This is a genomic window from Falsibacillus albus, assembly GCF_003668575.1.
Classification (GTDB): Bacteria; Bacillota; Bacilli; order Bacillales; family DSM-25281; genus Falsibacillus; species Falsibacillus albus.
Genome location: NZ_RCVZ01000016.1, coordinates 1 through 57,396, shown reverse-complemented (window position 1 = coordinate 57,396; position 57,396 = coordinate 1). Strand labels below are relative to the sequence as shown.

Below are 57,396 nucleotides of genomic sequence, written 5' to 3'. Positions count from 1 at the left end.
CCGAAGAATTGATTGAAGCTGCGGCCGGAAAATTAGACCAGCCTCTTTCAGAGCCGTTTTTACATATGACTACCTTGGGGGAGATGTTTCTATTTCTCACTTCCCATGAAGCGCTTCATCTAAATGTAATTGGTTCGCTAAGAAGGATGGTTCTTTCCGACGTGTAGAATAGTCCTGTAAGAATGTTGTGATCCATGATTAATTTCCTGTAGAACGGGTAAAGTACTTATATGAATCACAAGATAGAAAGGAAGTATTATTCATGGATCAGAAAAAACAAGAATTAATCGATGGTTTAAATGAGGACTTAGCAAACGAATATGCAGCATCCATTATGTATACTTATAATGCGGCAGTCGTATCAGGACTATACCGCCAAACTTTAAAGCCTTTCTTCGAGAGCGAAATCAGCGACGAACAAGGGCATGCATTATACTTAGCGGAAAAGATCTCAACGCTTGGCGGCGAGCCGACAACGAAGCCCGCTGAAGTGAAGCAATTGACTGATGTTAAAGAGATGCTTGAAGAAGCGCACCGTGCAGAAAAAGATACGATAGAACGCTATGAAAAACGTAAAAAGCAAGCAGAAGAGTTAGGTTTAACTGAACTGGTTGTAAAGCTTGATGATATGATTGCCGATGAAACGGGTCATATGGAAGAAATCGGACGCATCTTAAGCGACGCCCGCTTCAGCTAATATATAGGTCGTGATAAGAAAGCTGTCTCCTATGGAGGCAGCTTTTTTGCCGTAATCAAACTGCCCACTAAGAAGCAGCCTTTAGATATTATTTAAATGCATCGACGATTTCCTGCATTCTTGCTTTCACATTTCCTTCAAACAGTCCGCCATGGTAACAAATCACTCTTTCAATCTCTTCAGGAAATTTAATCAAACGTTTGATTGAATTGTTTGCGGCTTTTAAATCCAGTGTTACGTGAGGGTCTGGAGGCTGAAGGTCGCCGTTTTTCACCATCATGGCATCCCCGGCAATCACGGTTTTGCTCGGTTGGTGATACAAACTAATATGGGCAGGTGTATGTCCGGGAGTATCTATTACTCGAACCTCACCAAATGATGGAACTTGTTCGCCGCCGCTTAAAGTATGATCGACTTGGGCTTTCGGAGGGTTTTCCAAGGTTGCGATGAATGCTTTTTTCCATTCTTCAGGGATGCTGCTTGGAAGACTTGCTTTCACCTGGGCGATTGCATCCGGAGTGATTTTTAAGATTCTTTTATCACCTTGTATGAATGGTTTTTCTCCTTTACTCGAATATACATCGATTTTTTCGGGGGAGGCTCTTAAGATGGCGGGTAAACTTCCAATATGATCGATATCCTGGTGGGTAATGATGATTTTCTTTAATTTTTCAAATGGAACTTCCGCTTTTAGGAATGCGTTTTTGAAGAGAGGAAGCTGCCCGGGGAATCCCGTATCCACCAGGAGTGCTTCGTTTTCGTTCCAAATAAGCACAGGGTGGATCGTTTCTGTCTTCCCCATCATGTTGGCGGATATTTCGAGCATTTCAATACCATCAGCAATTTTCATTGGGAATGACCTCCTATTTGCATTGTTATCTTAATGATAATAAGCATAATAGATAAGTATGGTAATCTCAATAGAAAAATATTTAATTATAACACATAAAAATATTTTTGTCAATGGTTAATTTTGAGCGTTAAGATAATAAAAAAAGTATTTGCACATGATATAAAATTAAGTATAATAAACTGGTTCTTAAATTAAACATAAAGTTTGATAATAATAAACTTTCTTCACTTTGAGTTTACTTATTTTAAACAGTAGGTGAGGCTATTAAATGGAAATAGGGAAAAAAATTAAGAATTTAAGATTGAAGAAAGGCTTGACCCAAGAGGAGCTGGGGGAGCGGACCGACTTGAGCAAGGGCTACATATCCCAGCTGGAGAGGGATTTGAGCTCCCCGTCCATCGATACGTTTTTTCACATAATTGAAGTGCTTGGCTGCAAGCCGAAAGACTTCTTTGATGAAGAATTGACGCTGCAAAAGGTAGTTTACAAGGAAGAGGATGCAACGGAGTACGTGGATGAGGAATGCGGATACAAAATTGAATGGCTCGTACCGGAGTCGAATGAGAAGGAAATGGAGCCCATAAGGTTGACCCTGAAAGAAAAAGGTGAATTCAAGCAATTCCCGCCTTCGCTTTCTGAAACCTTTGCCTATGTTTTGAGCGGAAAAGCACTTGTCCGGATTGGACACCATACCTATGAAGCCAAAGCGGGGGAATCCATCTATTATTTAGCTTCGGATGACCATCAAATCGTAAACGCTCATGAAGGAATGACACAGATTCTGTTAGTGGCGACAGAATCTTATTTATAAACAGTGCCATAAATGAAAAAGGAGTGGAAGGGTAGTGGAAAATCAAACAATCATTCGTTTTGAAAATGTAACAAAGCAATTCGATGCAAATCCTCCAGTGCTGAATGGGGTAAGCTTCGAAATTGAAAGAGGGAAGTTTTATACATTGCTTGGGCCGTCAGGATGCGGGAAAACGACCATTCTCCGCTTGATCGCCGGATTCATGGAGCCCACGGCGGGAGACGTGTTCTTTAACGGGAAACGGGTCAATCATGTCCCTGCTAATAAACGCCAAGTCAATACCGTGTTCCAGGATTATGCATTATTCCCGCACTTGAATGTTTTTGAAAATGTGGCGTTTGGCTTAAGGATCAAGAAAATGAAGAAAGCGGAAATTGATCAAAAAGTAAAAGAGGCATTGCGTTTTGTCAATCTTGATGGATATGAGGACCGGGAAATCAATGAAATGTCCGGCGGGCAGCGTCAGCGTGTTGCGATAGCACGGGCCATTGTGAATGAGCCTGAAGTCATTTTGCTGGATGAGCCCCTTTCCGCTCTGGATTTGAAGCTAAGGACTGAAATGCAATATGAGCTTCGCGAGCTGCAAAGACGCCTTGGCATTACTTTCATCTTTGTCACACATGATCAAGAGGAAGCACTGGCGATGTCCGATGAAATTTTTGTGCTGAACGAAGGAAGCATCCAGCAGAGCGGGACGCCGACGGATATATACGATGAGCCGATCAACCGTTTTGTCGCCGACTTTATCGGAGAATCCAATATTGTGGAAGCAAAAATGATACAAGATTTTTTGGTGGAGTTTGGTGGACAGCAATTTGAATGTGTCGACCAAGGTCTGCAAAAAAACGAATCTGTGGAAGTTGTCATCCGGCCGGAGGATCTTGAAATCACTTCCCCACAGCAAGGGAAGCTAGTAGTAAAAGTAGATTCACAGCTGTTCAGGGGTGTTCATTATGAAATATGCGGCTATGATGATGCGGGGAATGAGTGGCTCGTTCATTCGACGAAAAAGGCAATCGTCGGTGATCGAATCGGCCTTGATTTTGATCCCGAGGCAATCCATGTCATGAGGTTCGATGAAACTGAAGAAGACTTTGATAAACGTCTTGAGTCCTACCAAGAGGGGACGAAACATGAGTAAAACAAAAAATATTTACCTGATTCCCTACGTCTTCTGGATTGTTTTATTTGTTGTGGCCCCGATTCTATTGATTGTTTACTACTCTTTTTTTGATATAGAAGGACATTTGACAATCGCAAATTACGAAAAGTTCTTCACTCCGGTTTATTTGAAAATGACGCTCAGTTCTTTTTGGTATGCATTTTTGATAACGGCATTTACGCTGCTCATTTCTTACCCAGCTGCCTATATATTGACGAAAACGAAGCATAAACAGCTCTGGCTCTTATTGATCATCCTTCCATCATGGATCAATCTGTTGTTAAAGGCGTATGCGTTCATTGGAATCTTTGGCACGTATGGCACTGCAAATGCGCTCCTTGAAGTGCTGGGCATAGGTTCGAAGCAAATTTTATTTACCGATTTCAGCTTTATCTTTGTTTCGGTTTACATCTTCATCCCATTCATGATTTTGCCGATTTTTAATGCGCTCGAGGAGCTGAATCCATCATTGATATCTGCTTCGAGGGATCTGGGTGCCAACTCATGGACCACCTTTAAAAGAGTCATCTTCCCATTGACATTGGATGGTGTAAAATCGGGCTGCCAGGCTGTTTTCATCCCAGCATTGTCCCTGTTCATGATCACCCGTTTGATCGCGGGAAATCGAGTGATCACGCTCGGTACAGCGATTGAACAGCACTTCCTCGTTACGATGGACTGGGGAATGGGTTCAACGATTGCGGTATTCCTGGTTATTATCATGGTCCTTATGATGTTGTTGACCGGAAAAAGAAAGAGAGGGGTATAAGATGCGGAAGAACGGAAAACTCAGCAATCTTTATTTAATCATTGTATTTATCATATTGTATGCCCCTATCTTTTATTTAACTTACTACTCCTTCAATAGCGGAGGAACCATGCATGACTTTGAGAGATTCACTTGGGAATGGTACAAGGAGGTTTTCCACGATACCCGCTTGTTCATCATCGTTTTGAATACGCTGATCGTCGCGCTTTTAGCAGCGGGGATATCAACGGTTCTTGGAGTGATTGGTGCAATTGCCATTTCAAATGTAAGAAGGAACCGTACAAGAAATACTTTGTTGTCGTTAAATAACGTTTTGATTGTGAGTCCTGACGTCATCATCGGGGCATCATTCTTGATCATGTTCACCATGATCGGCATCAAGCTTGGCTTTATATCTGTGTTGATCTCACATATTGCGTTCAGTGTGCCGATCGTTGTCATTATGGTCCTCCCTAAGCTTCAGGAAATGAGCCCTACATTGGTGGACGCTGCAAAGGATTTGGGGGCAAGCAGATGGGATGTCTTGTCCAAGGTCGTCCTGCCATTCATTACACCCGGTATTTTTGCAGGGTTTTTCATGGCGCTTACCTATTCCCTCGATGACTTCGCTGTCACGTTTTTCGTTACGGGCAACGGCTTTTCGACTTTATCCGTCGAAATCTATTCGATGGCCAGACAAGGAATTTCATTGACCATCAATGCGCTGTCTACGCTGATTTTCTTATTCACCATGGTTTTGGTCGTCGGCTATTATTTCATCGCACAGCGGAATAATAAAGCCGCAGGAATGGGGGTAAGAAAATGAAGAAGCTATTGCGTACATTCATCATAATATTTGTCACTGCATTCATCCTGATGTTTGTCGTGAATCGTTTGAATTCTTCCCAAGGATACGGCGGCGGGAATACGTTGACGATCTATAACTGGGGAGATTACATCGATCCGGAGCTGATCAAGGAGTTTGAGAAGGAAACGGGTATGAAGGTCATCTATCAAACATTTGATTCCAACGAAGCGATGATGACGAAGATCGAGCAAGGCGGGACGACCTATGACCTTGCAGTCCCTTCTGAATATGCCATCGAGAAGATGAAAGAGGAAAACCTGCTGATCCCGATCGATCATTCCAAACTGCCGAATTTAAAATACATCAACCCGAAATTTATGAACCTGTCCTTCGATCCGAAGAATAAGTATTCCGTCCCTTATTTCTGGGGGACCGTCGGGATCGTGTATAACTCGGAGATGCTCGGCGGCAAAAAAATCACAAGCTGGAATGATCTATGGGATAAAAATCTGAAGAATCAAATCCTGCTTGTCGACGGAGCACGCGAGGTGATGGGAATGGGGCTGAACAGCCTCGGCTACTCCTTGAACGATACGAATGAGCAGCACCTGCAGCAGGCCAAACGTAAGCTCGATACTTTGATGCCCAACGTTAAAGCCATCGTTGGAGATGAGATCAAAATGCTTCTTGCAAATGAAGAAGCAGCGGTCGGCGTCGTTTGGTCCGGGGATGCTGCGGAGATCATGGATGAAAATGATAAGCTCGACTACGTGCTGCCTAAAGAAGGAACAAACCTTTGGTTCGACAACATGGTCATACCGAAGACGGCGAAAAACGTAGAAGGCGCCCATAAGTTCATCAACTTCATGCTCGATCCAAAGCATGCCGCCCAAAATGCCGAGTACGTCGGCTACTCTACGCCGAATAAGAAAGCATTGGCTTATCTACCGAAAGATATATCGGGTGATAAACGATTTTATCCGACAGACAAAACAACAAATAAGCTAGAGGTATACGAAAACCTAGGAAAGAAGATGCTTGCCCATTACAACGAGCTCTTCCTTGAATTTAAAATGCACAGCAAATAATGAAAAGCTGACAAGCCAGATCTTACGGCGAGTCAGCTTTTTTGATCTTATTTATTGGAAATAGAGCAGAAAGTCATTCAATTTGTCTTTTTCTGATGATTTTGTTGTGATTTTGTTGTGCGGGAGAGAAAGTAGGCATCGTTTTAAGATTGCATATGGTTTTCGAGATTGTTTATCTCCGAAATTGAAGGATATATCTGCGAAATCCAGGATATATCTACGAAAATTCCAATTTATCTTCGATTCGAGATTCATCAAATTTCGCAACACACATACAAAAAAACTCATCATCGGCACAAGCGGTGATGAGTTCGAGTTTCATACGCCTCTGGACAAGCCGGCTTCGCTTTTCTATATCCATCCTTTTTGTTCTGCTATGGAGATGGCTTCGATCCGGTTGTTTGCTTCGAGTTTTTGGATGACTTCGGATAAATAGTTGCGCACGGTGCCTGAGGATAAATATAAAATGCCCGCAATTTCTTTGGCGGTTTTTCCTTCAGCGGCGAGTTTCAAAATTTCGCTTTCCCTTGCCGACAATGGGTTGGCATCCCGGATGGTTTCCATCATCAGCTCAGGACTGAAGGCTCTCTTTCCTTTCATGACATCGCGTATGGCGTCCGCCAGCTCGTCGATGGAGCCATCCTTCAGTAAATAGCCATGGACACCGATTTTGACAGCACGTTCAAAATAGCCTGGACGGGCAAAGGTTGTCAAAATGATGATTTTTGAAAGAGAACCGGCATTCTTTAATGCCTCAGCAATTTCAAGTCCGCTTTTTACAGGCATTTCGATGTCCATCAAACAAATATCAGGCTTCATGCTCAATATTGTAGATAGGGCTTCTTCTCCATTCATGGCCTGGCCGACAACTTCAATATCTTCTTCAAGATCAAGCAAGGCGCCCAATGCACCAAGAAGCATTCGCTGGTCTTCAGCAATAAATACTGTGATCATGTCAAGGCACCTTCCTTCGTGTTTTTCTGGATAACCGGCACTTCAAAAATCAATTTTGCCCCTTGAGTCCCGCAGACTTTCACAGTACCGTCTATTAAGTCAAGCCGCTCCTGCATTCCTGTCAGCCCATTTCCCAATATGAATTCACTCCCGTTGCCGATCCCATCATCTTCAATTTCCAAAGTGAGGAACTGATGGGAAGGACGAAATGAAATATAGCAGTTGCTGGCCTTGCTATGCTTGATGACGTTCGTGGCTGCTTCCCTTAGGCACATGCTGAATATATTTTGGGTGAGCGGGGGAACCTCGTCGAAATCCTTCGTTCCATCGTAATGGCAGTCGATGCTGCCTGCTTGCAAAAGCTCCTGCACTCGAATGAGTTCATCCGCCATCGATAAAGCGCGCATGTTGGAAACGAGTTCCCTAACCTGCTGTAAAGCGGACCTTGAAATTTGTTCGATTTCTTTTGCCTCACTTTTGGCCCGTTCTGGGCTGCGGGTAGTCAATCGCTCCACGAGCTGGCTCTTCAAGGTGATGAGGGAGAGCGTGTGGCCCAGCGTATCATGAAGATCCCTGGCGATCCTCAGCCTTTCCTCCCGTTTGACCAAATCCTTAATTTGTTCGTTCGCTTGAGCTAGCTGTTTTTCCAGCTCGATTCGTTTATTCATCGATTTGATGCCGTAGGGGGACATGATCATGATGAGCAGAAAAGGAGCGAAGTTAATCAGACTCCCAATATCAATCTCTTTCCAAAAATACAAGATGGGAATGGATTCAACGGTGATGAAGCTTATTAAGGCTCGATTGAATTTCTTTGGATCTTGATACCATCCGATGAAATGAGCGGTGAAAAAGCCAAGAAATAAAAAATAAAGCCCAAAGCTGATGCTCATGACGATAATGATTGCCATTTGGAGCGCCAGCCAGTAATGGAACTGTTTTTTAGCCGGGCATGAATAGAGCTGCCTGTAGCTGATTAAAAAGATAAACAGGAAAAGAAATCCGATCCATCTTTTAGGACCGGTTTCTCCTGCCAGGCTATATGCGGGCAAAAACAGATAAAGCAGGTAGATATATGGGAAAATCCCAAAGCGCTTAGGAAAAAATTCAATGTTTTTCAGCAATTCTCCTCACACCACTTCTTGTTTTCTTCTTATATATATTGATAGTACCATGAACAGAAGTAAATAAGAGGCTAAAACAAGAATATTTTTCCATTGCGGCGAGTGGCCGCGGATGATTTCCCATGCGCCGCTCCCGAAGTTGTAGGAAGGGAGCCATTGGGCAATTTGTCTCATCAGCTTCGGCATTGCGTCCATCGGCATCCACATGCCCCCTGTAATGGCCAGGATCATAAATAATAAGTTGCTGATGCCGGCTGCTGTATCGGCCCTTTTCATCGCCCCGATCAACGTTCCTAATGCAAGGAATGGAATGGAAGCTGCCAATATCCATAGCCCGCACATGATCCACTCATACAAGCTGAGGGAAACCCCATTGATCAAAAATCCGGCAATGAAGATAACTGTGATGCTAAAAAGATGGATCATCGACTGTCCGACCATTTTTCCCATAAAATAAACACTGTCTCGAAGGGGTGTGATTTGAATGTATGTCGTCCATCCAAGAGCACGTTCCTGCACCATCCGGATACCGAGGGTGGATATGGCTGATCCCATTACGCTGAACGTGGTCATGGACATAAGATAGTGAGCTTGCCATAAAGAAACGTCCGGTATGTTGGTATTGACGACTTTGGTGAAGATAAAATAAAAGACGATGGGCATTGCCAATGACCAAAAGACATAGTAAGGGTTCCTTAAGATTCGCAGGATCTCAATTGTGCATTGCCTTGCAAATATATTCAATTAAATAACCTCCCGTAATGGCTTCGTTAATTCTTCAAATGCTTCTTCCAATCTACCACTCTCGATTTGGATGTCCCTCGGCTGCATGTTCTCATTGAACAGCATATATAATACGGCATCTGTATCATTGGTCTGGATGTACAATCGGTTATGCATTCGGGTAATATTTGAAATCTCAGGAAGCTGTTCAAGAAGTTCGATCTGGATGGAAGGATTCATTTCGAAAGAGATAACTTTTTTGGCGAGCTTTGCTTTGAGATCCTTTGGTTTGCCATCTGCGACAATTCTTCCTTTATTAAATAAGAGAATGCGATCGGCCGTATCATCGGCTTCCTGCAAATAATGTGTTGTAAAAACCACAGTCTTCCCTTGAGCGGACAAACGCTTAATGGATTCCCAAAATTTTTGCCTTGCGGATATATCCATTCCTACAGTCGGTTCATCAAGGATGAGCAGGTCGGGATTTCCGGCAAGAGCCAATGCAAATCCGAGGCGTCTCTTTTGCCCTCCGGACAGTTTATCCGTCAGGAGCTGCAGTTGTTTTTCATTAAAGCCTGTCATTTCGATCAGTTCGTTAAGGGAAAAGGGGTTTTGATAATACCCTCTTATCAGGGAAAGCAGCTCCTTTACCTTCACACGATCCATGACGCTGATCTCCTGAAGCATTGCACCGATTTGCTCTCGAACCTTTTTATCCGTTGGAAGGCGATTAAACACTTTAACATCACCGTTTGTCGGTTTTATCAATCCAAGCAGCATGGAAATTGTCGTTGTTTTCCCCGCACCGTTCGGTCCTAAAAGGGCAACGATTTCCCCTTTGCGAATCTGAAAAGAAACATCATCGACTGCTTTATTTTCTTTAAAAACTTTTGATAGCTTATTCACAGCAAGAATTTCATTCATTTCAGCACCTCCGTATTTCTTACATAAATTGTATAACGCGAAAGCTCATTTATTTAGTAGAGGATGTCATAAAAACAAGATGACAAATGTCATTAGAAAAGCGGAGCCGGCTTGTCCAGAGGCGAAAGAATATGAAATAGGAAATCACTTTTGGTAATACTGCGAAAAGTGTAGAAAATAGATAGTGATGGAAATATCGCCGGAAGTGATGGAGAAATCCGGGGAAGTGATGGAAATATCCCCAGAAGTGATGGAGAAATACCCGGAAGTGATGGTGAAAATAAGTTTAGTGATGGAATCGCCTTAACATCGGTACCGTTCCGCCGCAAACTCGCATAAATTTGTCTTTTGATGAAGAATAGAAACAAACTTTACGAAAAGAGCGCAAGAAAAAAGGAACGATTCTTTATGACGAATCGTTCCTTTACACTTATTTTTTCTCTTCTTTCAATTCGTATCGGTCGAGCTCGAAGTGATCCAAAAACTCTTGATAGGCTTCCATTTTCCCCTTGATCAGCATTTTGTCATCTTCGCTTAAATCTTCCTTTTCCATCTTTTTTTCATAATCGTTCATTTTTGTTTTTAAATACGATGCCACATATGTTTCGCTGAATGTCGTGTTGAACATTCCAATCACCTCATTGTTTAAGATAGGTATCTATTCCCTGAAATAGGAAAATGAAAACGTAGAGGATGGCAGGATCGTATGGAGGGAAGAAGCAGCCAATGACATTTTCGAGTACGGGTTCGAATTTATGATTGACCAAACCAATCGGGAACTGCTCATGCCGCTGCTTAATCGTTTGCAGGTTCAAGTCGAAAAGGCTTCGTTGCCAACGGGGTGCAGATTCATTCAAAAAGATATGAAGGAGTACTTTGGTTGAGGCTCAAGGAAGGCGAACCAACATCGCTTCCTTCAGGATCAACGCTGACAATTCATGATCATCAATGACGTATGGAAGCTGATCAGGCTCGACCCAAATCCTTGCGATCGACTCGTATTCCCTCTGGAAGGGCAGGACCTCATCAATATCCATTCGGTAAAATAGCTGATAGCCGATCAATGGATATTTTCCTAGAGGGTCAAAATGAGGATTTTCCTCGTGGCTGACTTCAAGCATTCCGATAAAAGAGGAGTTCCCTTTTACATAGCCTTCTTCATGAGCTTCGCGTAAAAGAGTTGCTTCCGGTGATTCACCGGGTTCGATATGTCCGCCGGGAACATTGTAGCCCCGGTCCTTAATTAGTACTAAAAGGAGTTTTCCTTCATGAAAGCAATATCCATGGACACTGGTCACTTTTTCTAGGTTTGGAAGCGATTTGGATGGAATCCAGGTTAATTTAATGGGATGGCCACCCCAGTTTACATATGTGCTGTGATTCATATGATCACCTCCTTTTAATAAAATTAACTTTTGTCAGGCAGGAATCCTTCTGCAAAATTTTAAATATGTGTCAATATTGTAAAGTATTAAAAAAAGGCTAAACTAAAGCATTTCTGCTTGCGTTTAGCCTTTCGTCATTTATTTCTCTATCTTTACACCTGAAAGTGATCTGGTGGACCGGGACCGACGGATCGGCAGCAGTGCACCAAGACAGGCAATGACTGCGCAGGCCATAAAGATTTTGGACAGCCCATAGACAGCGATTATTGAAAATGACCCGAAAATCAATAAGTCGAATACCGAGTCTAAAATGGACAACAGGGAGATGCTGGTCGCCCTAACATCTGATGGAATCAAATCATTGCTGAGCTGGGAGTAAATCGGATAGCGGATCGCCCTGACGAATCTAAGTATGAAAAATGAGACGAGCGCCATTAATAAATTGTTGCCGGAAATGACTGCGAGCAATAGTCCTCCAACAGCCGCAGCACCTGTAAGGTTCAATAAAAAGATCCTTGAATACTTCCCCGTCATCCAGCCGATCGATCTTGACGCTGCGAATGCAATGAATGCCGCAATCGAATAAATAACACCGATCATATAGACAGGCAGCCCTGCCCCGGTTAAAAACGGTTGATCGAAGTTACTGAAGACCGCGCCTGCTGGAATGAAAACAAGTGTAATATTTAAAAACATCACGAGAAGCTGAGGAGCTTTCTTGATGGCTTGGACACCTTCCCCGATCTGATGAAACGGATTTTCGCGATATTGGATGTCAACGTCTGGTTTTCGTATGAAAAACAGTAGAATCAGCTCGATGAACTGAAAAACAAGCCCTAAAGCGATGAGAATGATGAATTCGTGATTTTGAAGATCTTTTGCAAAGTATGATCCGAATAGGACAGCTGCAATCATAGAAATGAATCCTGCAGATTGTATTTTCCCCATGGCCTTGTCCATTGCCCCTTGTTCTCCTGTGATTTTCAAAGATTCGTAGACCAAGGCCTCGTCTGCGCCTGAAAAGAACGTGACGGAAAGTCCGTTCAATGCGCTGTAGAGGAAGAACACCCATGGCTCTTTTGCAAAAAACAAGATGAAAATGCTAAGCATTTTAATGGTCGAACCTGTGATGAAAGACACTTTTGGTCCGAATCTGTCAGCGAAGACTCCTGTTGGAACCTCGCCGATCAATACGGCTCCGCTCCAAAACATCATCACAATGAATATATTGCCGGGATCCAATCCTCTTTCCATATAAAAAAGAGTGATGACCGGCTGCAGAAAGCTTACCGTTCCAAAGAATTGTGCCCAAAATAAAACCCCTATGTTATGAGATGCGATTGTCTTTTTCAAGTTTTCTCCTACTTCCTAATGATTTTTGAGATGTTAAATAGGAAGAAGCAGGAGTGATTTTATGCCCTAAGCTATCAAGCCACTCCTCCTTCTCGGTTTGGAAGTGTTTTAATCATTTTTTGCATGCGAATTCCTCCAATGTAAGTAAAAAATTAATTTCAGTGAAATTATATCACAAAATTTGCCAATGAATTCCGAAAAGTCAATCAACTGACGAAATAGGATAGTAAATTATTGATCATATGAAACAAGATTCCCGGGAGGATGGAATTCGTTTTTCGATATAAAATCGATAGGATCAGACCTGCAAGAAAGGCAGATATCATGATGCCAATGGAGTAAAAATGGGCTGCACCAAAGAGGAAGCTTGAACAAATGGCACTGGTCGAGAACGAAAAGCGGCTGTGAAAAAATCGGAGGATGATGCCGCGGAAAATGACCTCCTCATAAACAGGAACGATAAATGACGTCGTTATGATCGACATAAAGATGATAATACCGGGCTCTGACCAAATATTTTCCAAGCTCAGACTGTTTAATTGTTCCTTTGTGGCAGAGGGGAAAACATAATCAAGTATGATATTGGCTAGGAAAATAATGAAAAACGATAAGACGAAGTACAGATAGGTTTTTCTGAATTTGAACGGTGAGAAAGAGACTGCGGGAAATATCAATTCACGTATGGGTTTGTAACGATAAATAAAAAGGCAAGTGATAGCAAGCTCTAATATCGTCATCACAAACATGTCCATCGCCGCAATCGAGCTTTTGGTCAAAGAATCAAATGAATTCAGCAGTTTCCCTGAATAGAGCTCGCTCGGAATTTCGACAATGATGCCTGAGAGGATGGGGACAAGAATGAACGTAAAAAAGACGCCCCAAACAAAATTACCCCATGATGGTTTTTCCGATCCGTAATGATTGCTTGATTGTTCCATTACTTTCATACTCCTTTGGAAAGCTGTAAATTGGGACAGCCCTCATATTTTTATCAATATGTAAAATTCATCAATCTTCCGCATATATTTTGGGTGAGGGGGGAACTCCTCGGCTTGCCAAATAGAACAGAGGAGGGAATGAAAGGTGAACGAATGGTATGTGATTCTGAATATTTTCTTGTTCCTTGTCCTTGCGGGAGTCTTGATTTATCTGCAGAAGAAGAATGTCTCCTTTTCCAAGCGAGTGTTCACCGCCTTGGGGATCGGTCTTCTGTTTGGGTTTTTGCTTCAATGGTTTTATGGGAAAACGTCAGAGGAATTATCACATTCGATTGACTGGTACAATATTGTCGGCTACGGATATGTGAAGCTTTTGCAAATGGTCACGATGCCCCTTGTCTTCATTTCAATTTTATCTGCTTTTACAAAACTCAAGCTCACAAAAAATCTAGGGAAAATTGCTGGGCTTATTCTGCTTTTACTCATTGGGACGACAGCAATATCAGCAGCTGTCGGTATCAGCACCACATTCGGCTTCCATCTTGAAGCTGTGCAGATCCACAGTGGGGATGCAGAGCAGCTGAGAGGACAGCAGCTTGAACAAACCTACAGCCAAATCCAGGACCAAAGCTTCCCACAAAAAGTTCTTCAACTGCTTCCGGCAAATCCATTCCTTGACTTTACCGGACAGCGCCCGACCTCAACCATTGCTGTTGTCATATTTGCAGCCATTGTAGGCCTTGCCTTTTTGGGTGTTCGAAAAAAAGAACCATCCAAGGCAGATACGTTTAAGTCTTTGGTAGAATCCCTCTATTCTATAGTTATGAGGGTTGTCACGCTTGTATTACGCCTGACGCCATTCGGCATCTTGGCCATCATGACAAAAGCCGTCGCCACGAGTGATTTTGATGCCATATATAAATTAGGGACGTTCGTCATCGCATCCTATCTTGCGCTGCTTGTTGTATTTGTCATCCATCTCATACTGTTGAGTTTGTTTGGACTGAACCCGGTTACCTATGTGAAAAAAGTGCTTCCGGTCTTAAGTTTTGCCTTTACTTCCCGATCAAGCGCCGGGACGCTGCCGCTCAATGTCAGCACGCAAACAAAACACTTGGGTGTTTCGGAGGGGATCGCAAATCTTTCCGGATCATTGGGACTGACAATCGGCCAAAACGGCTGTGCAGGAATATATCCTGCGATGCTCGCCGTCATGATTGCGCCGACGGTCGGAATCGATCCGTTTACACCGGGATTCATCTTTACGCTCATCGCAGTCGTAGCAATCAGCTCATTTGGGGTTGCTGGGGTAGGTGGTGGAGCGACTTTTGCTGCAATTCTGGTGCTCTCAACCATGAATCTTCCGGTGGCCTTGGCCGGTCTTTTGATATCCGTTGAACCATTGATCGATATGGGAAGGACGGCGCTTAACGTAAGCGGAGCCATGACATCCGGTCTTATCACAAGCAAAGTCACACACGAACTAGATACAGAAATCTACAACGGAAACGTTGAAGAACTGGGCACTTAACCCAAAACAACAACCAGCCCACCCCTTTAGGTGCCTGTCACCTAAAGGGGTGGGCTGGTTTTTCATGAAGGAATATTCAGAAATCTTATTCCTTTCGCTCTGGGGTTCATGTATCATGGTAATATCTTGAAAAAATAGTCAGGAGGATGCGGGTTGGTTTATATAAGAAAGCTGGTTGTGCAGCTGCTCTTATGGCTGGTGACGACATGCCTATTTTTAAGCATTCTTTTCCTTCCAGCTGATACAAGCTACAAAACCGGGAGAGGGCATCAGTTTGCTGGTGCAAGCTATCATTACACACTAAAAAAGCACGTAGAAAACGTGGAGAATTTTTTCGCATATATAAAAGATCAAAAAGGATTGGGGCGCATAAACGGGGAGGAAACGATGTGGTCGTACATATCTGAAAGAGTCGTGAAAAGCATGCTCCTTGTCATTCCGGCACTGCTGTTTGGCTATTTGCTCGGTGTGGCGAAAGGAGTTTTTGATTTTCGCATGAAGCACATGCGCTTAAGCTTTTTGGGGGAGGGCTCAACATGGCTGATGCTCTCGCTTCCTGATCTTTTTTTAATCATCTGCATCCAGCTTGGGCTTATGTTCCTTTATAGCAAGGGGCTGTTTTTCCATGTGGATTTATTCGGGAGCGATAAAATGGATAACTATGTGATGGGGATAATCTTCCTTGCAATATATCCGGTGTTTTATATAGCCAATGTCACGAATGCGAGTCTGCAGGATGAGCAGGGACAGGATTACATACGCACGGCGAAAGCGAAAGGGATCTCCAGTCTGCGGCTTCTGTATGTCCATATCATGAAAAACTCGGCCTCCAGAATTCTGGCCCATGCGAACACGATCACTCTATATGTGCTCTCCAACTTATTCATTGTGGAGAAACTGACCGACTTCAGGGGGGCAGCCTATTATTTATTCAACGCATTAGACAGGGGAGCAAACTTTTATATAGGTGCTCAACATGGCATCGATGTCGTACCAGCAGCAGGGTACACGATATTTTTCACCCTCATGATTTTTGGGTCAAATGCCATTTCGCAGGTATTCAAAATCATGATCACACCTCCTTCATCCGGGGTGGGGCAATCATGAATAAATCATTGATTTTTGGACTTTTACTTTTAGGGCTGCTGATTATCACCGCCATTACCGCTCCATATCTTCCTTTTGTTGATGCTTCCATGAAAGAACATGTTATGAAGAAAAAAGCGGATGGCGGATTTGAACTGCCGCCCTTTCCTCCTTCCAAGGATTATCCGATCGGATCTGATCCAAAAGGGAGGGATTTGTTGAGCAAAGTACTGCTGGGCACGAAAGACACGCTTCTGACAGTCCTTGGGATCGTTTTGATTCGCTATCTATTGGCAATACCTTTGGGCTTAAGCAGCTTTTATTTTAAAAGTATGAGGTATTTCCTTCTTTTATGGAATCGTCTTTTTTCCTATATGCCGCCCATCTTCTTTGTCGTGTTCATTGTTGGCCTGCCGTTCATCGTTTTCTCAAGCAATCGTGCATTATGGTATATATTTATCATTGCGATTGTAGATGTGGGAAGGGTTGCCGAACTTTTTTACAGCACCATGTTAGATGTCTCTAAAAGACCATATGTCGAAGCTGGGATTGTATCGGGGTGTACAAGCTGGTCAATGCTTCGCCGCTATTATTGGCCGCCTCTTCAACCTCATATTTTCATACAGTTCTTTTCAGATATCGGCAAGGTCATCTTCTTGCTTGGACAGTTGGGGGTCGTCAGTTATTTCATCAGTGTCGAGTTTGTCTCTCAATTGGGCGGTTCCTATGAAGCCCTAAATACCTCTAACATTTGGCCGGTCTTTTTTAATCGGATTCTTGACCATATATGGTCACATCCTTGGTATCCACTTACAGGTGCTGCCGCGATCGGGATCTCCATCTTTGCATTTTCCATGGTCAGCAGCGGACTGCAAGAATATTTCGACCGTAAGCATAAAAGATTCAGGGGTGTAGATTTATAACCGGCGGTTGATAATGAATGGCTCTTTTCTCAAAGATTGTTGTTTTTAACCGTTTTTCTTTAAAATAACTCATCATATGGGTGCGAGACTCCGGAGGGATCAGCGGGCAAGGTGAGACCCCGCAGCGGAGCGAGGAGAGGTAAGTCGGATGTTGGATCAAATTCGGCAAGTCGTGTGCCAACATCGAACGACCTCACATCCTGTGAGGCCCCTCGGAAAGCGAGCATCCTTCTGCGGAAATCAACCTTACACAACCTTTAATGAATAGCAACAAACTTTACGAAAAGAACGTAATGAATAGAAGTACCATACGAAAACAGTTTTTAACAAACTCTTATTTTTATTTAAGGGAAAATTAATGATTGTCCTTGATAATGAAGTTGAAGAAAAGAAGAAATGAATTTTTAAAGTTTTGAAACCTTTTGAGGTTTGATACGTATGTAAGCAGGGAAGTAGTAAAACAAGAAATTAAGTCGGAAATATCATATTCAATGTCTCGGATTTTAGGTACAATAAATAATATGTCTTAGTCGGCATAAAAATTGAAGAGGTGATCTTTCTTGAAAAGAGATCATGATCAGGTCAAACGCGTGATTTCCCAACTAGGAAAAATCGGTGTCAAAATCTCGAAGACAAAATCTAGACTAGAATTAAGAAAAGCATTAGATGACATGAAGCCAATCCCGAACTATCCGGAGGCTCATTCTTAAGCAGGCATCTACATAGATGCTTGTTTTTTTGTGCTTATTTCGAGTAGAAGAGAAGTGTGATTCATATTTAAGATAATTGTGCGATATACATAGAATAAGGAGGGATGTGTATGAATAGGAGTATGTTCGACCTCGAGGCATTGAAGGAGATGCGCAGACAAGCAGATGAAATATCCTATGCGTGTATGAGCAGACAGTTTTTTCGGGATGAAAAATCATTGAAACAAGCTTTGGATCATATATGCCGCACATTGGGGATGTTCACAGATATGGAAATAAAAAAGCTCAAGGGAGAAAACATTCCCTACGATCCACAGTCCTATATGAGAGGAAGAATGTCGCTTGCATATAATGCTGTGATGAACTCCCAAGAGGATGATCAATATCCTGCATAAAGAAGCTATCCCCAAAGCCTGATCAAAGGCACTTTGGGATAGCTTTTTTTATAGCATTCTTAATGTTTTTGAAAGGCTCTTTTCTCAAAGATTGTTGTTTTTATCAGTTTTTCTTTAAAGTAACTCATCATATGATGTTGATTGGAGCTGAGCCTTGCTTTTCTCACCAAAATAAACAATTTCGAGTTTGACCTCTCATGAAAAAGGAAACATTATTAAAAAAGTGTTTTATTGGGAGGAGCGGAAATGAATTCCTTTAAAAAAGGACTGCTGATCTTTAATGGAAAAGCAGGAAGAAAAGGTTTAAATAAAAACCTGCAGGATTGTGTCCCCGTATTGGCTGAGCAATTGGATGAATTGACCTTGATGAGGACGCAGAAAGCAGGGGATGGAGAAAGGTTATGCAGAGAGCACGGCAGCAGGTACGATATTGTTTTTATTTTAGGCGGTGATGGCACCGTCCATGAGTGCCTGAATGGAATCGCCCAGCTCGATGCGCCGCCAACGGTCTCGGTTTTACCAAGTGGCACCTGCAATGATTTTAGCAGACTCCTTAAAGTTCCACAGGATATATCTGAAGCATCCCGCCTAATATCGACAGGAGAAGTGGCAGAAATGGATCTCGGAAAAGTGAATGACCGGATCTTTTCGAATTTCTGGGGAATCGGCTTAATTAGCGAAGCTTCTGAAAACATCAACGCTTCTTCCAAGAATATGCTTGGGAAGATCAGTTACTATATCAGTGCATTGCAAACGGTTAAGGAGGCAATGCCATTTTCGTTCAAGATAACTTGTGATGAACAGGTGATCGAAGATGAAGCAGTCATGATTTTAGTGGCCAATGGATGTTTTATCGGAACCAATCGTTTGCCTCTGTCGAAAATCTGCGCAGATGATGGGATGCTGGATATCCTGATCATCCGCCAGGCAGGCTTCGAGTTATTCAAAAATCTTATCACCGGTGAAGAACCCCCGGATTGGAATCATGATGACTCAAATGTCATTCATATTCAAGCGAAGGAATGTAAGATTGAAACCCAAGAACTAATGAAAGCCGATATGGACGGAGAGGTATACGAAGAAGGAACGCCTGCTCATCTATCCGCTTTGCAAAAGAAGGTCTCATTTTTAAGAGGTGACTTCGAATATTAAAGGCTTTTTCTCAAAGGTCTTTTCGTAAAGTTTCTGCCAACTTTCAATGTGTTTGTACAAGGTTGATCTCCGCGATAGGATGCTAGTTTCCGGGGGACCTCACACGAAGTGAGGTCGTTCGATGTTGGCTCACTTAATCCATATATCTCCTCGCTTCCCTGGGAGTCTCGCACCTTCACCCTATGATGAATAGTTTTTATCAAAGACTTATTGGGTATCCGTCTCTGGATGGAAAACAATGGGTCTTTTTTTGTGTATAATAAAATCAGAATATTCAAACTCAATAGGAGGTCATATGGAATATATCATTGATATTCAAAATGTGAAAAAGTGGTATCCGAAGAAGAAGTCAAAGGAAGTAATCGAAGCAGTAAAAGGAATTTCGCTTCAAGTGAAAAGAGGGGAAGTTGTCGGCCTGCTCGGTCCAAATGGTGCAGGGAAAACCACCTTGATCAAGATGATGTGCGGTCTTCTCATCCCTAATGAGGGAACCGTCAAAATCAATGAATTCGACATGAATGCTAACCGTTCGAAGGCTTTAAAGCATTTAAGTGTCGTTTTAGAGGGGAATCGCAACTTATATTGGCGATTAACGGTGAAAGAAAACCTTGAATATTTCTCGGGAAATCGAGGTATGTCGAAAAAGGAAATTTCAAGTAAGGTTGATGAGCTTCTGGAACGCTTCAATCTCAAGGGAAAAGCACATGAACAAGTCAATACACTATCAAGGGGGATGCAGCAAAAGCTTTCGATTGCTGTGGCTTTGCTTGCAGATACGGACATTATTTTTCTCGATGAACCGACGCTCGGACTCGATATTGAAACAAGCTACGAGATCCGCAAGCTTTTGACGGAAATCGCGAAAGGGGAAAACAAGACGATTTTACTGAGCTCCCATGATATGCCGGTCGTCCAGGACATTTGCCAAAGAGTTGTGATTGTCAACGGTGGAAAGATCATCACTGATGAGAATGTACAGAATCTCTTGGACCTGTTTGATACGAAAGCATACAGCTTCACATTGCAAGGGAAGTTGACCGATGCACAGTTTGATCAGCTCAGTCATACCTACTTGGCTAAAAGAATGGAGGGGGATGGAGAGCAGTCTGTGATTGAGGTGACGATTCAGCAGAGTGATCAATTTTATGCTGTCATCGAACAGCTGAAGGAAATGGGGCAGTCGATTGAAAAGATTGACCGGACGATGATTGATTTTGAGCAAGTGTTCATGAAAATTGTGAAAGGGGAGATAAGGGATGAAGTCGCTATATCTGCTACAAGCTAATTTCAGAAGAGAAGCCATTATGCTCAAAAGGTATCTCCCCAATACCATCAGCTTGGTGGTCACGTTTTATTGCATTTTCCTGGCAATGTTTTTCGGCATCAAGTTTGTGGGGGATCCATCCTCGATCGATACGAATGTCCAATATGTCATTGTGAATTATATATTCTGGTATCTCGCGATGATGGCAATGCAGGACATAGGCTGGGCTGTTTCGAACGAAGCCACTCTCGGAACGTTGGAGCAGCTCTATATGTCCCCGATGGGTGTATGGAGGATCCTTTTGGCAAGAATCATTTCCGGTACATGCCTGCATTTGATGATCATCACCATTTTATTATACGTGTCGATGCTGACGACTGGTACTTGGCTCAATATTGACATTGTGTCCATATTGCCCATTTTATGCTTAACGCTGATCAGTATGTTTGGTGTCAGCTTCATGATTGCGGGAATGTCGATCATCTTCAAACAGATACAAGCATTTTTGCAGATCCTGCAGTTTGTTTTTATGGGATTGACATTCGTCTCGCTTTCCTTCGCGCCATATCTTGCATTTGCCCCATTTGTGAAGGGTGTGGATATGGTCAGGACGATCATGGTTGAGGACGTTTCCATATCACATTTCGGTTCCGTTGATTTTTTGATCTTATCGGCAAATGCACTCTTCTATTTAGTGATTGGCCTATGGGTATTTAAAAGCTGCGAGAGGTATGCCATGAGAAAAGGGATCCTTGGGCAGCACTAAGATCCGTACAATAATTCAAGGGACTTGCCAAAAGGCGAGTCCCTTAATAAATGGTTCGAGCAAGCCGCACTACTTTCTACATTTCATTCGGCGCTTCAATTCCAAGCAGTCTCAATCCCTCAGCTAAAACAATGGCGACCGCTTTGACGAGACTGACCCTTGAAGTCAGTTCATCATTCTCCTCCAGGATCCGCACTTTCCCATAGTACTTATTAAACGATTTTGAGAGATCGATTAAGTACTTTGCCAAAACCGAAGGTGCAAGAGAGAGGTAGGATCTTTCGACTGTTTCCGGAAATAGGCGCAGCTGCTTGATGACTTCCCAGCTTGCTTCATCGCCAAGTCCATGAAATGTATAAGAAGGAGGGGCTTTTCTCAAAATGGACTGTGCCCGCGCATGCGTATATTGGATATATGGTCCCGTTTCACCTTCGAAGGTGAGCATATCAGATAAAGAAAATTCGATGTTATTCATTCGATCATTTTTCAGATCGTGAAAAATGATGGCACCGACCCCAACGGCGCGTGCGGTTTTTTCAGCATCATGAAGGTCGGGATTTTTTTCGTTGATGTTTTTAAGAGCAAGTGCGATGGCTTCCTTGATCACGTTTTCTAGTAATATAACCCTGCCTTTACGTGTGGACATCTTCTTGCCATTCTTCAGATAAAGTCCAAAAGGTACGTGCTTCATAGCATCTGCCCACTCGAATCCCATTTTTTTCAGCACTGAGAAGACTTGATTGAAATGGACGCGCTGTTCCTGTCCAACCACATAAAGGGCTTGATCAAATTGGTATTCCCGCTGGCGGTAGATGGCTGCAGCTAAATCCCGTGTGGGGTAAAGCGAGGCGCCATCCGATTTTTTTATCAAACAAGGAGGCATTCCTTCCTCGTCCATCAAGACGACCTCGGCACCATCCGATTGCACAAGAAGATCTTTTTCCTTTAAGAGTTGAACAGCTTCGGACATTTTATCATTATAAAATGCTTCTCCTTGGAAATTATCAAAAGTGATTCCCAAAAGGCCATAGATTTCCATGAAGGATTTTAATGATTCATCACGGAACCATTTCCATAACTCAAGGTGATCCGGTTCACCACTTTCAAGATCCTTGAAAGCTTTCCGGCCCTCATCCTCCAATGCTGGGGATTGCTCTGCTTCATGGTGAAATTGGACGTATAGTTTTAATAGTTCTCCAATCGGGTTTTGTTTTACCTTCTCGGGATCGCCCCATTTTCTATAGGCGACGATCAGCTTGCCGAATTGGGTGCCCCAATCGCCAAGATAGTTGATCTTAATGGGCCTGTAGCCGTTTTTTTCGGCAAGGGAAGCCAATGCGTTTCCAATGACAGTTGAACGAAGATGGCCCATGGAAAAAGGCTTGGCAATATTGGGAGATGACATATCAAGAACAACCGTTTTGCCTGAACCAATTTCACCACTTCCGTATTCAGTCCCTTCTTCAAGAACATGATTGACGATTGGACTCCCTGCTTTGGCAGGATCGAAGAAAACATTCACATATGGCCCTGCATGGATCACTTTTGAAAAATATGGTGAATGCAGCTTCGAGGAAAACTCGGCAGCAATCGAAGCGGGAGATTCCTGGAGTGTTTTGGCCAGTTGGAAACATGGGAAGGCGAGGTCGCCAAGGCTGGCGTGCTTCGGCGTCTCAATCATGGAGTAAACACTATCGTATTCCAGGCTCTCCGGTAAAACAGCCAATAATTTTTCTGTGAAGATCTTTTTTAAATCCAACATGAATCCCTCCTTGAAAATGGTAAATGTGACTTTCATAACAACAAAAATCCCCGCCTCTATAAAAGAGACGGGGATATCCCGCGTTGCCACTCTAATTGGCTCATCATACGATCGAGCCCGCTTCATTTGATAACGGCTGTACCGGCCAGACACACTGGCATCTCGGAAGTGCGCTTCATCACACGGTCGCCATTGGGCTTTCACCATCCCCAATTCGCTTTGGGCCATGCAGTGGACTACTCTCTTCCTCATCGATTTTTCGCTAATATTAAGAGTTATTATACTAGGGTTGGAAAAAAATGCAATAGGCTATACAGGAGAAATTGAAGGTAAATAAGCTCTTTCTCCATGAATGATGGAAAGCAATGCTTCAGAAAGCGAGGCGTCCTTTTCGCTGTTCCATAGCTCGATCCTGCTTTTGAGGTCAGCCAGCTTCTTTGAATCGAAAAGGATTTGCGTGAACTGCCCTTCAATATTTTTTTTCAGGTCTAATTCGAAAATAAGCCCTTTATTCAATAGGTACCGTTTATTAATTTCCTCTTGGCCGGGCAGGGAGTGCAGGACAAAGATCGGGAGCGCTTTTGACAAAGCTTCACTGATGGTGATGCCCCCTGGCTTTGTTAAGATGGCCAGAGCTCCATTATATAAGTCGTTCATTTTTTCCGGACTGTCGATGTAAGAAAGGGGGATGATATCAGGATTTTGTAATTCGGATATTTTGTTGTACAGCTTGCGGTTTTTTCCACAAAGGACTTTATAGGTAAAGGTTGAATTTCCTTTTTCCGTTATCTCCTTCAAGAAGGGAAACATATTCCCTAAACCGCTGTTTCCACCGGCAATAAGGATATAATTTTTTTCCGGGAGCGGGGCAGCCTGATGAGCGTGATAAACAGGAAATGTAGGAATCCCTGTTACGAAGATGCGTTCTTGCGGGACTTGGAATTCAGCCATTAATTGCTCTTTAGCTTGTTGATTGGGGGCAAGATGGTAGTCAATGGCTTTTTTGCCCCATATGTCGTTAATGAAAAAGTCTGTATATACATTAATTACAGGCCTTGATAGTTTCATTCTTTGCTTTAAACTGTCCAAAAGCTTGGATGGATAGCAGTGAGTGCAGATGATCAAATCAGGGTCTTCCTCAAGAATGAATTGCTCCATTCGCCATTCGAAATATCTGTTCCAGAAAAAAAGTGATTGTACAAAATCATGATCATGGTCGCGCGAAAACATGAACAGCTTATAAAAACGGCTGTAAGTCTTTGGATTTTCAGTTATCCAGTGCAAATAAAATCCGGATACCTTTCTTTCGAGCGGCGGATGGCAATAACTTAGAAAATCTACTTTTTTAAAGGTAATGTCATCATCATGAAAGGAAGACATCACTTCAATCATTGCATCGGCTGCTTGATGATGGCCAGACGGCATTTGAAACAGCGGGAGGACCAAGACCTTCATAACTTAAGTTAACTCCTTTACATCAGCATCTGAAATCGAGCCAGGGCGTCTTGCCCTTAAGATTCGGTTTCTTTGGAATGGGAGGATTTTCGCCATCTTATGATCATTTGTACGATAAACAATAAGAATAAACCGATCCCTACATAAGTTATGATGAGCGGATGGATCGGAATATATGTACTGATGAAGAATCCCAACAGTGTGTATACCGATACCCAAACGACAGAGCCGATGAGTGAAAACAGGGCGAACAAGAAGAAGGAGAGGTGTTCGATTCCTGCGAAATAAGGGTTTAACTGCCTGACACCTGGAATGAAAAATCCGAAAAGCAATGATTTTTTGATATTCCAGTGGTCCATGAATGAATTCCACCTTTTGGAGTTCATTCCTAAATAGCGGCCATATTTAATAATGAAGGGCTTCCCGATTTTTGCCCCAAGAAAATAGGCTGTCAGCATACCTGTAAATGAGCCGAGTGATGAGGCGGCGATGCACCCCCACAAGAAAAGGTTTCCCTGCTTGGAAACCACCCCAAGATAAACGAACAAACTTTCTTCAGGGGCGGGAATGCCGACGATTCCGAAAAACCCCATAATAAATATAAGAAGATAGCTGTATTGACTTAAAAGTTCCAAAAAATGTGCACTCATTAGGACCTCATTTCTCCCCCGATCGCAGCAGCTGTTCAACCGTAACAAAAGAATATTGTTTTGATTGATCCAAAGCTAAAAATTGATCAAGAGCTTCAATCATATTACGAGGGGCATCTCTATCTGCCCCAAAGCTGGTGCCGCTATCATGAAGGGTGATGATTGCACCTTCTTTTCTGGCAGATATCAATCGCTTCAAAAGCTCCTTGGACCCTAATCGTTCTTTCCAATCCCCTGGTATGGAAGTCCACATGATGACCTGAAATCCTTTGGCAGCCATTAAAGTAAAGGCGTTGAACATCCCCCACGGCGGCCTGTAATAAATGGGATCAGCCCCGAGGATGTCTTTGATGATGATTTTTGATTTATTTAAATGCTTCTTTAATACATTTGGTGGAATGAGCCAATTCGGAAAATGAATATAATTGTGTATACCCACCACATGCCCTTCCCGATGAATTAACTGAATCAATTCGGGATAGGTGGCAGCCTTTTTGCCGACAACAAAAAACGTGGCTTTGGCTCCGTGTTTTTTCAATACTTCCAACAGCTTCGGGGTATATAATGGGTCCGGGCCATCATCGAACGTAAGGGCAATTGCATTCCTCAGCTTTCCTTGTTTAATGATTCCGATGGAAAACATTCTTATGATCATAGTAGAACAAACAGTCAGTACCAAAAAAAGGACCAGCAAAAAAAATATCCATTTCATTTCTTCACCTTCTATTACACACGTATTCATATTATTTATTAAGGTTGTTTTCTTATGCGGTTAATATCTTTAACAGAGACTATTTTAAAGAGGAATGTAAAACAAACAATCTTTAAAAAGCCTCTTTCCATCATACCAGTTCGTTACAGAAATTTGTTGCTGAGCATGAAAAAACGGGGATGCTTCAAAAGAGGCATTCCCGCTTTGGTTTAAGATAATGCTTCCGATTTTGTTAAAGGTATTTGCTGTGATGAAGACTCATTCACATGTATTTTCTTTTTAACTTCAACATATTTTATATGGTGTTCTTCCATTTCTTTAATCGTGAACTCATATTCTTCAAAGGAAATGGCATCGCCTTGTTTGGCATCGTAATTCTCAGTTAAGACCCAGCCGCCGATCGTATCGATATCCTCATCTTGAATATCCAAGTGGAGGAGGTTGTTCACTTCACTCACCAGTACCTTTGAATCAAAGATATAATGATTCTCTGTGATTTTTCTCACCAGCGGGACTTCATCCATATCGAATTCATCCCGGATTTCGCCGACGATCTCCTCTAAGATGTCTTCAACGGTCACCAGTCCCGAGGTGCCGCCGTACTCATCCATCAAAATGGCCATATGAATACGTTCTTTTTGCATTTTGACGAGCAGGTCATGAATCGGGATGGAATCAATCACCCGGATGATAGGACGGACATAAGACTCTAATGATTGTGTATTAAGTTCCATATTATTGATCAAATCTGTGAAAATTTCTTTAACGTTGACCATTCCAATGATATGGTCCTTGTCCCCATCTATGATCGGATAGCGTGTGAACTTTTCTTCTCTTACAAGATCAAGGAAAATGTCCAGTGTATCTTCTTTTGAAAGCGAGACAATTTCAGTCCGGGGGACCATGATTTCCTTGGCGATGCGGTCATCAAATTCAAATATTTTATTTACATACTTAAATTCAGACTGATTGATCTCTCCACTCTTGTAGCTTTCAGAGAGGATAATGCGCAACTCTTCCTCGGAGTGGGCAATTTCATGTTCTGAAGCAGGCTTTAACCCAAATACCTTCGTAACCAGCCTTGCCGATGTATTTAATGTCCAAATGAATGGATACATGATTTTATAGAATCCGATCAGTGGCTTGGCAAATAGGACGGTGATCGTTTCGGCTTTTTGGATAGCTAACGTCTTTGGTGCAAGTTCGCCGATCACGACGTGCAGAAAAGTGATGGTTGTAAAAGCAATCACAACCGATAGAATATGTGTAACAGAAGAGGTTAAGGTCATTTTCTGAAAAATTGCATGAACAATGCTCGCAATCGTTGGTTCCCCAAGCCACCCTAAACCAAGGGCTGTAATGGTGATACCCAGCTGGCAAGCAGATAAGTACTCGTCTAAGCTCGTAATAACACGTTTTGCTGCAACTGCACTGCTGTTTCCTTCCTCAAGTAATTGATCGATCCTTGAGCTTCTAACCTTCACAATGGCGAATTCAGAAGCGACAAAAAAAGCAGTAAGTGCAATGAGTAAGACGACAAGCACTAAGTTAAATATGTCCAAATAACTTTCCTTAACGCGCTTTAAAAAAGCGGGTAAGGAGTCACCTCCCAAAATATTAAAATATTAATATATAACTAGTCTTTCGATAAAAAACAAACTTTTTTTCGTGTACGATGCAGTATAGTCCTTGAACCATGTGGAAACATTTCGCTATTCCCCTGATGCTGCAGACTGCCCCATCCTACCACCTCAACGTTCTTTAAAATATTACCAATATTATAAGTAATTCATACAATACAGTCAAACAATCGCTAGACAATGCATGATTTACATTATTTTATGATGGGGCGGCGTGAATATTCCGCCAATCATGCAGAAAAAGCCGACTTGAGGCTTTTTTCAACGCATTTGGCACGGTTGTACCAAAAAGGTGAGAGTTCCTCTTTAGTCAGCTTTTGGTTTTTTCATGACTTCAACATATAAAATATGATGCCCTTCCATTTCATGGACTTTAAAGATATATGAGCCTTCTTCAATCGCATCGCCCTGCTTAAGATCATACTTTTGCGTGAGCAGCCAGCCGCCTATTGTATCCACTTCATCCTCGGATAAATCGGTGCCCAGCAGATCATTCACCTGGTGAATCAAAAGTTTTGCATCGAAAATAAAATGATTTTCTCCAAGCTTCCTTACAAGCGGGATTTCATCTGCATCAAATTCATCGCGGATTTCACCGACGATTTCCTCTAGAATATCCTCAACCGTCACAATCCCAGCCGTTCCGCCATACTCATCAGCTAATATGGCCATGTGGTTCCGCTCCTTTTGCATTTTCAGCAAAAGGTCATGGATCGGAATGGTCTCGATCACACGGATTACTGGTTTTATATATTTCAATAACGTTTCATCTTCCGGACATTGCTGGTGTACACAGTCTGTCAATAACTCTTTCATATTCACAATCCCGATGATATTATCCTTATCCCCATCAGTAACAGGGTAGCGGGTGTATTTTTCTATGCGTAAGGTCGATAAGATTTCCTTTAGACTCGTGTCTTTTTCGAAAGAGACGATTTCTGTCCTCGGAACCATGATTTCCTTGGCCAGCCGGTTGTCGAATTCAAAGATTTGATTGACATAGCGGTATTCGGATTGATTGATCTCACCGCTCTTATAACTCTCGGAAAGGATGATCCTAAGTTCTTCCTCAGAGTGAGCCATGTCATGTTCCGAAGCAGGCTGCAAGCCGAATAGTCCGGCTACAAGGCGAGCTGAACTATTAAGCACCCAAATGAATGGGTACATGATTTTGTAAAATAATATTAATGGCTTAGCCACTAAAAGCGTCAATTCCTCCGCCATTTGGATCGCAAAGGTTTTTGGCGCCAATTCACCCATCACTACGTGCAAAAAGGTGATAGCGCTGAATGAAATGACAAAAGATAAGATATGGCTGATGGATTCTGGGATATGGAGTGTTCCGAACAATGGATGGATCAATTCCTGCACCGTCGGTTCCCCGAGCCACCCAAGTCCTAAAGCTGTGATGGTGATGCCGAGCTGGCAAGCGGATAAGTAGCTGTCCAAATTGGTTATGAGTTCTTTGGCGGCTTCTGCTTTTGAATTCCCCTCCGCAATGAGTTGGTCGATTCTTGAAGACCGGACCTTGACAATGGCAAATTCAGATGCCACAAAAAAGGCAGTTAGAGCAATAAGTAGGATTAACGTCAGAATGTTAATGATTATCAATGATGTGCAACACCCAAGTGGGTGAAGCGTACACCTCCTAAAATGATTGGATAAATCCGATAATGAGTTCATTATATACTACTACTTTACCCTTTTCACGTACCACAATACCTAAAACTGTTTAAATAAGAGGAATGGATAATTGAAAAAAATACATTATGGACTTCTCATGAATTTTGATAGAATATAAACTATAATCATTGAATTTACGGAAGCACAATCTTCTCTGGAGAAATGATGATTCGGAGGGTAAGTATTTGAAACATTCCCAGGAATTAAGCAATCTTGTATATATTCATGTTCACCAATCGGAACAGTATGTCCTGTCTTATGGGATCGAATTTAAAGAATTTATGGCCGGTGTCTCTGAGCCGCCTTCGAAGCTTTTGCTTCTGAAGCATCAATTTGAAGATACGGAATACAACGTACATACATTGATGGAATTCGTGGAGCATGACCAAATAAATAAACTGATAAAAGACGATGTTTATGGGTATGGGGATTTTTGCTGGGTGGATTTCGAAGAAGAGGAAGCATTGAACCAGCTTGATGGACAGGAACTTGCCGAACTTCTTTACTTAAGCCATGTGAAACACCATTTACGTCATCCTTTTTATCGGAAGCTGAACAATCGTTTTGTTTATCTGGCGCATGATGACGGCTGGTTTAACAAAATGTATTTTCGATCCTTTGATGAGTTTTATGACATGCTAGGCTACTCCATCTCGCAAAAGCTCACTTTGCAAAAAGCAGAGAAAACCTTTTTTGGATTGAAGAAAAAGAAAGAATACCCTGTAATGCCGAAAGAAATTCTTTATCCTTTCATAGAAGATATGAAGGAAGGGATCGTCTTCTCAGTTGAAAAAGCAGAGCAGTCCCGAGCGAAAATTGAAATCCCCGTTTGGGTAATCGGTGACTTTTCCGATATGGATGAGATGCACGAAGAATATCAAACCATCCAATCACAGCCGATTGATGGAAAAATAGTCTTTGACCGTAAATCCAGGGAGTGGAAAGCATTTATTAAATAGCTGCAAGAGTGGATGCTTCCAAGTTAACCGGGCATCCAGCAGCTGGCCATAAAAAACATCATTTTAGAAGTATATGACTGCTTCCATAATGATGTTTTTTTAATACGTTTCCTCAATGATGTTTTGTTAGCGGTTTTTCTCTGGAAGCCATTTTAATTTGATGCTGATTTGAGCGGGAGTGAACCTCGCACAATCTTTGAAGAATAGCGGCAAACCACGAAAAGAAATCTTTTTTATTACTGAAAATTGAAAAAGCTTCCCACATCTAAATCATTTCATAGTAAAATATATGGGTGAAAACAGCATGAAATTTGATAACTTTTATTTAATGGAGGAGAATAATGCTTATTAAGCATATAACCTGTTTCGTTGATGAGGAGAGCAGAGAAGCATTTTCCAGGTCACAGGATGAGTGGGTGCAGATCCAATCCGTTCCTGGACTAATGTGGCAGCTAGGCGGTTGGAAAAACGAAAGGGAAGCGCATATTTGGGGCATTTGGACGGATGAAGTCCTATATGAAGATTTTATGAAAAAGAATCATGACACCATATACGATAAAGCTGAACAAGATAAGAATTATCATTCAATTTCCATTTCATTCAAAAAAATAGAAGCCATAGAGAACATGGATGAATTTCTAATGACCATACAGGATAACGACCCGTTTATTTATTTTATCGATGGTGAGCAGTGTATGTTTAAAAGAACTGAAACCTTGCAAGAAGGGGAATACAAATTTGTAGCAAGCTGGCTGGTGTGTGGGTTATATCCGTAATATCATAACCATTGTTTAAAAGAGATAAAAAAGGTTTTTTAGCTGGCTTGTTGAAAAGATAAAAGAGGATAAGAAGGGGTGAATAATATGGACATGAAACTTGGCTATGTCATTTTGTATGTAGAGAATTTAGAAAAATCAGTATATTTCTACCGTGATTTACTCGGTCTTCCATTGAAGATGCAAGCAGGCACATATACGGAATTCGATACAGGCGGAACAACATTGTCTCTGAATACAAGGGAATCGATAAAAGATATTACAGGATTTGATCTTCCGGATGGCAAGGTGCCTCAAACTTTGGAAATAGGATTTGTGACGGAGGATGTAAAAGGAACGGTGGAAAGGCTAAGAGCAGAAGGGACAACCATTTTGTCTGAGGCGACTGAAAAGCCATGGGGACAGCTCGTGGCATATGTAGAAGACCCGGATGGGCACTATATTGAAATATGCAGTCCAATGTAGCTGTGTCTAATAAAGGCAATTTTCGTAAAGATTATTGTTAAAATCCTGATGCCGATTTTAACGTAAGGCTCTTTTCTCAAAGATTGTTGTTTTTAACAGTTTTTCTTTAAAATAACTCATCATATGTTGTTGATTGGAGCTAGACAGGTGAGACCCCGCAGCGAGGAGAGGAAAGACGGATGTTCGATTAAGTTCGGCACGTCGTGTGAGGGCCCTCGAAAAGAGAGTATCCTGCAGCGGAAATCAACCTTACACAACCTTTAATGAATAGCAACAAACTTTACGATAATAGCCGGAAATTAAAAAGCCGATCCGTCATCGAATGTTTTTCGATAACGAAATCGGCCTTTTATTTTTTCATCCAATCGTTTCTTTCACCGAATCGGGCTCATGATTTTTATGAATCATGATAACGAAGATTCCGGCTGCTGATAAAATACCTGCCACTAAAAATGGCGAAGACGGCGAAATGCTTTCACCGATGACCCCTGACATCACGGGGGCGATCGCCGCACCGAGCCAGCGCACGAAATTGTAGGCACCGGATGTCACGCTTCTTTCATATGGGGATGAAGCCATGACATGGCTGGTGAACAACGCGTTATTCAATCCGGACACCAAACCAGAAAGTATGACGAGCACGATCAAGGCTGCTGCCGAATGAAAAACGAAAAGCAAGCCAAGAAAGACAGCAAATATCGCCAAACTGTATGGAAGTATTTGTTTTGGCGTATATTTTTTTTCAAGCTTATGGCTCAGGACAGCTGATCCGTAAGCAAGGCAAAGCCCCCAGCCAAAGAAGACGAACCCGATATGAATCGCTGTAAGCTTGATGACAAGTGGGGTATAGGCCAACACGACGAAGAAGCCATAATAATAGAGCATTGCTGCTACTGCACCCGTCAGAAACGGTGCGTACATGAATAAGTGCTTCATTTCCTTTAGACCCGCAACTTTTCTTGCTTTTTTATCCCCAGGTTCATAGACGAAAAATGTTACAAGAAGAAACGCTATAAAAATTAAAATACTCGTGGCAATGAATGGGTATCTCCATGAAATCCCTCCGAGAATCCCTCCGACAAGCGGACCTGCAGCCATTCCAAGCCCGATCGCTGCCTCATATAACCCCACTGCCTGCTGTGGATTTGAGGAAAGCGCGATTAATAGTGTCATCGCAGTGGCAAAAAACATTGAATTACCCAATCCCCATCCAGCCCTGAATATGGAGAGCTGAGGAATTCCATTTGCCAAACCGCATAATAACGCAAATATAGTGACGATGACCAAACCGATCGTCATCATCCGTTTGTCGCCAAACCGACTCGCGAAGATCCCGGAAGGAATCATCATGAAAGCCATTGTAAAAATATAAGCTGTAAAGAGCATCTCCACTTGCCAGTGGGTTGCACCGATTTTATCTGCAATGATCGGTAGGATCGGATCGACGATGCCGATCCCCATGAATGCCAAAAATGTGGAGAAGACTGTAATCCATTTCGCGCGTGTATTGTTTTTTAAACTCATTTTATCCTTCCTCTGCTTCTTTATCTAATATGCTTCCAATCTTTTTATGGTGGACTTCGATTTCATTCCTGAAAGAAAGCATTTTTTCAATTTTTTGATCGATCAATGCCATTTCTTGTTCCAGCCCTGAATAGATCTTTCTTAATTCATCGAGTTTTTTTGTTTCCTGGGAAGCTGTGTATTCTTTTCTGCGCAGTTCGATCGTTTCGTTCAATTTTAAAAATTGCTGGAGTTCTTGGAGGGAAAATCCCAATACATCCTTTGCAAGAACCACTTTCTTTAATCGATCGATATCCTTATTGGTGTACAGGCGTGTTCCGCCATCCGTCCGTTCAGGCGGATCGATTAAGTCGATTTCTTCATAATATCGAATGGCTCTTTTCGTAAGTCCGGTCATCTTGGATACATCATCTATTTTAAAATGCTCCATATTATGGTCATCACCTCATTGTGGATTCAAATTAAAATGCTAAATCTAACCCTAACGTTAACGTTAGATTTTGTCAATTCAAATAGCCGTGCTCCATTGGCAAGTTTTATCAAATTTACATCTTGTTAATAAAAGGTCAATTTCCGCAGCAGGGTGCTCGCTTTCCGAGGGGCCTCACACGAAGTGAGGTCGTTCGATGTTGGCACACGACGTGCCGAACTTAATCGAACATCCGCCTAATCTCTCCTCGCTCCGCAGCGGGGTCTCCCCTGACCCGCTGATCCCTCTGGAGTCTCGCACCTGCTGCTCCAATCAACTTCAGATGATGAAATGTTTTTAAAGGAATTTAGGAAAAAATGTTAAATAAAACAATTTTCGAGAAAATAGACCGTAATAAAGCTATTCTGCTAAAAATATTGGATAGTTGATTTCCGATGGAGGATGCCCCTTTCAGAAAGCCGAATTTACTCATGCCGAGGATCAATGAAACTAATTGAGCGTTTGATTGCCAAATATAAAAGGGTATAGAATTAACAAAAAAGATAAGCTTCCATTTTGTAAGTGAGTCATATGGATATAGTAGGCTCTATTTAGGTGATTGTCATAGGATAGCGGGCTTGATTACTTTTTTATTACAAAATGCGCAATGCTTCTTTCTCTTTTGGGTGAAAGTGATAAAATAGATACATCTCAAATGTCATTTTGGAGGTCAACATGAAAACAAAACTTAGTTTATTATATGGCGGGAAATCCGCTGAACATAAAGTATCCTTGCAAACAGCAAAAGCTGTGATCCAAGCATTGGATCCAGCAAAGTATGAGATACAGCCAATCTTTATCACGACTGAAGGCCAGTGGATAAAAGGCCCCTTATTAAATGGACCGGTCGAAACGGTTAAAGAGCTTGAATTCAGTGAAGGGGATGCTGTCGCGCCGAATGCGCTTGCGGTTGCTCTGACAAATACCGATTCTGATTCAGATGTCATTTTCCCTCTCTTACATGGCCCGAATGGCGAGGATGGAACCGTTCAAGGCATGCTTGAGTTATTGAATCTTCCTTATGTAGGAAATGGTGTTCTTGCATCCGCAGCCGGCATGGATAAGGTCATCATGAAAAACCTATTTGCCCAGGCAGGCTTGGAGCAAGTCAAATACGTATGGTTCGTACGCCAGACTTGGAAGCAGAATCCGGAGAATGCCTATTCCGAAGTGGAGGAAGCTCTTGGGTATCCTTGTTTTGTAAAGCCCGCCAACTTGGGATCAAGTGTCGGCATCAGCAAATGTACAAATCGGGATGAATTAGCGCAAGCCTTTGAAGAAGCCTTCCAATTCGATCGCAAAATCATCATAGAGGAGGGTGTAACAGCAAGGGAAATCGAGATTGGCGTCATGGGCAACGATGCACCGGAATGCTCTGTTGCAGGGGAGATTGTCCCCAAAAAGGATTTTTACGACTATAAAGCCAAATACGAAGACGGCGATACAGCCCTGATCATCCCTGCTGATATCGATGATGAGACGTATTCAGCCATGAAAGACATGGCTGTTGATGCTTACAAAGCACTCGATAACTCAGGTCTTGTACGTGCAGACTTTTTCCTAACCAAGGAAGGGAGAATTCTTATCAACGAAGTAAACACGATGCCTGGATTTACTCCATTCAGTATGTTCCCGCTTCTTTGGAAGCATACAGGGGTTGAGTATCCTGAGCTTATCGAAAAACTCGTTGCTTTGGCGAAAGAACGCCACGAAGATAAACAAAATATTAAGCATACAATGTAATTAATAGATAGAGGCCGCCCTGAAAAAAGCAAAAGCACATAAAGGGCAGCCTCTTGTGTATATAAGCCATTGTTTAAAGGAGAGAATGAAGCGAATGATAAAAAGGTCTTTGGAGCAGCTGGCGGAGATGTTCGAGTTTGATAGGGATATCCTGGATAGGTTTGGAGATGTAGAAATCAGCGGGGTTTGCATTGATACCCGCAAAATTGAACAAGGCAACTTATTCGTGCCTTTTAAAGGGGAAAAAGTAGATGGTCATACCATGGTCAGGGATGCTTTTGAAAAAGGGGCAAGTGCCGCACTTTGGGAAAAAGAGGTTCCCAATCCTCCAGAGGATTTACCGATTCTCATAGTGGACAGCTCATTGATTGCAGTGCAGGAATTGTCAAAATCCTATCGGAATCAGTTGGATTTGAAGGTAGTGGGAGTGACGGGAAGCAATGGGAAAACTTCTACCAAGGATATGATTTATTCTATACTCTCGCAGAAGTATGCCGTTCAAAAGACGGAAGGGAATTATAATAACCACCTCGGACTTCCGCTTACGCTGTTGTCACTCAAGGAAACCACTGAAGTGGCCGTACTTGAAATGGGCATGAGTGGAAGGGGAGAAATCGAATTTCTCACAAAATTGGCGAAACCTGATTTTGCAGTCATTACCAACATCGGTGAGTCCCATTTACAGGACTTGGGTTCGCGGGAAGGGATTGCCGAAGCGAAGCTCGAGATTGCGGAAGGCCTTGACGAAGATGGGGTTTTGATTTATTTCGGAGATGAGCCGCTGTTGACTAGTCGTTTGAACAAGCCACTTCCTTATCAGACCCAATCGTTTGGACGTTCGAAAGAAAATGATGTTTATCCAATTCATTTAAAACCAACTGACAGTGGGACAAGATTTGGCGTGAACATTTTGCCGGAGACTGAGTTCGATGTACCCGTGCTTGGCGAGCATAATGTCATGAATGCGATGTCGGCTTTGATTATCGGCCATCGCCTGGGACTTTCTGCGGAACAATTGGTTAAAGGAATTTCGGGACTTAAACTGACGTCCATGAGAATGGAAAGACTAACCGGAATGAAGGAATCAGTCATTATTAACGATGCTTACAATGCCAGCCCCACTTCCATGAGGGCAGCGATCAAAATGGCGGAAGAATTTGAGGGCTGTCGGAATAAATTTTTGGTGCTCGGAGATATGCTTGAGCTTGGCGATATGGAGAAGCAATTCCATACTGAGGTCGGGAAAACCATTCATCCGGATAAAATCGATGAAGTGTTTACGTTTGGTCCATTGAGCCGCTTTATTGCCGAAGGTGCAAAACAGAATTTTTCTGAAAATGCTGTACATGCCTTTGAAGATAAAGAAGGTTTAATCAACTTATTGAAGAAAAAGCTAGGCAAGAATGACCTGGTTGTTGTCAAAGCATCCAGAGGAATGAAACTGGAAGAGGTAGTCGAGGCGCTAAAGAATTAACGAGTTGTATGCAGATTTTGCAGATCTCAAAAAGCCTTTTTGAGATCTGCTTTTATTAAAAGGAACATTGTTGCCGGATGAGGATAGTAAGAACGACGTAAATTCTCTATAAATGGAAACACCCCTGCAGTCTCCAAGATTTCTGGGATGCAGCGAACCTCATCGGTGATCCAATCAGCTTTTGATGGTCGATCATATATGCCGTTGTCAATCCAAATTGTTTTCATGCCAATTTCGTGGGCAGCCTGGATGTCGTTTGCCGGATGATCGCCGACGTAAATGGCTTGATGCGGTTCGATGTTAAGCAGATTCAAAGCGTGATAAAAGATTTCTGGTTCAGGTTTTTTCACATTGACCTCTTCTGAAATGACCGTGCAGTGGAAAAATTCTGTCAAACCCAATATTTCCAGGCAGCCTTTCTGAACCTTGGACTTTCCGTTTGTAATCAGACCCAATTTGTAATGCTGTTTCAATTGTTTCAGCATGGGCAAAATACCTTCAAAGGACTGTGCATGGGATGGCGAACGCTCCACATAGTCATTCAATAATTGTTCCCATGGCGCAGAGAGGCTGAATTCTTCGGTCAGCTGCTTGTACACTTGGTCCTTCCATACGTAGCCGTTGTTCTCAAGGCGAATGAAGGTATCCAAATACGTTTTTTCGTCCAGTTCAGTATGTATGAGGAGTCTGCGGTGTTGATCCGAGATAAAGCTTTTGATGGTCGCGTGCCTGTCATGGAGGGTCCCGTCAAGGTCGAAGAGTATGGCTTTGAACATTTAAATGCGTCTCCTTTCGGCTGAGGAATGGGCATATAAAGAAATAATTGAAAGATTTCCTTCACCTGACCTGAGGATAGCCGATGTACATTGATTTTTCAAAAATTTATTGATTATGGTGATGATATGATTGGATGTCTTTGTATCCATGGATTCACAGGGGCACCTTATGAAGTGGCGCCGCTGGTGGATTACTTGAAAAGAAATACGGATTGGGAAGTGGCTGTGCCGACGCTTCCGGGACATGGCGAAACGCTGCAATTAAAAGGGGTGGCGCATAGTGAATGGATCGACTGTGCCGAGAAGGCCTTGCAAGACTTGCTGCGGAAATGCGAGGAAGTTTATTTGATCGGATTCTCCATGGGCGGCTTGATTGCAAGCTATTTAGCGGTAAAGTACCCTATCAAGAAGCTCGTCTTGTTAAGTGCGGCTGCTTATTACATCAATGTCCCGCAAATTATCAAGGATATTAAGGAAATGATCGGCGACACATTTAATGGTAATTTATTGAAAAACGAACTTTTCCTAAGATATAAAAGAAAAATAATGAAAACGCCACTATCTGCAACAAGGGAATTCAGGAAGATTGTTATGTTATCAAGGCCTCAGCTAAGAAAAATTACCATCCCAACATTAATCGTCCAAGGGGAAGCGGATGGAATCGTGCCGAAAAAGAGTGCTGAATATTTATATAAAGAAATTTCCAGCGAACAAAAAATATTAAGGCTGGAGCCCAACGCAAAGCACTTAATCTGTCATTGTGATGAACAAATGGCATTATTTGACGAAATATTTTGTTTTTTAACTGTAGAAAATATAAACATGTCCGCACGTTGAAATCCTTCTTCATTAATGGTAACATTACAGAAACATCATTCATACGTTTAAAAACCAACTCTTCGTTTGAAGGGTGTCTTTTTTTGTTTATAAAAAAATAAAAGTGACTATAAATTAAGTAGTGACTTAATGCATGATAAAAAGGAGAATGAATAGCATTGACCAAGTTTTCAGAATTAGGTTTAAGCCCGTCAACATTGAAGTCTGTCAAGCGAATGGGATTCGAAGAAGCAACACCGATCCAAGCCGGCACGATTCCATTGAGCTTAGAGGGCAAAGATATCATCGGCCAGGCGCAGACAGGAACGGGGAAAACAGCAGCATTTGGAATCCCTCTGATTGAAAAATTAGATCCAAAAAGCCAAAATGTTCAAGGAATCATTATTGCTCCGACACGTGAATTAGCAATTCAGGTGTCAGAGGAATTATATAAAGTAGGGCAAGACAGCCGTGCCCGTGTATTGGCAGTGTACGGCGGTGCGGACATTCAACGTCAAATCCGCGCCTTGAAGAAAAACCCTAACATCATTGTCGGAACTCCAGGACGCATCCTAGATCATATCAAACGCCGCACTTTGCGTTTAGATAATGTTCATACATTGATCTTGGATGAAGCGGATGAAATGTTGAACATGGGATTCAAAGAGGATATTGAGTCCATCCTTTCAAACGTTCCAGCTGAACGACAAACACTTTTATTCTCAGCGACTATGCCGGATCCAATCCGCCGAATCGCAGAGCGCTTCATGAAGAATCCTGAAATCGTTCGCGTGAAAGCGAAGGAAATGACGGTTTCGAACATCGAGCAATTCTATGTGAAAGTGCAAGAAAGAGAAAAATTCGATGTATTATCCCGTTTGTTGGATACGCAATCCCCTGAGCTTGCGATCGTATTCGGACGTACGAAACGCCGCGTGGATGAGTTGGCAAACGCTCTGTCGCTTCGTGGATATATGGCTGAAGGAATTCATGGTGACCTAAGTCAAGCAAAACGATTGCTTGTGCTTAAGAAGTTCAAAGAAGGAAAAATCGATGTCTTGGTAGCAACGGATGTTGCAGCCCGCGGATTGGATATTTCAGGTGTAACACATGTTTACAACTTCGATATCCCGCAAGATCCGGAAAGCTATGTCCACCGTATCGGACGTACCGGCCGTGCAGGTAAAGAAGGTATGGCCATGACATTCGTAAGCCCTCGTGAAATGGGTTACCTGAAAGTTGTTGAGCAAACAACGAAGAAGCGTATGACGCCTATGCGTCCGCCTACCTGGTCTGAGGCTCTTGAAGGACTTCAAAAAGCTTCTTATGATCAGATCGTTGAAACAATCGATGCGAATTCCTTGCAAGATTATCAACAGATGGCAGAGAAATTGCTTGAGAATTACACTCCTGAGCAAATCGCTGCAGCATCATTGAAATTGTTGACAAAAGAGCCGGATAGTTCTCCAGTGAAGATCTCCGAAGAGAAGCCGCTTCCTTCAAGAAGGGACCGCGGAGGAGATAAAAGAGGCGGACAACAGCAAAGATCAAGAAGAAGAGGCAAACCACAAGGCCAAGGAAACAATGGCCGCGGCCAGCAGCGTTCTTCTTCCAAGCGTCCTCAAAGAAAGAGCCAAAAAAATTACTAATATCCTTAAAACGGAGCATGAACTCGTAGAAGAGTTTGTGCTCCGTTTTTTTTTATAGCTGAGCTTATATGTACGGATTAACGTTGGCCCCTGAAAATGCCTGCTTCATAATGCCTCTCAACGCACATACTAAATGAAAAAAGGGGGGGACCTCGTGATAGTCAGACTAGGTTACGTAGCGATGAGTATGAAGCTTGAAAATTCCTCGCCTTCTCAAACCATGACATATAAACAATTTTCATCTTTAAAAGATCGGGATGCTGCCCTACGGAAGCTGGAACGGATCGCAGCCTCAAACCTTCACAACTGCCTACGGCTGCTGAGGCATAATGCGGCAAATGATATCCACTTCTTTAGGTTCAGTTCAAAATTGATTCCGCTGGCCAATCATCCCGAGCTGAAAGACTGGGACTATTTCACGGGAATTGAAGCACCGCTGAAGGAAATAGCCCAATTCCTGAAGGACCATCCGATGAGGGTCGATTTCCATCCTGAACATTTTGTTGTCCTTACTTCTTCAAAAGCTGACATCTTGAAAAACACCATTAAAACGCTTCAGCTTCACTATAGATTGATAAGAGGAATGGGTGTGCCTCCCGAACATCGATGCGTCATCCATGTCGGCGGGGCTTATGAAGACAAGGAAAAAGCGATGGAACAATTCATCCATAACTTTGGGTTCCTTGCTCCGCACCTTCAGAAAATGCTCCTTTTGGAGAACGATGATACAGTGTACACACAGCATGATGCTTTATATTTGTGTGAAAAGCTCCAGATCCCGCTCGTATTTGATTTGCATCACCACCTGGCCAACCATGAATACGATTGGGAGCAGGATTGGGAACGAACGATTGCGACTTGGAGCCATTCTAAGCTCCCCATGAAGTTTCATATTTCCAGTCCAAGGTCTCCTTCCCACTATAAGGCACATGCCGACTATGTTGACCCAGATATGCTTTACGGATTTTTACAAAAAATCAATGGAACCGTAACGGAAATCGATTGTATGATAGAAGCAAAGAGGAAGGATGAAGCTTTATTTCAGCTTCATGAAGATTTATCATTTCGGAAAAATATAGAGTGGCTGGATGCTTCTACATTCATTGTGCATTGAACCGTTTCAACAAGTATGGGTTATTCAAGGATGCTGTGGTTAATCAAATTAAAAGGCTCTATTCGTTTAGTATGTTGTTATTTATCTATGGTTGTATGCGGTTAATTTCCAAGGGACGGGCAGTGAGCCTCCGGAGTCTCGCACCTTCCGCTCCAATCAATATAAAAGGATAAATTACTGTATCAAAAAAAGTGAGCGGCGAACGAAACCTTCCTTCATTTTTCACGTAGATAGAAGTATAGAAAGCAATAGGAGAATCGGAGGTAATATCATGAGGGGAAGCGAGCCGAGCAATCGGGTGTCGCCAAAGGCGCTTACGGTTTGGCGTATGGAAGGTATGATATATTCACTCATATGTTTGATCATATTCATCGCAGGCATAGCGGCAACGATCAAATTTGACTGGCCGAAATGGCCAATAGCTGCTGGGGCTGCATTGGTGATAGTCTGCTGCTATATATTTGGCTTCCTTTTTCCTTATATAAAGTGGAAAAGGTGGCGCTATGAAGTCAGGGATCAGGAAATCGAGCTGCAGCATGGCATGGTTTTTATTAAAAGGACGTTAGTTCCGATGGTCCGTGTCCAGCATGTGGATACAGTACAGGGGCCGTTGCTGAGAAAATATCATTTATCGACGATCACGATCTCAACCGCTGCCACGATTCATCATATCCCTGCAATAGAGACGGTCGAGGCCGACGATTTGAGAGCATCGATTTCCCGGTTGGCAAGGGTGGCTGAAGATGATGTCTGAGCGTAAACGGCTGCATCCCATTGCAGCTATTTGGAATTTCCTTAAACAATTAAAGGGGATGATATTTCCTCTCCTTGTTTTATTGGTGGGCTCCAATGGAATTCAATCTTATTGGGACTACTTCCCGATGGGTATCACTGTCATATCGATTGTCTTTGCATTGGCTGCAGGGATCATCAAATGGAGGAGATTCACTTACCGCTTGGAAGATGGCGAATTAAGGATTGAATATGGGCTTTTTGTGAAAAAGAAAAGGTTCATTCCTTTTGATCGGATTCAAAGCTTTCATTTTTCCCAGTCTATCCTGCACAGGCCGTTTGGATTAACCAGGGTCGAAGTGGAAACTGCGGGTTCAACGGACAACCGTAAATCCGAAGCAGAGTTGACTGCCATTTATAAGCATGATGCCGAATGGCTCGAGCAAACCATACGAAATTCTAAGAAGTCACAATCGATGATACTTGAGAGCTCATTGGAAGATGATCAGAAAACATCAGCTGAGGCGTTTATTTATAAAGTTGCTCCGAGGGAATTATTGTTGATGGCTACGACATCAGGGGGGATTGGCGTTGTCCTTTCGGGGGTCTTTGCTTTATGGACACAGTTTGATGAATACATTCCTTATCAGGAGATTTTCGACGAAATGGGAAAGCTTGTCCATAACAGCATCATTCTCATTTCAGCTGCGATATTTATTGGCTTTTTCCTTGTGTGGCTCATTTCGATTTTTATTACAATGTTGAAGTACGGCAATTTTACAGTAAGAAAGGATAACGATGATATCATCATCACAAGGGGCCTTGTTGAAAGAAAACAGATCACGATTCCTATGAAGCGGGTTCAAGCTGTGCGGGTTGCAGAAAATATACTTCGTCAGCCATTCGGTTTCGCCACGGTGCACCTGATAAGCGCGGGAGGATCGGTTTTTCAAAAAGAAAGTGCTGCGGTCATGGTCCTTCCGATCATCAAGAAAAAGCGGATTCCCGAAATCATGAATAACCTGCTGCCTGATTTCGGAACGGAGCCTGAATTTGCCCGACCGCCAAGAAGGTCGCTGCTGCGTTATGTCATTATTGGAGAATGGAAGGCACTGATCGCAGCAGGGGCATTGACATGGTTTTTATGGCCATGGGGATCACTGGCGTGCATACTTCCCCTTCTTGCATTTGTCTTGGCATGGTCCAAGTACAAGGCAGCAGGGTGGGCAATCGATGGGCATCGTTTGGCTCTCCAATACCGGTCGATCGGGAAGAACACATTTTTCATGAACAAAAACCGGATTCAGTCCATGCAAACAAAACAAAGCTGGTTTCAGCAAAAGAATGAACTGGAGACCATTAAAGCCACTGTCAAATCCGGGGAAGCCGGCAGGAGGGTGACGGTCAAATATATAGAATCAAAAGACGCGAGTCATATTTATGAGTGGTTCACCCCTGCTGCCTCGCAGGCTTCATTAAAAAAAGTTGAGTCATAGCGTTTGCCGCTTTTGCTCAACTTTTTTATTTTAGGCAGTTATCGTAAAGATTGTTGAGCCTTCATCCAAAAAGTCTATTTAAACGAATGCAATTTTTTCATGGATAGCAGCCCGATGACAAGACCGGTTAACAATCCGAAAATATGACCGACCACATTCACTCCAGGTTGTATAAAGGTCATGAATAAGGCTATGATGACAAGGGGGAGAATCAATTGGACCGATTGCCTCGCTGTGATTTTCCTCGCTGCAACCATTGCAGAATAAAAGCCGAACAGGCCGAAAATGGCTCCGCTTGATCCTACGTGAATATACGTAAGCGGGAGCAGCAAAAAGGTGAAAAGATTTGCGGAAATGCCGCAAACCAAATAGAGAGCAATGAACAATCGTTTTCCCAGCATCTGTTCCAGTGGAGGGCCAAAAAGCAAAAGCGAAATGGTATTAAAGATGTAATGGGAAAAGTCCATATGAATGAAAATGGGCGTGACAAGTCTCCAATACTCACCTTGATCAATGTAAATGTTGACGCCGGCCAATGTGTGGAACAGCCATTGGCGCGGAAAGAAAGGAATAGAGCCAATTGCAAACAAGACGGTGTGGATGGCGGCGATTGTTGTTATAACAGGATAAAGCTTTACATAATCTTGAAACCGTTCATTACGGACAAACATTGAAGTCCACCTCTGTGATATGAAATATCCTTACATACTTGTACATTACTGTTTATATGCATGACTTTTTCAAAATAGAAGGAGGGCGACGTGGGATGATTAAAGGAATAGGGATGGACTTAATCGAACTCGATAGAATTCAACGGCTTGCTTCCAGACAGGAGCGATTTGCTGAGAGGATATTAACAATAAATGAACAGCGTACCTTCTCCGAGCTGCATGGCAGAAGAAAAATCGAATTTCTAGCAGGGAGGTTTGCTGCGAAAGAAGCTTTTTCAAAGGCCTATGGCACTGGGATCGGAGAAGAGCTATCCTTACAGGATATGGAGATTGCCTCCGATGATATGGGGAAGCCGTATTTTCTGAAACCATTTCGGCGCGGCGTCCACTTGTCCATCACCCATAGCAGGGATTTTGCGGCCGCACAGGTTGTCATCGAAGAAATATAAAGGAGTTCAAACAAGCTAAAAGATTTTCTCTTTCTCTTTCTACTCAAGCATATTTAAAAAGGTTGTCTCATATATTCATAGTGCATTAGGAGAGACAAGGGTGGGTTTAAAGAAACTTTATGCATCCTTTTCCGAACAGCATGGAACGGAATCTACAAGGCTGGGGAAGGGTGAAAGGGGGCACCTTAGACCCTCCATCATCTCTCTTTAACGTTTAAATGAGACAAAAAGGGGCTGAAAAGATGAAGAGAACGTTTTTGGTGCTAATAGTTGCCATTTCAGCAATCCTAGCACTTTCTGCTTGTGGAACTAAAACACAAGAAGACGTAATCAAGGATTTGAATCAAAAGCTTGGTGATTTAAAAGGCTATAAAGCGCACGCGAAAATGACGCTGCAAATGGGGAACGAACCGCAGACGTATAATATCGATGTCTGGCACAATCAACCTGATTACTACCGTGTGAATTTGAAAAATGCCCAAAGAGATCAAAGTCAAATGATCCTCCGCAATAAAGATGGGGTATATGTGTTGACGCCGGCTCTCAACAAAAGCTTCAAATTCCAAAGTGATTGGCCTGAAAACAGCAGTCAAGCGTATTTATACGAATCCCTTGTAAAAGACATTATTCAAGACAAAAATGCCAAATTCAGTGTGAAAGATAACTATTATGTATTTGAAACAAAAACCCGCTATCAGAATAGCAAGATGCTTCCTACGCAGGAAATCAAATTAAATAAGCGCAATTTGGCACCGGTTAGTGTAAAAGTCATGGATACGGATCATAATCCGCTTGTGACTGTTGAGTTCTCCAAGGTGGAATTCAATGCCAGCTTTGATAAGGACGCCTTTGATACAAATAAAAATATGACGGGAGCACAGCTTGAAGTTCCGGTTGATGCCTCAGTAAATGGCAAGGAGTTCAAAGTGCAATACCCGACTGCCGATATTGGAAATGTCAGCCTGATTGAACAAAAAGACATCGATACAGGCACAGGAAAGCGGATCGTATTGACTTACGGCGGGGATAAATCGTTCACGCTCGTCGAGGAAAAAGCCAAAGTCGTCTCAACTGCCATGGTATCCACTGAAGCAAGCGGAAAGATCGTCGACCTCGGCTTTACAATCGGTGCGATGACGGACGCTTCCGTTAGATGGACCTATAATGGAGTGGACTATATGCTTGCATCAAAAGACCTGTCCGCCGATGAGATGATGAAGGTAGCACGTTCCGTCCAAGGGAACATGGTGAAATAATTTTCTGGTCCGGTAGTTTACGCAGAAGGGATCGAGAGCATGTCCTCTCGATCCCTTTTGTCATTTTGTAGACTAGGGGCGCCAATTGTTAGATTATTCATTTGACAAGTGGCGGCTGGAGTTGAATAATCAAATATAAAAGATTTGGTCTGGGCTAGAAGGAAGGGAATTTCTTGGACACACATACTCAATTTTTTCGTGATACATGGGTAGAAGTGAATTTAGATGATGTGATGGAAAATGTAAAATCAGTGAGGCGGCTGCTGCCGGAGAATATCTCCATCTTTGCCGTAGTCAAAGCAAATGCCTATGGTCATGGCGACGCGCAGGTTGCCGAAGCGGCTATGGATGCAGGAGCACACGGTTTGGCGGTGGCTTTCCTTGATGAAGCATTATCGCTGAGGAAGAATGGGATAGAATCACCCATTCTTGTCCTGGGGGCCAGCAGACCGCAAGACGTCCGGATGGCGGTGGATCACAATATTTCCTTAACCGTTTTCCAGGAAAGCTGGATAGAAGAAGCGGGGCGGTTTCTAAAGGGGCATGACATCCTGAAAGTCCATATAAAATGTGACACGGGCATGGGCCGGATTGGTGTTTCGACCCTTCCTGAATTAAAAGAGGTCGAGCAATCGCTGGTAAAGCGGCCGAATTTTGAAATCGAAGGGGTATTCACCCATTTCGCGACAGCTGATGAGCTGGATGAATCGTATTATCACCGGCAATTGAAAATTTTCGAAGAAATGGTGGGATCATTGTCATCAAAGCCGAAATATATTCACTCTGCCAACAGCGCAGCATCCTTGAGGCAGCCGCAAAAAGGCTTTAATGCAGTCAGGCTGGGGATTGCGATGTATGGACTTTCCCCATCGGAGGAAATGAAGGGTTTACTGCCTTTCCCTTTGAAGGAGGCCTTTTCCCTACACTCCAGGCTGGTTCACGTCAAGAAAATCAATCCAGGCGATAGTGTGAGCTATGGGGCAACATATACCGCGGAAAAAGAAGAGTGGATTGGGACGATCCCGATCGGATATGCAGATGGTTGGATCAGAAAGCTTCAAAGCCAAGAGGTCCTTGTTGAAGGGAAGCGCGCACCGATTGTCGGCAGAATTTGTATGGATCAATGTATGGTAAGGCTCCCCCATGAAGTCAAGGCAGGGACAAAGGTTACGCTGATCGGAAAACAAGGGGAAGAAAGAATCGGTATTGATGAATTGGCGAAAAAACTGGATACCATCAATTATGAAATCCCTTGCATGATTTCAAATCGCGTGCCAAGAATTTTTGTATTGAACAACAAGCCGATTGAAGTTTCCAATAGGGTTTTGTCTTCAAAAAAATGATTTTTATGGTATTCGATGAAATACATGCATAATTATCAGTTTTATTTGACGATAATAGATAAGAATTGTTAAATTGTCTTTTCTTTGCAGTGGTTTGATGGTATGATTGTTATGGTAGTGAATGAAACGGTGTGTAGTGATGGTGGAGGTGTAGTTTGTGTCTGAATCCAGCGCAACAACAGAAATTTTAATACGATTGCCGCAGCAGCTCTTAAGTGAATTAGATGGATTTGCTGAACAAGAAAATGTAAATCGCAATGAATTTATTTATCGTGCAACTAAAATGTACCTTCGTGAGCGAAAGAAACGCCAAATTCGCGAGTCAATGAGACGCGGCTATATGGAAATGGCAAAGATCAATTTGGCCATTGCTTCTGAAGCTATTCAAGCAGAGTACGAGGCAGAACATACAGTTGAACGTTTAGTAAGCGGAGGATAATCCTTTGATTGTTAAACGTGGTGACGTGTATTTTGCAGACCTTTCCCCGGTAGTTGGATCTGAGCAAGGCGGTGTTCGTCCAGTTTTAGTCATCCAAAATGATATTGGGAATCGGTTTAGTCCCACTGTAATTGTCGCTGCCATAACCGCACAAATTCAAAAAGCAAAACTGCCTACACATGTCGAAATTGACGCAAAGCGCTACGGTTTTGAGCGGGATTCTGTCATCTTGCTTGAACAGATCCGTACGATTGATAAGCAGCGCTTAACAGACAAGATCACTCATTTGGACGATGAGATGATGGAAAAGGTTGATGAAGCCCTTCAAATAAGTGTGGGTCTCATTGAATTTTAACTAAAACGCTCCAAAAGGGCGTTTTTTTATTTTTCCCTATTTTATAATTTCCTTCTGCATCCCCCTGCCGTTTTCCGATTCATTCGTGAAAATATCGTTCCCCGCTTAATTTTTACATTCATTTTTTCAGATCAGCCATTAGTGAAACCATATGTGAATCGCATGAATATTAATAAAATAATTTGTCAGAATATTATAGGTGTAATAAAATAAGCACATACCGTCATCCGTAATAAATGATGGAAAAAGGTTTTGATTGCAAGGAATATACGATTAACATAATATTGGAAGAGAATAATTGTTCTCTCTGAATTCATCTTTGTAATTATTTTACGTTTTATTTACATCTTTCCGGCTGGGAAGCATACAAATTTCCGTGTGATAAAATAAGGAGGAACACATGTACCAAGAATTAGTAGATTATATCCACAAACACCAAGATGAGATTTTATCGAATTGGATGGATGGTATGAAAGGCCAGACAGACGAAAGATTGGTGGGCGTCGTTTCCGACCAGGTTTTTACTCGGACAAGCAGGGAGTTTGTGGATCTGTTGATATCGAATCTGGTAAAGGACGATGATTTCAATCTAAAGCTTGAAGACTTTGCCGCTAAGGTGATCCGTCTTGGTTGGCCGCTTACATTTGTCACAAAAGGGATGCAGACTTTCGGGAAAATTGTATTTGAAGATATGAGGAATGCGGGCATCATCCCTGACGAAAAGCTGATGGAATTCGGTGATGCTTTCGATAAATGGATGTCGCCAATGTATCACGAAGTGGTCAGTGTTTATACAGAAACATGGGAAAAAACAGTATCTCTTCAAAAGATTGCACTGCAGGAGCTATCTGCACCGTTAATCCCTGTAGTGGAAAAAATTTCGGTTCTCCCGTTGGTTGGTACGATTGATACCGAAAGAGCAAAGCTTATTATGGAGAATTTGTTGACCGGTGTCGTTAAACACAGGGCAGAAGTGGTTTTGATAGATATTACGGGAGTACCGGTGGTGGATACGATGGTAGCCCATCATATTATCCAGGCAGCCGGTGCAGTAAGGCTTGTAGGAGCCAAATGCATGCTTGTCGGAATTCGTCCTGAAATTGCCCAGACCATTGTGAATCTTGGGATAAATCTAAATGAAATTATTACGACGAGCACGTTGAGAAAAGGAATAGAAGCTGCGTTAGAATTGACAAATCGTAAAATTGTAGAGTTGGAGGGTTAAAGTTGAGAATTCCAATTTTAAAGCTTCATGATTGTCTTCTTGTATCGATTCAATGGGAACTGGATGACCAGACGGCACTTCAGTTCCAAGAAGATCTATTAAATAAAATACATGAAACGAATGCTAAAGGTGTTGTCATCGACATTACGTCAATCGATTTTATCGACTCCTTCATTGCTAAAGTTCTTGGCGATGTGATTAACATGTCAACGCTGATGGGGGCGAAGGTGGTAATAACCGGAATCCAGCCTGCAGTGGCAATTACCCTTATCGAATTAGGGATTGGCCTGGAAGATGTCCTGACCGCGCTAGATCTTGAAAAGGGTTTGGAGAAATTACAACAGGAACTGGGGGATTAACGGTATGGACGTCCAATCCTGCGTAAAAATATTAAATGAATGGGACATTGTAGCTGCTCGTCAGCTAGGGAGAAATGTTGCCCGTGAGCTTGGATTTGGCACAGTGGACCAGGCGAGGATAACTACAGCAATAAGCGAATTAGCCAGAAATATATATTTATATGCCGGGCAAGGGCAAATCTGTATTGAAAAGTTATACCAAAACGGAAAATCTGGCCTTAAAATCATTGCGGTAGATTCCGGCCCCGGTATTAATGATATCAGAAAAGTAATGGAGGATGGCTTCTCTACCTCAGGCGGGCTAGGAGCAGGATTACCCGGCGTAAAAAGATTGATGGACGAGTTTTCGATTGACTCCAATCCTGGTGTGGGGACAGATATAAGAGCAACCAAGTGGCTCCGTTAGGGGGAGTATTATGGATTTTAGAAATATTATGGATAAAAAATACAAAGAAATCCTTGAGAGCTATTTAAAGGATCAAAATGAACAAGGGCTGTATCAAGGGCAAAAGTTCAGCAGGAAGTCCATTGAGCATAAAATATCTCCGGAAGAAATCATCAGTATGCACCGTTCGCTCATTATGGAGATGGAGCCTGATATCCCTGAGAGCGTCATCCATTCTTTTGATATCCTTTTGGAAGTCATCATGGGATATGGATTGGCATACCGCGAGCATCAAAGTCTGCGAAATCAGCAGCAGGAATTAAGAAGTGAGATAGAAATCGCGGCAAATATGCAGCAGACGCTCCTGGGCACATCCATCCCGAAGGAAGACTGCCTGGATATCGGTGCCATCAGTGTCGCTGCCAAAACGATGAGCGGTGATTATTATCATTTTGTCAAGGATGGCAAAAATACAATCAGTGTCGCCATTGCCGATGTTATCGGCAAAGGTATTCCTGCAGCTTTGTGCATGTCGATGATCAAATATGCCATGGACAGTTTGCCGGAAAATAGCTTCAATCCCAGCAGTGTGCTTGAAAACATAAACCGTGTTGTCGAGCATAACGTCGATCCGACCATGTTCGTGACCATGTTCTACGGTATGTATGATACAAATAAACATAATTTCCATTATGCTTCTGCCGGCCATGAACCTGGCTTTTACTACCATGCAAGAAATAAGGAATATAATGACCTTTCTGCAAAAGGGTTGCTGCTCGGAATCGATAAAAAAGCTAAATATCGCCAATATGAGAGGCACATAGAAATCGGGGATATGATAATCCTATTATCAGATGGTGTAACAGAATGCCGCACAGAGGATGGCTTCATCGAGCGGGAAACCCTTGTTGAATATATCAATAAATATATACACCTGGGAGCTCAGGAAATTGTCAATAATATTTATAAGGAGCTTGAAAAACTTCAGGATTTTCAGCTCAGAGACGATTTTACACTCATTGTTTTAAAAAGGAAATGCTGACAGAGGTTTGGGGCATTTGAATTAAGGGTAGAGGTTAAGAGTCTTGAAATGTATAAGAGGTGAGCATTCGTGAATATAAAAATTGATGTCAAAGAAAACGAACTATTTGTTAAGAGTACGATAGCTGGTGAAATTGATGCCTATACAGCTCCACAAATACGGGAAACACTTTCTCCTTATGCAGTTAAAGAGAACATCCATTTAACCATTGACTTAACAAATGTTTCATATATGGACAGTACCGGATTAGGTGTTTTTGTCGGCTTGTTTAAAGGGATCCGTGCAAATAATGGACAAATGGTCCTTACAGGGTTATCCGACCGTTTGCAGCGTCTATTCGACATTACCGGTTTAGCTGACATTATGGAAATCAATTCCGAGGTAGAGGGTGGAGTATGATGATGGAGGATTTTGATTACATCGAGATGAAGGTTCCTGGTAAACCGGAGTTTGTCGGAGTGATCCGTCTGACGATTTCCGGGATTGCCAGCAGGATGGGATTTACTTACGATTCAATCGAAGATTTGAAGATTGCGACCAGCGAAGCGATTACAAATGCAGTGCAGCACGCATATAAGGAAGAAGATGGCGAAGTGATCGTCGGATTCGGTCTGTATGCCAACCGCTTGGAAATTATGGTCGCGGATCATGGGGCAAGCTTTGATTTCCAGAAAACCAGAGAGGAAATCGGACCGTATCAAGAAAATCTTGAAGTTGAATTTTTACGTGAAGGAGGCTTAGGGCTTTACCTCATTGAAAGTCTTATGGACGAAGTGAAAATCCACCATAAGGAGGGGGTAACTGTCTTAATGACTAAGTACCTTGAAGGAGAGCAGGTGGATAGGGATGTCGAATCTATCTCAACCTAATAACTCCCGCGAACAAGTAAACGCGTGGATAAAAGCTTTCCAGGAAAATGGAGACCAGGATGCACAGGACCAATTGGTGGTTCATTATCAGCGTCTAGTGGAATCCATCGCAAGGAAGTACTCCAAGGGAAAATCCTATCATGAAGATATCTTTCAAGTCGGGATGATCGGATTGCTCGGAGCCATCCGGCGCTACGATGATTCATTTGGAAAATCATTTGAAGCATTCGCGATTCCAACCGTTGTTGGAGAGATAAAACGATTTCTCCGTGATAAAACGTGGAGCGTGCATGTTCCAAGGAGAATTAAAGAATTAGGTCCAAAAATCAAATCGACGATAGAAGAATTGACAACAGAATTGCAGCGGTCTCCCCGGGTGATCGAAATTGCCGATCGGCTTGAGATTTCAGAGGAAGAAGTTTTAGAGGCAATGGAAATGGGGAAAAGCTATCAGGCTCTCTCTGTTGATCATTCCATTGAAGCGGATTCAGAGGGAAGCACAGTCACTCTGTTGGATATCGTAGGAAATGTAGATGAAGGATATGAGCGGACAAATCAACGGCTTGTGTTGGAAAAAGTACTGCATGTACTTTCAGAAAGAGAGCGTTCCATCATTCAATACACATTCTTGGAAAATATGAGCCAGAAAGAAGCAGGAGATATGCTGGGAATATCGCAAATGCATGTATCCAGACTGCAGCGGCGTGCTATCAAGAAATTAAAAGATGCCATTATTGAAGAAGATATACATCCTGAGAGGTCCCCTCTATGATCCATTTGCAACAAAATGGAGTGGAGGTTTATTCCCACCAAACATCAAAAGAAGGAAAATCGCATTGTGGCGACAGCTATTACATGACCACTACCGAAGATTATTTCCTCTGTGTCCTTGCTGATGGATTGGGAAGCGGAAAGTTTGCGCATGAGGCATCTTCTGCAGTAGCAAAGATTGTCGAGCAAAACAAGGATGAAGACGTGGATGCATTGATGAAGATTTGCAACAAAGTACTGGCACAAACACGCGGTGCTGCGGTAGCGATCGTTAAGGTGTATTTTCATGAAAAAGAATTTGTTTATAGCTGTGTTGGAAATATCCGTTTCTATCTATACTCTCCTTCTGGAAAACTTACCTATCCTTTACCTGTGACAGGCTATTTGTCTGGCAGGCCGCAAATGTTCAATACCCACAGATTTCCATTTGAAGAAGGCGCGAGGTTCTTGATACATTCCGATGGGCTGAGAATTTCTAGTACCAAATCTCTGTTGAAAAACAGCTATTCAGTCGGGATGATCGCCAGTGAACTGGAGCGCGATTATGTAAATAAAGATGATGACTTGACATTTATCGTCGGGAGCCTGCTTTGAGGAGCGGGCTTTTTAATTTAGGCTAAACAATGTGGTAAACTATCTACATGACTGATTGAAAGTGGGGATGTACCATGGAGCAAACAATCACAAGACAACAGGACGTATATAAAAATATTGCCAATGAAAATCGTTTAGATGTTAAGCAAGTTAAAAATGTCATCGATCTCGTATCCGAAGGAAATACGGTTCCGTTTATTGCAAGATACCGAAAAGAAATGACCGGGGCTCTGGATGAAGTGCAAATCAGGGCCATTATTGAACAATGGACATATGTTCAAAACCTCGATAAACGAAAAGAAGAAGTCATAAGACTAATCGACGAACAGGATAAGTTGACCGAGGAACTAAAAACAAAAATCATAAAGGCTGAAAAACTCCAGGTCGTTGAAGATTTATATCGTCCCTATAAACAAAAGAGAAGGACAAAAGCCACGGTGGCAAAGGAAAAAGGCTTGGAACCCCTGGCGCAATGGCTTATGTCCATGCCGAAATCAGTAAATATCGAGAATGAGGCTTCCAAATACATATCAGCTGAAAAAGAAGTAAATTCAGCGGATGAAGCTTTAAGCGGCGCGAAGGACATCATCGCTGAAGTGATTTCAGACGATGCGGCTGTCCGCCAATGGATCCGACGCGAAACCTTTAAGACAAGTGCTTTATCCACCAAGGTAAAAGATGAAGAAAAAGATGAAAAAAACATATTTGAAATGTATTACGACTACTCGGAGCCTGTAAATAAAGTCGTTCCGCATCGTACATTGGCGATAAATAGAGGCGAAAAGGAAGACATTCTAAAAGTCCAAATCCAGCCTCATACCGAGAGAATACTTGATTACCTCTTTAAAAAATATATTCTCATGAACCATTCGGCTGCAGAACCTTATATCCGTGAAGCCATAGAAGATGGCTATAAGCGTCTGATCCAGCCATCCATTGAAAGGGAAATCCGAAACGAGCTCACAGAAAAAGCTGAAGATCAAGCGATTCATATTTTTTCGGAAAACTTGAAAAACCTGCTGCTTCAGCCCCCGTTAAAAGGGAAAGTTGTACTTGGTGTCGACCCGGCATATCGTACCGGATGCAAGCTTTCTGTTGTGAATGAAACAGGAAAAGTACTTTACATCGGTGTAATCTACCCGCATCCACCGAAAGCCCAGTCTGAAAAAGCAATGAATACGGTAGTCTCGATCCTGAAAGAATATGCCGTCGAAATTGTCGCCATCGGCAATGGCACAGCATCCAGGGAAACAGAGCAATTTATCGTGAAGACCTTAAAAGAAGTAAGTTCTGATATCTCTTATATCATTGTCAATGAAGCAGGAGCCAGCGTCTACTCTGCTTCAGATTTGGCAAGGGAGGAATTCCCCGACTTACAAGTAGAGGAGAGAAGTGCGGTATCGATTGCAAGGCGATTGCAGGATCCACTTGCAGAACTTGTAAAAATCGATCCGAAGTCGGTGGGAGTGGGTCAATATCAACACGATGTTTCCCAGAAAAAGCTGAATGACTCGCTGACTTTTGTTGTAGAAACCGCAGTTAACAAAGTTGGAGTCAACGTGAATACAGCATCTTCATCATTACTGCAATATGTTTCTGGTTTGAATAAGACCGTAGCCAATAACATAGTGAAATTCAGGGAAGAAAACGGCAAGATTCAAAACAGAAAACAATTGAAAGGGATTCCGAGACTTGGGGCAAAAACCTATGAGCAGAGCATCGGTTTCTTGCGAATCATTGACGGGGACCAGCAATTGGACCGTACGTCCATTCATCCTGAGAGCTATGGTGATGTCACCCGGCTGCTGAAAATGATGGACATGGATGTAGAGGACCTTGGAACGGAAAAGTTGAAAGATGCACTCAACAACGTCTCCATCAGAGAGCTTTCGAGGGAATTAAGCGTCGGTGAACTGACTTTGAAAGATATCCTGGATTCATTAAAACGACCTGGTCGTGACCCGCGCGATGAGCTGCCAAAGCCGATCCTGAAAAAAGATGTGTTGAAGCTTGAAGACTTAAGCGAAGGAATGGAGCTCCAAGGAACAGTGCGAAATGTCGTCGATTTTGGTGCGTTTGTAGATATCGGTGTGAAAGAAGATGGACTTGTCCATATTTCCAAATTAAGCAGCCGGTTTGTCAAGCATCCATTGGATGTCGTTGCAGTCGGGGACGTCGTGACTGTGTGGGTGGACTCTGTCGATTTGAAAAAAGGGAGAGTTTCCTTGACCATGCTGGCAAAGAAATGATTAGCAGGAAAAAGCATCGAAATGCCGCAATTTTAAACTTATGGAAAAACACTGCCCATTCAAGAGCAGTGTTTTTTTCTATAAAAAAACCAGCATTGGTTAAGGAGTTTGATTTGATATCGATTCTTCTCAAGGAAAGCTCTTTGCATTTGCTTTTGCAGCCAAGTCGGCATAATGTATACCTCCTTGCATAAAAGAGTAATGGTGATACCTATTGTATGCTATAATGGGTTGTCATGTTCACCTTCAACATTAAAGGAGGGCTTGTCATTGAATGATGAACAATTGCAGCGGCTGACCGAAGAATTGTCGAAGGATTGTTTTAGAAAATCATTTCGCCACCAGGCGGTTTTCAACAAAAGGTTGAAGACGACTGGAGGCAGGTATATGCTCCAATCCCATAATATCGAAATTAACCGAACTTATTACGAAGCGTATGGAATGGATGAACTTGTGGGAATCATAAAGCATGAATTGTGCCACTATCACCTCCATCTCGAAGGGAAAGGGTATCGCCACCGTGATTTTGATTTCAAAACATTGATGAAGGAAGTAGATGCTCCAAGGCATTGCACACCACTTAAACAAACCAATAAAAACCGCCCGGTCTTTTATCATATTTATCAATGCAAGGAATGTCGGCTTCAATATAGGAGGAAAAGAAGGGTGAACACGAAAAAATATGTATGTGGAAAGTGTAACGGAAAGCTTAAGAAAATAGATTGATGCTTGGAATAAGGTCTTTCTTTAAAAGCTTGTAAAATGTTCAAAAAGCATCTTGACAGTAATGGGCAGCGTAAGTATAATTTAAAGAGTCGAATTAAACAAATTGATTTTTATTCCGCAGTAGCTCAGTGGTAGAGCTATCGGCTGTTAACCGATCGGTCGCAGGTTCGAATCCTGCCTGCGGAGCCATTTTTATGTCATGGGGAAGTACTCAAGTGGCTGAAGAGGCGCCCCTGCTAAGGGTGTAGGTCGCGTAAGCGGCGCGAGGGTTCAAATCCCTCCTTCTCCGCCATACATACGGCCCGTTGGTCAAGCGGTTAAGACACCGCCCTTTCACGGCGGTAACACGGGTTCGAATCCCGTACGGGTCACCATTTGTTTTATTGAAAACAAATTATTTTGCTTAAACAGCAAATGACAGTTATTTTGCTTTGCAAAAAACTTTGGTCTGGTAGTTCAGTTGGTTAGAATGCCTGCCTGTCACGCAGGAGGTCGCGGGTTCGAGTCCCGTCCAGACCGCCATTATTTTAAAGAAAAACAATCTAAAAAAACATGTTGACATCATATTTTAAATGATGTTATACTGAAAACCTCGCTTTTGAAAAAGAAGCGACTTGGAATATTGGGCTATAGCCAAGCGGTAAGGCATCGCACTTTGACTGCGACATGCGTTGGTTCGAATCCAGCTAGCCCAGCCATGAGCCATTAGCTCAGTTGGTAGAGCATCTGACTTTTAATCAGAGGGTCGAAGGTTCGAGTCCTTCATGGCTCACTTTTATTTCATGCGGGTGTGGCGGAATTGGCAGACGCACCAGACTTAGGATCTGGCGCCGCAAGGCGTGGGGGTTCAAGTCCCTTCACCCGCACCATCACGATTAAAAATTTTCTTCAAAAAACTATTGACTTTTTAAACTGATAAGTTATAATAGATTTTGTCGCTAAAAATGCGGTCGTGGCGGAATGGCAGACGCGCTAGGTTGAGGGCCTAGTGGGGGCGACCCCGTGGAGGTTCAAGTCCTCTCGGCCGCACCAAACTTGATTCATGCGCCCGTAGCTCAATTGGATAGAGCGTCTGACTACGGATCAGAAGGTTATGGGTTCGACTCCTGTCGGGCGCGCCATTAATTCCATCAGCGATGCAAACAAAACACACAGAAGTGTACATATATGACACGATGATGTTGATGCTAAGCTGAGAATGATTTATAGACGGGAAGTAGCTCAGCTTGGTAGAGCACTTGGTTTGGGACCAAGGGGTCGCAGGTTCGAATCCTGTCTTCCCGACCATTGTTTCTTTTCATTAATATAATATGCGGGTGTAGTTTAGTGGTAAAACCTCAGCCTTCCAAGCTGATGATGAGGGTTCGATTCCC

General features: G+C 42.7%; 61 protein-coding genes, 10 tRNA genes and 1 other annotated feature (1 of these 72 only partly in view). Of the genes, 51 read left to right on the top strand and 20 right to left on the bottom strand.

Annotated elements, in window-relative coordinates:
• Both D9X91_RS18450 and D9X91_RS18445 read left to right on the top strand, forming a co-directional pair.
• On the top strand, positions 1–167 hold the 3' end of the coding sequence (locus D9X91_RS18450) for a DinB family protein (protein WP_121682124.1). Its footprint begins 298 nt before the window's first position; only the last 167 of its 465 coding nucleotides appear in the window; the start codon falls outside the window, past its left edge; it ends in the stop codon at positions 165–167.
• A 95-nt stretch (positions 168–262) separates the two neighbouring features.
• Entirely contained in the window at positions 263–697 is a 435-nt protein-coding gene (locus D9X91_RS18445; protein WP_121682123.1) for a ferritin-like domain-containing protein, read from the top strand.
• A gap of 88 nt (positions 698–785) precedes the next feature.
• Here D9X91_RS18445 and D9X91_RS18440 read toward each other — a convergent pair whose 3' ends face one another.
• Positions 786–1,547 (bottom strand): MBL fold metallo-hydrolase, encoded by a 762-nt coding sequence (locus tag D9X91_RS18440; protein ID WP_121682122.1) that lies wholly within the window; start codon positions 1,545–1,547, stop codon positions 786–788.
• Positions 1,548–1,818: 271 nt separating this feature from the next.
• On the opposite strand from D9X91_RS18440, the gene D9X91_RS18435 reads away from it, so the two are divergent.
• The 5 genes from D9X91_RS18435 to D9X91_RS18415 are packed head-to-tail and all read left to right on the top strand — an operon-like array spanning position 1,819 to position 6,167.
• Complete coding sequence (locus D9X91_RS18435) at positions 1,819–2,361, top strand: helix-turn-helix domain-containing protein (protein ID WP_121682121.1); 543 nt, start codon at positions 1,819–1,821, stop codon at positions 2,359–2,361.
• A 34-nt stretch (positions 2,362–2,395) separates the two neighbouring features.
• Positions 2,396–3,502 carry an ABC transporter ATP-binding protein gene (locus D9X91_RS18430; RefSeq protein ID WP_121682120.1) on the top strand — a complete coding sequence of 369 codons (1,107 nt, stop codon included), beginning with the start codon at positions 2,396–2,398 and terminating at the stop codon, positions 3,500–3,502.
• Positions 3,495–4,292 (top strand): ABC transporter permease, encoded by a 798-nt coding sequence (locus D9X91_RS18425; protein ID WP_121682119.1) that lies wholly within the window; start codon positions 3,495–3,497, stop codon positions 4,290–4,292. The genes D9X91_RS18430 and D9X91_RS18425 overlap by 8 nt, the downstream gene beginning before the upstream one ends.
• A gap of 1 nt (position 4,293) precedes the next feature.
• On the top strand, positions 4,294–5,097 hold the full coding sequence (locus D9X91_RS18420) for an ABC transporter permease (protein ID WP_121682118.1): 804 nt from the start codon (positions 4,294–4,296) through the stop codon (positions 5,095–5,097).
• On the top strand, positions 5,094–6,167 hold the full coding sequence (locus D9X91_RS18415) for an ABC transporter substrate-binding protein (RefSeq protein ID WP_121682117.1): 1,074 nt from the start codon (positions 5,094–5,096) through the stop codon (positions 6,165–6,167). The genes D9X91_RS18420 and D9X91_RS18415 overlap by 4 nt, the downstream gene beginning before the upstream one ends.
• A 351-nt stretch (positions 6,168–6,518) precedes the next feature.
• On the opposite strand, the gene D9X91_RS18410 is transcribed toward D9X91_RS18415, so the two are convergent.
• Genes D9X91_RS18410 through D9X91_RS18395 form a run of 4 tightly spaced genes read right to left on the bottom strand, consistent with a single transcriptional unit; the run spans position 6,519 to position 9,892 of the window.
• The gene (locus D9X91_RS18410; RefSeq protein WP_121682116.1) at positions 6,519–7,121 is read right to left on the bottom strand and encodes a response regulator transcription factor; all 603 of its coding nucleotides are present in this window, start codon (positions 7,119–7,121) and stop codon (positions 6,519–6,521) included.
• A complete protein-coding gene (locus D9X91_RS18405; protein ID WP_121682115.1) occupies positions 7,118–8,245 on the bottom strand; it encodes a sensor histidine kinase in 1,128 nt (375 codons plus the stop codon). Before D9X91_RS18405 ends, D9X91_RS18410 begins: the two co-directional genes overlap by 4 nt.
• Before the next feature lie 6 nt (positions 8,246–8,251).
• A complete protein-coding gene (locus D9X91_RS18400) occupies positions 8,252–8,989 on the bottom strand; it encodes an ABC transporter permease (RefSeq protein WP_121682114.1) in 738 nt (245 codons plus the stop codon).
• The gene (locus D9X91_RS18395; RefSeq protein ID WP_121682113.1) at positions 8,990–9,892 is read right to left on the bottom strand and encodes an ABC transporter ATP-binding protein; all 903 of its coding nucleotides are present in this window, start codon (positions 9,890–9,892) and stop codon (positions 8,990–8,992) included.
• A gap of 184 nt (positions 9,893–10,076) precedes the next feature.
• Here D9X91_RS18395 and D9X91_RS23065 point away from each other — a divergent pair, with 184 nt between their 5' ends.
• Positions 10,077–10,199, top strand: coding sequence for a hypothetical protein (locus D9X91_RS23065; RefSeq protein WP_267900822.1), 123 nt, complete (start codon positions 10,077–10,079; stop codon positions 10,197–10,199).
• 123 nt (positions 10,200–10,322) lie between these two features.
• Here the strand turns inward: D9X91_RS23065 and D9X91_RS18390 are convergent, their stop codons facing one another.
• The 4 genes from D9X91_RS18390 to D9X91_RS18375 form a co-directional block, all read right to left on the bottom strand.
• Positions 10,323–10,520 carry a hypothetical protein gene (locus tag D9X91_RS18390; protein WP_121682112.1) on the bottom strand — a complete coding sequence of 66 codons (198 nt, stop codon included), beginning with the start codon at positions 10,518–10,520 and terminating at the stop codon, positions 10,323–10,325.
• A gap of 259 nt (positions 10,521–10,779) precedes the next feature.
• Positions 10,780–11,277 (bottom strand): NUDIX hydrolase, encoded by a 498-nt coding sequence (locus D9X91_RS18385; protein ID WP_121682111.1) that lies wholly within the window; start codon positions 11,275–11,277, stop codon positions 10,780–10,782.
• 138 nt (positions 11,278–11,415) lie between these two features.
• Positions 11,416–12,630, bottom strand: coding sequence for an MFS transporter (locus tag D9X91_RS18380; protein WP_121682110.1), 1,215 nt, complete (start codon positions 12,628–12,630; stop codon positions 11,416–11,418).
• 206 nt (positions 12,631–12,836) lie between these two features.
• The gene (locus D9X91_RS18375; RefSeq protein ID WP_158598367.1) at positions 12,837–13,568 is read right to left on the bottom strand and encodes a CPBP family intramembrane glutamic endopeptidase; all 732 of its coding nucleotides are present in this window, start codon (positions 13,566–13,568) and stop codon (positions 12,837–12,839) included.
• Positions 13,569–13,713: 145 nt separating this feature from the next.
• Between D9X91_RS18375 and D9X91_RS18370 the strand changes: the two genes are divergently transcribed.
• The 8 genes from D9X91_RS18370 (at position 13,714) to D9X91_RS18340 (ending at position 21,395) form a co-directional block, all read left to right on the top strand.
• A complete protein-coding gene (locus D9X91_RS18370; protein WP_121682108.1) occupies positions 13,714–15,099 on the top strand; it encodes an L-cystine transporter in 1,386 nt (461 codons plus the stop codon).
• A 153-nt stretch (positions 15,100–15,252) separates the two neighbouring features.
• Entirely contained in the window at positions 15,253–16,206 is a 954-nt protein-coding gene (locus tag D9X91_RS18365) for an ABC transporter permease subunit (protein WP_121682107.1), read from the top strand.
• Positions 16,203–17,108 (top strand): ABC transporter permease subunit, encoded by a 906-nt coding sequence (locus D9X91_RS18360; RefSeq protein WP_121682106.1) that lies wholly within the window; start codon positions 16,203–16,205, stop codon positions 17,106–17,108. Before D9X91_RS18365 ends, D9X91_RS18360 begins: the two co-directional genes overlap by 4 nt.
• A 560-nt stretch (positions 17,109–17,668) precedes the next feature.
• On the top strand, positions 17,669–17,818 hold the full coding sequence (locus D9X91_RS22605) for an Lmo0850 family protein (protein ID WP_158598366.1): 150 nt from the start codon (positions 17,669–17,671) through the stop codon (positions 17,816–17,818).
• Between the two features lie 110 nt (positions 17,819–17,928).
• Entirely contained in the window at positions 17,929–18,213 is a 285-nt protein-coding gene (locus D9X91_RS18355; RefSeq protein WP_233569845.1) for a hypothetical protein, read from the top strand.
• Positions 18,214–18,459: 246 nt separating this feature from the next.
• Positions 18,460–19,365: a diacylglycerol/lipid kinase family protein gene (locus D9X91_RS18350; protein WP_121682105.1), complete on the top strand. Its 906-nt coding sequence runs from the start codon at positions 18,460–18,462 to the stop codon at positions 19,363–19,365.
• Between the two features lie 295 nt (positions 19,366–19,660).
• A complete protein-coding gene (locus D9X91_RS18345; RefSeq protein WP_121682104.1) occupies positions 19,661–20,650 on the top strand; it encodes an ABC transporter ATP-binding protein in 990 nt (329 codons plus the stop codon).
• On the top strand, positions 20,622–21,395 hold the full coding sequence (locus D9X91_RS18340) for an ABC transporter permease (RefSeq protein ID WP_121682103.1): 774 nt from the start codon (positions 20,622–20,624) through the stop codon (positions 21,393–21,395). The genes D9X91_RS18345 and D9X91_RS18340 overlap by 29 nt, the downstream gene beginning before the upstream one ends.
• Positions 21,396–21,471: 76 nt before the next feature.
• Here D9X91_RS18340 and argS read toward each other — a convergent pair whose 3' ends face one another.
• The 6 genes from argS to D9X91_RS18310 form a co-directional block, all read right to left on the bottom strand.
• Entirely contained in the window at positions 21,472–23,154 is a 1,683-nt protein-coding gene (gene argS / locus D9X91_RS18335) for an arginine--tRNA ligase (RefSeq protein WP_407644209.1), read from the bottom strand.
• Between the two features lie 63 nt (positions 23,155–23,217).
• Positions 23,218–23,418 (bottom strand) — a binding site (T-box leader).
• 48 nt (positions 23,419–23,466) lie between these two features.
• Positions 23,467–24,612, bottom strand: coding sequence for an MGDG synthase family glycosyltransferase (locus tag D9X91_RS18330; RefSeq protein WP_121682101.1), 1,146 nt, complete (start codon positions 24,610–24,612; stop codon positions 23,467–23,469).
• A gap of 56 nt (positions 24,613–24,668) precedes the next feature.
• On the bottom strand, positions 24,669–25,262 hold the full coding sequence (locus D9X91_RS18325) for a DedA family protein (protein ID WP_121682100.1): 594 nt from the start codon (positions 25,260–25,262) through the stop codon (positions 24,669–24,671).
• 7 nt (positions 25,263–25,269) lie between these two features.
• On the bottom strand, positions 25,270–25,974 hold the full coding sequence (locus D9X91_RS18320) for a polysaccharide deacetylase family protein (protein WP_121682099.1): 705 nt from the start codon (positions 25,972–25,974) through the stop codon (positions 25,270–25,272).
• Between the two features lie 209 nt (positions 25,975–26,183).
• Positions 26,184–27,536 carry a hemolysin family protein gene (locus D9X91_RS18315; protein WP_121682098.1) on the bottom strand — a complete coding sequence of 451 codons (1,353 nt, stop codon included), beginning with the start codon at positions 27,534–27,536 and terminating at the stop codon, positions 26,184–26,186.
• A 384-nt stretch (positions 27,537–27,920) separates the two neighbouring features.
• On the bottom strand, positions 27,921–29,225 hold the full coding sequence (locus D9X91_RS18310; protein WP_121682097.1) for a hemolysin family protein: 1,305 nt from the start codon (positions 29,223–29,225) through the stop codon (positions 27,921–27,923).
• A 257-nt stretch (positions 29,226–29,482) separates the two neighbouring features.
• On the opposite strand from D9X91_RS18310, the gene D9X91_RS18305 reads away from it, so the two are divergent.
• From D9X91_RS18305 to D9X91_RS18295, 3 genes are all read left to right on the top strand, one after another.
• Positions 29,483–30,256 carry a hypothetical protein gene (locus D9X91_RS18305; RefSeq protein ID WP_121682096.1) on the top strand — a complete coding sequence of 258 codons (774 nt, stop codon included), beginning with the start codon at positions 29,483–29,485 and terminating at the stop codon, positions 30,254–30,256.
• A 341-nt stretch (positions 30,257–30,597) separates the two neighbouring features.
• The gene (locus D9X91_RS18300; protein WP_121682095.1) at positions 30,598–31,032 is read left to right on the top strand and encodes a DUF4937 domain-containing protein; all 435 of its coding nucleotides are present in this window, start codon (positions 30,598–30,600) and stop codon (positions 31,030–31,032) included.
• 87 nt (positions 31,033–31,119) lie between these two features.
• The gene (locus tag D9X91_RS18295) at positions 31,120–31,497 is read left to right on the top strand and encodes a VOC family protein (protein WP_121682094.1); all 378 of its coding nucleotides are present in this window, start codon (positions 31,120–31,122) and stop codon (positions 31,495–31,497) included.
• Between the two features lie 357 nt (positions 31,498–31,854).
• Here the strand turns inward: D9X91_RS18295 and D9X91_RS18290 are convergent, their stop codons facing one another.
• On the bottom strand, positions 31,855–33,021 hold the full coding sequence (locus D9X91_RS18290; protein WP_121682093.1) for an MFS transporter: 1,167 nt from the start codon (positions 33,019–33,021) through the stop codon (positions 31,855–31,857).
• Position 33,022: 1 nt separating this feature from the next.
• On the bottom strand, positions 33,023–33,451 hold the full coding sequence (locus D9X91_RS18285) for a MerR family transcriptional regulator (RefSeq protein ID WP_121682092.1): 429 nt from the start codon (positions 33,449–33,451) through the stop codon (positions 33,023–33,025).
• 714 nt (positions 33,452–34,165) lie between these two features.
• Here D9X91_RS18285 and D9X91_RS18280 point away from each other — a divergent pair.
• Both D9X91_RS18280 and D9X91_RS18275 read left to right on the top strand, forming a co-directional pair.
• Positions 34,166–35,233, top strand: coding sequence for a D-alanine--D-alanine ligase (locus D9X91_RS18280; RefSeq protein WP_121682091.1), 1,068 nt, complete (start codon positions 34,166–34,168; stop codon positions 35,231–35,233).
• A gap of 94 nt (positions 35,234–35,327) precedes the next feature.
• Entirely contained in the window at positions 35,328–36,707 is a 1,380-nt protein-coding gene (locus D9X91_RS18275) for a UDP-N-acetylmuramoyl-tripeptide--D-alanyl-D-alanine ligase (RefSeq protein WP_121682090.1), read from the top strand.
• Positions 36,708–36,733: 26 nt separating this feature from the next.
• On the opposite strand, the gene D9X91_RS18270 is transcribed toward D9X91_RS18275, so the two are convergent.
• Positions 36,734–37,483 (bottom strand): HAD family hydrolase, encoded by a 750-nt coding sequence (locus tag D9X91_RS18270; protein WP_121682089.1) that lies wholly within the window; start codon positions 37,481–37,483, stop codon positions 36,734–36,736.
• A 126-nt stretch (positions 37,484–37,609) separates the two neighbouring features.
• On the opposite strand from D9X91_RS18270, the gene D9X91_RS18265 reads away from it, so the two are divergent.
• From D9X91_RS18265 to D9X91_RS18245, 5 genes are all read left to right on the top strand, one after another.
• Positions 37,610–38,320 carry an alpha/beta hydrolase gene (locus D9X91_RS18265; protein ID WP_121682161.1) on the top strand — a complete coding sequence of 237 codons (711 nt, stop codon included), beginning with the start codon at positions 37,610–37,612 and terminating at the stop codon, positions 38,318–38,320.
• 158 nt (positions 38,321–38,478) lie between these two features.
• A complete protein-coding gene (locus D9X91_RS18260; protein ID WP_121682088.1) occupies positions 38,479–39,948 on the top strand; it encodes a DEAD/DEAH box helicase in 1,470 nt (489 codons plus the stop codon).
• Positions 39,949–40,081: 133 nt separating this feature from the next.
• The gene (gene uvsE, locus D9X91_RS18255; protein WP_121682087.1) at positions 40,082–41,062 is read left to right on the top strand and encodes a UV DNA damage repair endonuclease UvsE; all 981 of its coding nucleotides are present in this window, start codon (positions 40,082–40,084) and stop codon (positions 41,060–41,062) included.
• Positions 41,063–41,333: 271 nt separating this feature from the next.
• The gene (locus D9X91_RS18250; protein ID WP_121682086.1) at positions 41,334–41,816 is read left to right on the top strand and encodes a PH domain-containing protein; all 483 of its coding nucleotides are present in this window, start codon (positions 41,334–41,336) and stop codon (positions 41,814–41,816) included.
• A complete protein-coding gene (locus tag D9X91_RS18245; RefSeq protein WP_121682160.1) occupies positions 41,809–43,290 on the top strand; it encodes a PH domain-containing protein in 1,482 nt (493 codons plus the stop codon). Before D9X91_RS18250 ends, D9X91_RS18245 begins: the two co-directional genes overlap by 8 nt.
• Before the next feature lie 74 nt (positions 43,291–43,364).
• Here the strand turns inward: D9X91_RS18245 and D9X91_RS18240 are convergent, their stop codons facing one another.
• Complete coding sequence (locus D9X91_RS18240) at positions 43,365–43,961, bottom strand: rhomboid family intramembrane serine protease (protein WP_121682085.1); 597 nt, start codon at positions 43,959–43,961, stop codon at positions 43,365–43,367.
• A gap of 95 nt (positions 43,962–44,056) precedes the next feature.
• Here D9X91_RS18240 and acpS point away from each other — a divergent pair, with 95 nt between their 5' ends.
• The 14 genes from acpS (at position 44,057) to D9X91_RS18170 (ending at position 55,297) form a co-directional block, all read left to right on the top strand.
• The gene (acpS, locus tag D9X91_RS18235) at positions 44,057–44,410 is read left to right on the top strand and encodes a holo-ACP synthase (protein ID WP_121682084.1); all 354 of its coding nucleotides are present in this window, start codon (positions 44,057–44,059) and stop codon (positions 44,408–44,410) included.
• A gap of 242 nt (positions 44,411–44,652) precedes the next feature.
• Positions 44,653–45,666, top strand: coding sequence for a LolA family protein (locus D9X91_RS18230; protein ID WP_121682083.1), 1,014 nt, complete (start codon positions 44,653–44,655; stop codon positions 45,664–45,666).
• A 173-nt stretch (positions 45,667–45,839) separates the two neighbouring features.
• A complete protein-coding gene (gene alr / locus D9X91_RS18225; RefSeq protein WP_121682082.1) occupies positions 45,840–47,009 on the top strand; it encodes an alanine racemase in 1,170 nt (389 codons plus the stop codon).
• A 157-nt stretch (positions 47,010–47,166) separates the two neighbouring features.
• Entirely contained in the window at positions 47,167–47,448 is a 282-nt protein-coding gene (locus D9X91_RS18220; protein WP_114746637.1) for a CopG family ribbon-helix-helix protein, read from the top strand.
• Positions 47,449–47,452: 4 nt separating this feature from the next.
• On the top strand, positions 47,453–47,803 hold the full coding sequence (ndoA, locus tag D9X91_RS18215) for a type II toxin-antitoxin system endoribonuclease NdoA (protein WP_114746636.1): 351 nt from the start codon (positions 47,453–47,455) through the stop codon (positions 47,801–47,803).
• A gap of 400 nt (positions 47,804–48,203) precedes the next feature.
• Positions 48,204–49,028, top strand: coding sequence for an RsbT co-antagonist protein RsbRA (locus tag D9X91_RS18210; RefSeq protein ID WP_121682081.1), 825 nt, complete (start codon positions 48,204–48,206; stop codon positions 49,026–49,028).
• 2 nt (positions 49,029–49,030) lie between these two features.
• Positions 49,031–49,387, top strand: coding sequence for an STAS domain-containing protein (locus D9X91_RS18205; RefSeq protein WP_121682080.1), 357 nt, complete (start codon positions 49,031–49,033; stop codon positions 49,385–49,387).
• A gap of 4 nt (positions 49,388–49,391) precedes the next feature.
• Complete coding sequence (locus D9X91_RS18200; protein WP_121682079.1) at positions 49,392–49,793, top strand: anti-sigma regulatory factor; 402 nt, start codon at positions 49,392–49,394, stop codon at positions 49,791–49,793.
• Between the two features lie 10 nt (positions 49,794–49,803).
• Positions 49,804–50,814, top strand: a complete 1,011-nt coding sequence (locus tag D9X91_RS18195; protein ID WP_121682078.1) for a PP2C family protein-serine/threonine phosphatase — start codon at positions 49,804–49,806, stop codon at positions 50,812–50,814.
• Between the two features lie 69 nt (positions 50,815–50,883).
• Positions 50,884–51,213 (top strand): anti-sigma factor antagonist, encoded by a 330-nt coding sequence (locus tag D9X91_RS18190; protein WP_121682077.1) that lies wholly within the window; start codon positions 50,884–50,886, stop codon positions 51,211–51,213.
• Between the two features lie 2 nt (positions 51,214–51,215).
• Positions 51,216–51,683, top strand: coding sequence for an anti-sigma B factor RsbW (gene rsbW, locus D9X91_RS18185; RefSeq protein WP_456071348.1), 468 nt, complete (start codon positions 51,216–51,218; stop codon positions 51,681–51,683).
• On the top strand, positions 51,661–52,455 hold the full coding sequence (gene sigB, locus D9X91_RS18180; protein ID WP_121682075.1) for an RNA polymerase sigma factor SigB: 795 nt from the start codon (positions 51,661–51,663) through the stop codon (positions 52,453–52,455). The genes rsbW and sigB overlap by 23 nt, the downstream gene beginning before the upstream one ends.
• A complete protein-coding gene (locus D9X91_RS18175; protein WP_121682074.1) occupies positions 52,452–53,048 on the top strand; it encodes a PP2C family serine/threonine-protein phosphatase in 597 nt (198 codons plus the stop codon). Before sigB ends, D9X91_RS18175 begins: the two co-directional genes overlap by 4 nt.
• A 74-nt stretch (positions 53,049–53,122) precedes the next feature.
• Positions 53,123–55,297 (top strand): Tex family protein, encoded by a 2,175-nt coding sequence (locus D9X91_RS18170; protein WP_121682073.1) that lies wholly within the window; start codon positions 53,123–53,125, stop codon positions 55,295–55,297.
• Between the two features lie 59 nt (positions 55,298–55,356).
• Here D9X91_RS18170 and cmpA read toward each other — a convergent pair whose 3' ends face one another.
• Positions 55,357–55,470 carry a cortex morphogenetic protein CmpA gene (gene cmpA / locus D9X91_RS18165; RefSeq protein WP_121682072.1) on the bottom strand — a complete coding sequence of 38 codons (114 nt, stop codon included), beginning with the start codon at positions 55,468–55,470 and terminating at the stop codon, positions 55,357–55,359.
• 97 nt (positions 55,471–55,567) lie between these two features.
• On the opposite strand from cmpA, the gene D9X91_RS18160 reads away from it, so the two are divergent.
• The 11 genes from D9X91_RS18160 to D9X91_RS18110 all read left to right on the top strand — a co-directional run bounded on the left by D9X91_RS18160 (position 55,568) and on the right by D9X91_RS18110 (position 57,310).
• Complete coding sequence (locus D9X91_RS18160) at positions 55,568–56,023, top strand: SprT family protein (protein WP_233569844.1); 456 nt, start codon at positions 55,568–55,570, stop codon at positions 56,021–56,023.
• 114 nt (positions 56,024–56,137) lie between these two features.
• A tRNA-Asn gene (locus D9X91_RS18155) sits at positions 56,138–56,212 on the top strand.
• A 12-nt stretch (positions 56,213–56,224) separates the two neighbouring features.
• Positions 56,225–56,315, top strand: a tRNA-Ser gene (locus D9X91_RS18150).
• A 7-nt stretch (positions 56,316–56,322) separates the two neighbouring features.
• A tRNA-Glu gene (locus tag D9X91_RS18145) sits at positions 56,323–56,397 on the top strand.
• Between the two features lie 71 nt (positions 56,398–56,468).
• Positions 56,469–56,545 (top strand) — tRNA-Asp (locus D9X91_RS18140).
• Between the two features lie 101 nt (positions 56,546–56,646).
• Positions 56,647–56,721: transfer RNA gene (locus D9X91_RS18135), tRNA-Gln, on the top strand.
• Position 56,722: 1 nt separating this feature from the next.
• Positions 56,723–56,795, top strand: a tRNA-Lys gene (locus D9X91_RS18130).
• 12 nt (positions 56,796–56,807) lie between these two features.
• Positions 56,808–56,892 (top strand) — tRNA-Leu (locus D9X91_RS18125).
• A 77-nt stretch (positions 56,893–56,969) separates the two neighbouring features.
• A tRNA-Leu gene (locus D9X91_RS18120) sits at positions 56,970–57,055 on the top strand.
• A gap of 12 nt (positions 57,056–57,067) precedes the next feature.
• Positions 57,068–57,144: transfer RNA gene (locus tag D9X91_RS18115), tRNA-Arg, on the top strand.
• An 89-nt stretch (positions 57,145–57,233) separates the two neighbouring features.
• Positions 57,234–57,310, top strand: a tRNA-Pro gene (locus D9X91_RS18110).
• The last annotated feature ends 86 nt before the right edge of the window (positions 57,311–57,396 follow it).

What these genes read in the sequence shown, in the direction of transcription:
- D9X91_RS18445 (WP_121682123.1), top strand. Translation starts at nt 263, where the DNA reads ATGGATCAGAAAAAACAAGAATTAATCGATGGTTTAAATGAGGACTTA.
- D9X91_RS18440 (WP_121682122.1), bottom strand. Translation starts at nt 1,547, where the DNA reads ATGAAAATTGCTGATGGTATTGAAATGCTCGAAATATCCGCCAACATG.
- D9X91_RS18435 (WP_121682121.1), top strand. Translation starts at nt 1,819, where the DNA reads ATGGAAATAGGGAAAAAAATTAAGAATTTAAGATTGAAGAAAGGCTTG.
- D9X91_RS18425 (WP_121682119.1), top strand. Translation starts at nt 3,495, where the DNA reads ATGAGTAAAACAAAAAATATTTACCTGATTCCCTACGTCTTCTGGATT.
- D9X91_RS18420 (WP_121682118.1), top strand. Translation starts at nt 4,294, where the DNA reads ATGCGGAAGAACGGAAAACTCAGCAATCTTTATTTAATCATTGTATTT.
- D9X91_RS18415 (WP_121682117.1), top strand. Translation starts at nt 5,094, where the DNA reads ATGAAGAAGCTATTGCGTACATTCATCATAATATTTGTCACTGCATTC.
- D9X91_RS18410 (WP_121682116.1), bottom strand. Translation starts at nt 7,121, where the DNA reads ATGATCACAGTATTTATTGCTGAAGACCAGCGAATGCTTCTTGGTGCA.
- D9X91_RS18395 (WP_121682113.1), bottom strand. Translation starts at nt 9,892, where the DNA reads ATGAATGAAATTCTTGCTGTGAATAAGCTATCAAAAGTTTTTAAAGAA.
- D9X91_RS18390 (WP_121682112.1), bottom strand. Translation starts at nt 10,520, where the DNA reads ATGTTCAACACGACATTCAGCGAAACATATGTGGCATCGTATTTAAAA.
- D9X91_RS18385 (WP_121682111.1), bottom strand. Translation starts at nt 11,277, where the DNA reads ATGAATCACAGCACATATGTAAACTGGGGTGGCCATCCCATTAAATTA.
- D9X91_RS18375 (WP_158598367.1), bottom strand. Translation starts at nt 13,568, where the DNA reads ATGGAACAATCAAGCAATCATTACGGATCGGAAAAACCATCATGGGGT.
- D9X91_RS18360 (WP_121682106.1), top strand. Translation starts at nt 16,203, where the DNA reads ATGAATAAATCATTGATTTTTGGACTTTTACTTTTAGGGCTGCTGATT.
- D9X91_RS18355 (WP_233569845.1), top strand. Translation starts at nt 17,929, where the DNA reads ATGAATAGGAGTATGTTCGACCTCGAGGCATTGAAGGAGATGCGCAGA.
- D9X91_RS18350 (WP_121682105.1), top strand. Translation starts at nt 18,460, where the DNA reads ATGAATTCCTTTAAAAAAGGACTGCTGATCTTTAATGGAAAAGCAGGA.
- D9X91_RS18345 (WP_121682104.1), top strand. Translation starts at nt 19,661, where the DNA reads ATGGAATATATCATTGATATTCAAAATGTGAAAAAGTGGTATCCGAAG.
- D9X91_RS18340 (WP_121682103.1), top strand. Translation starts at nt 20,622, where the DNA reads ATGAAGTCGCTATATCTGCTACAAGCTAATTTCAGAAGAGAAGCCATT.
- D9X91_RS18330 (WP_121682101.1), bottom strand. Translation starts at nt 24,612, where the DNA reads ATGAAGGTCTTGGTCCTCCCGCTGTTTCAAATGCCGTCTGGCCATCAT.
- D9X91_RS18325 (WP_121682100.1), bottom strand. Translation starts at nt 25,262, where the DNA reads ATGAGTGCACATTTTTTGGAACTTTTAAGTCAATACAGCTATCTTCTT.
- D9X91_RS18320 (WP_121682099.1), bottom strand. Translation starts at nt 25,974, where the DNA reads ATGAAATGGATATTTTTTTTGCTGGTCCTTTTTTTGGTACTGACTGTT.
- D9X91_RS18300 (WP_121682095.1), top strand. Translation starts at nt 30,598, where the DNA reads ATGCTTATTAAGCATATAACCTGTTTCGTTGATGAGGAGAGCAGAGAA.
- D9X91_RS18295 (WP_121682094.1), top strand. Translation starts at nt 31,120, where the DNA reads ATGGACATGAAACTTGGCTATGTCATTTTGTATGTAGAGAATTTAGAA.
- D9X91_RS18290 (WP_121682093.1), bottom strand. Translation starts at nt 33,021, where the DNA reads ATGAGTTTAAAAAACAATACACGCGCGAAATGGATTACAGTCTTCTCC.
- D9X91_RS18285 (WP_121682092.1), bottom strand. Translation starts at nt 33,451, where the DNA reads ATGGAGCATTTTAAAATAGATGATGTATCCAAGATGACCGGACTTACG.
- D9X91_RS18280 (WP_121682091.1), top strand. Translation starts at nt 34,166, where the DNA reads ATGAAAACAAAACTTAGTTTATTATATGGCGGGAAATCCGCTGAACAT.
- D9X91_RS18275 (WP_121682090.1), top strand. Translation starts at nt 35,328, where the DNA reads ATGATAAAAAGGTCTTTGGAGCAGCTGGCGGAGATGTTCGAGTTTGAT.
- D9X91_RS18270 (WP_121682089.1), bottom strand. Translation starts at nt 37,483, where the DNA reads ATGTTCAAAGCCATACTCTTCGACCTTGACGGGACCCTCCATGACAGG.
- D9X91_RS18265 (WP_121682161.1), top strand. Translation starts at nt 37,610, where the DNA reads ATGATTGGATGTCTTTGTATCCATGGATTCACAGGGGCACCTTATGAA.
- uvsE (WP_121682087.1), top strand. Translation starts at nt 40,082, where the DNA reads ATGAAAAAAGGGGGGGACCTCGTGATAGTCAGACTAGGTTACGTAGCG.
- D9X91_RS18250 (WP_121682086.1), top strand. Translation starts at nt 41,334, where the DNA reads ATGAGGGGAAGCGAGCCGAGCAATCGGGTGTCGCCAAAGGCGCTTACG.
- D9X91_RS18245 (WP_121682160.1), top strand. Translation starts at nt 41,809, where the DNA reads ATGTCTGAGCGTAAACGGCTGCATCCCATTGCAGCTATTTGGAATTTC.
- D9X91_RS18240 (WP_121682085.1), bottom strand. Translation starts at nt 43,961, where the DNA reads ATGTTTGTCCGTAATGAACGGTTTCAAGATTATGTAAAGCTTTATCCT.
- acpS (WP_121682084.1), top strand. Translation starts at nt 44,057, where the DNA reads ATGATTAAAGGAATAGGGATGGACTTAATCGAACTCGATAGAATTCAA.
- D9X91_RS18230 (WP_121682083.1), top strand. Translation starts at nt 44,653, where the DNA reads ATGAAGAGAACGTTTTTGGTGCTAATAGTTGCCATTTCAGCAATCCTA.
- D9X91_RS18210 (WP_121682081.1), top strand. Translation starts at nt 48,204, where the DNA reads ATGTACCAAGAATTAGTAGATTATATCCACAAACACCAAGATGAGATT.
- D9X91_RS18200 (WP_121682079.1), top strand. Translation starts at nt 49,392, where the DNA reads ATGGACGTCCAATCCTGCGTAAAAATATTAAATGAATGGGACATTGTA.
- D9X91_RS18195 (WP_121682078.1), top strand. Translation starts at nt 49,804, where the DNA reads ATGGATTTTAGAAATATTATGGATAAAAAATACAAAGAAATCCTTGAG.
- rsbW (WP_456071348.1), top strand. Translation starts at nt 51,216, where the DNA reads ATGGAGGATTTTGATTACATCGAGATGAAGGTTCCTGGTAAACCGGAG.
- sigB (WP_121682075.1), top strand. Translation starts at nt 51,661, where the DNA reads ATGTCGAATCTATCTCAACCTAATAACTCCCGCGAACAAGTAAACGCG.
- D9X91_RS18175 (WP_121682074.1), top strand. Translation starts at nt 52,452, where the DNA reads ATGATCCATTTGCAACAAAATGGAGTGGAGGTTTATTCCCACCAAACA.
- D9X91_RS18170 (WP_121682073.1), top strand. Translation starts at nt 53,123, where the DNA reads ATGGAGCAAACAATCACAAGACAACAGGACGTATATAAAAATATTGCC.
- cmpA (WP_121682072.1), bottom strand. Translation starts at nt 55,470, where the DNA reads ATGCCGACTTGGCTGCAAAAGCAAATGCAAAGAGCTTTCCTTGAGAAG.